This window comes from Acidithiobacillus sp. HP-11 (genome assembly GCF_015100075.1).
Lineage (GTDB): Bacteria > Pseudomonadota > Gammaproteobacteria > Acidithiobacillales > Acidithiobacillaceae > Acidithiobacillus > Acidithiobacillus thiooxidans.
The window spans coordinates 1-56,310 of sequence record NZ_JACKYY010000012.1 but is presented as its reverse complement, the minus strand read 5'-3'; the positions used below and the strand labels follow the sequence as shown (position 1 = coordinate 56,310).

At 55.0% G+C, this 56,310-nt stretch carries 57 protein-coding genes and 1 other RNA gene (1 of these 58 only partly in view); 28 read left to right on the top strand and 30 right to left on the bottom strand.

The window, feature by feature from the left end:
* From ftsZ to rnpB, 17 genes are all read right to left on the bottom strand, one after another.
* Positions 1-495: the start of a cell division protein FtsZ gene (ftsZ, locus tag H7F08_RS05515; protein WP_010641217.1), read on the bottom strand. Its footprint begins 675 nt before the window's first position; 495 of the gene's 1,170 nt are visible here — the first part of the coding sequence; it begins with the start codon at positions 493-495; its stop codon lies off the left edge, out of view.
* Positions 496-536: 41 nt separating this feature from the next.
* Positions 537-1,826: a cell division protein FtsA gene (gene ftsA, locus H7F08_RS05510; protein ID WP_031569570.1), complete on the bottom strand. Its 1,290-nt coding sequence runs from the start codon at positions 1,824-1,826 to the stop codon at positions 537-539.
* Positions 1,827-1,856: 30 nt separating this feature from the next.
* Positions 1,857-2,711 carry a cell division protein FtsQ/DivIB gene (locus H7F08_RS05505; protein ID WP_031569568.1) on the bottom strand — a complete coding sequence of 285 codons (855 nt, stop codon included), beginning with the start codon at positions 2,709-2,711 and terminating at the stop codon, positions 1,857-1,859.
* Positions 2,704-3,630, bottom strand: a complete 927-nt coding sequence (locus tag H7F08_RS05500) for a D-alanine--D-alanine ligase (protein ID WP_031569566.1) — start codon at positions 3,628-3,630, stop codon at positions 2,704-2,706. The genes H7F08_RS05505 and H7F08_RS05500 overlap by 8 nt, the downstream gene beginning before the upstream one ends.
* Positions 3,623-4,510 carry a UDP-N-acetylmuramate dehydrogenase gene (gene murB, locus H7F08_RS05495; RefSeq protein WP_031569564.1) on the bottom strand — a complete coding sequence of 296 codons (888 nt, stop codon included), beginning with the start codon at positions 4,508-4,510 and terminating at the stop codon, positions 3,623-3,625. The genes H7F08_RS05500 and murB overlap by 8 nt, the downstream gene beginning before the upstream one ends.
* Complete coding sequence (murC, locus tag H7F08_RS05490; RefSeq protein ID WP_193640051.1) at positions 4,507-5,901, bottom strand: UDP-N-acetylmuramate--L-alanine ligase; 1,395 nt, start codon at positions 5,899-5,901, stop codon at positions 4,507-4,509. The genes murB and murC overlap by 4 nt, the downstream gene beginning before the upstream one ends.
* Positions 5,894-6,976 carry an undecaprenyldiphospho-muramoylpentapeptide beta-N-acetylglucosaminyltransferase gene (murG, locus tag H7F08_RS05485; protein ID WP_193640050.1) on the bottom strand — a complete coding sequence of 361 codons (1,083 nt, stop codon included), beginning with the start codon at positions 6,974-6,976 and terminating at the stop codon, positions 5,894-5,896. The genes murC and murG overlap by 8 nt, the downstream gene beginning before the upstream one ends.
* Complete coding sequence (gene ftsW, locus H7F08_RS05480) at positions 6,969-8,144, bottom strand: putative lipid II flippase FtsW (RefSeq protein WP_031569558.1); 1,176 nt, start codon at positions 8,142-8,144, stop codon at positions 6,969-6,971. Before ftsW ends, murG begins: the two co-directional genes overlap by 8 nt.
* Positions 8,141-9,490, bottom strand: a complete 1,350-nt coding sequence (gene murD / locus H7F08_RS05475; RefSeq protein ID WP_031569556.1) for a UDP-N-acetylmuramoyl-L-alanine--D-glutamate ligase — start codon at positions 9,488-9,490, stop codon at positions 8,141-8,143. Before murD ends, ftsW begins: the two co-directional genes overlap by 4 nt.
* Position 9,491: 1 nt before the next feature.
* Positions 9,492-10,574: a phospho-N-acetylmuramoyl-pentapeptide-transferase gene (mraY, locus tag H7F08_RS05470; protein ID WP_031569554.1), complete on the bottom strand. Its 1,083-nt coding sequence runs from the start codon at positions 10,572-10,574 to the stop codon at positions 9,492-9,494.
* Positions 10,574-11,926: a UDP-N-acetylmuramoyl-tripeptide--D-alanyl-D-alanine ligase gene (locus H7F08_RS05465; protein WP_081577449.1), complete on the bottom strand. Its 1,353-nt coding sequence runs from the start codon at positions 11,924-11,926 to the stop codon at positions 10,574-10,576. Before H7F08_RS05465 ends, mraY begins: the two co-directional genes overlap by 1 nt.
* Positions 11,923-13,374, bottom strand: a complete 1,452-nt coding sequence (locus tag H7F08_RS05460) for a UDP-N-acetylmuramoyl-L-alanyl-D-glutamate--2,6-diaminopimelate ligase (RefSeq protein WP_193640049.1) — start codon at positions 13,372-13,374, stop codon at positions 11,923-11,925. The genes H7F08_RS05465 and H7F08_RS05460 overlap by 4 nt, the downstream gene beginning before the upstream one ends.
* Positions 13,361-15,139 carry a peptidoglycan D,D-transpeptidase FtsI family protein gene (locus tag H7F08_RS05455; protein WP_031569550.1) on the bottom strand — a complete coding sequence of 593 codons (1,779 nt, stop codon included), beginning with the start codon at positions 15,137-15,139 and terminating at the stop codon, positions 13,361-13,363. The genes H7F08_RS05460 and H7F08_RS05455 overlap by 14 nt, the downstream gene beginning before the upstream one ends.
* Positions 15,136-15,399, bottom strand: coding sequence for a cell division protein FtsL (gene ftsL, locus H7F08_RS05450; RefSeq protein WP_024893343.1), 264 nt, complete (start codon positions 15,397-15,399; stop codon positions 15,136-15,138). The genes H7F08_RS05455 and ftsL overlap by 4 nt, the downstream gene beginning before the upstream one ends.
* Positions 15,389-16,342 (bottom strand): 16S rRNA (cytosine(1402)-N(4))-methyltransferase RsmH, encoded by a 954-nt coding sequence (gene rsmH / locus H7F08_RS05445; RefSeq protein WP_031569548.1) that lies wholly within the window; start codon positions 16,340-16,342, stop codon positions 15,389-15,391. The genes ftsL and rsmH overlap by 11 nt, the downstream gene beginning before the upstream one ends.
* Positions 16,343-16,344: 2 nt before the next feature.
* Positions 16,345-16,800 carry a division/cell wall cluster transcriptional repressor MraZ gene (gene mraZ, locus H7F08_RS05440; protein WP_024893345.1) on the bottom strand — a complete coding sequence of 152 codons (456 nt, stop codon included), beginning with the start codon at positions 16,798-16,800 and terminating at the stop codon, positions 16,345-16,347.
* A gap of 321 nt (positions 16,801-17,121) precedes the next feature.
* Positions 17,122-17,466, bottom strand: an RNA gene (gene rnpB, locus H7F08_RS05435) — RNase P RNA component class A.
* A 137-nt stretch (positions 17,467-17,603) separates the two neighbouring features.
* Here rnpB and H7F08_RS05430 point away from each other — a divergent pair.
* Positions 17,604-17,870, top strand: a complete 267-nt coding sequence (locus H7F08_RS05430) for a hypothetical protein (protein WP_010641245.1) — start codon at positions 17,604-17,606, stop codon at positions 17,868-17,870.
* Here the strand turns inward: H7F08_RS05430 and H7F08_RS05425 are convergent.
* Genes H7F08_RS05425 through H7F08_RS05415 form a run of 3 tightly spaced genes read right to left on the bottom strand, consistent with a single transcriptional unit; the run spans position 17,842 to position 21,542 of the window.
* On the bottom strand, positions 17,842-19,182 hold the full coding sequence (locus H7F08_RS05425; protein WP_031569546.1) for a CCA tRNA nucleotidyltransferase: 1,341 nt from the start codon (positions 19,180-19,182) through the stop codon (positions 17,842-17,844). The genes H7F08_RS05430 and H7F08_RS05425 overlap by 29 nt on opposite strands.
* A 4-nt stretch (positions 19,183-19,186) precedes the next feature.
* Positions 19,187-20,920, bottom strand: coding sequence for an AMP-dependent synthetase/ligase (locus H7F08_RS05420; RefSeq protein WP_031569545.1), 1,734 nt, complete (start codon positions 20,918-20,920; stop codon positions 19,187-19,189).
* A gap of 1 nt (position 20,921) precedes the next feature.
* Complete coding sequence (locus H7F08_RS05415; protein WP_024893348.1) at positions 20,922-21,542, bottom strand: glutathione S-transferase N-terminal domain-containing protein; 621 nt, start codon at positions 21,540-21,542, stop codon at positions 20,922-20,924.
* A gap of 293 nt (positions 21,543-21,835) precedes the next feature.
* Here H7F08_RS05415 and lpxC point away from each other — a divergent pair, with 293 nt between their 5' ends.
* Positions 21,836-22,750: a UDP-3-O-acyl-N-acetylglucosamine deacetylase gene (lpxC, locus tag H7F08_RS05410; RefSeq protein ID WP_010641253.1), complete on the top strand. Its 915-nt coding sequence runs from the start codon at positions 21,836-21,838 to the stop codon at positions 22,748-22,750.
* Here the strand turns inward: lpxC and H7F08_RS05405 are convergent.
* On the bottom strand, positions 22,690-23,205 hold the full coding sequence (locus tag H7F08_RS05405) for a DciA family protein (RefSeq protein ID WP_010641254.1): 516 nt from the start codon (positions 23,203-23,205) through the stop codon (positions 22,690-22,692). The two genes, lpxC and H7F08_RS05405, sit on opposite strands and share 61 nt — an antisense overlap.
* Before the next feature lie 50 nt (positions 23,206-23,255).
* Between H7F08_RS05405 and secA the strand changes: the two genes are divergently transcribed.
* The 12 genes from secA to waaA are packed head-to-tail and all read left to right on the top strand — an operon-like array spanning position 23,256 to position 37,084.
* Positions 23,256-26,012 (top strand): preprotein translocase subunit SecA, encoded by a 2,757-nt coding sequence (gene secA / locus H7F08_RS05400; protein ID WP_031569544.1) that lies wholly within the window; start codon positions 23,256-23,258, stop codon positions 26,010-26,012.
* Between the two features lie 9 nt (positions 26,013-26,021).
* Entirely contained in the window at positions 26,022-27,248 is a 1,227-nt protein-coding gene (gene argJ, locus H7F08_RS05395; RefSeq protein WP_193640048.1) for a bifunctional glutamate N-acetyltransferase/amino-acid acetyltransferase ArgJ, read from the top strand.
* Positions 27,248-28,237 (top strand): Nudix family hydrolase, encoded by a 990-nt coding sequence (locus H7F08_RS05390; RefSeq protein WP_193640047.1) that lies wholly within the window; start codon positions 27,248-27,250, stop codon positions 28,235-28,237. Before argJ ends, H7F08_RS05390 begins: the two co-directional genes overlap by 1 nt.
* The gene (locus tag H7F08_RS05385) at positions 28,238-29,206 is read left to right on the top strand and encodes a glycosyltransferase family 2 protein (RefSeq protein WP_193640046.1); all 969 of its coding nucleotides are present in this window, start codon (positions 28,238-28,240) and stop codon (positions 29,204-29,206) included. It abuts the gene before it with no gap.
* Positions 29,206-29,922, top strand: coding sequence for a polysaccharide deacetylase family protein (locus tag H7F08_RS05380; RefSeq protein ID WP_193640045.1), 717 nt, complete (start codon positions 29,206-29,208; stop codon positions 29,920-29,922). Before H7F08_RS05385 ends, H7F08_RS05380 begins: the two co-directional genes overlap by 1 nt.
* A complete protein-coding gene (locus H7F08_RS05375; protein WP_193640044.1) occupies positions 29,919-30,995 on the top strand; it encodes a glycosyltransferase family 4 protein in 1,077 nt (358 codons plus the stop codon). Before H7F08_RS05380 ends, H7F08_RS05375 begins: the two co-directional genes overlap by 4 nt.
* Positions 30,996-31,017: 22 nt before the next feature.
* Entirely contained in the window at positions 31,018-32,118 is a 1,101-nt protein-coding gene (locus tag H7F08_RS05370) for a glycosyltransferase family 9 protein (RefSeq protein WP_193640043.1), read from the top strand.
* Positions 32,115-33,320 carry an O-antigen ligase family protein gene (locus H7F08_RS05365; protein ID WP_237747378.1) on the top strand — a complete coding sequence of 402 codons (1,206 nt, stop codon included), beginning with the start codon at positions 32,115-32,117 and terminating at the stop codon, positions 33,318-33,320. Before H7F08_RS05370 ends, H7F08_RS05365 begins: the two co-directional genes overlap by 4 nt.
* Positions 33,321-33,322: 2 nt before the next feature.
* Positions 33,323-34,096 carry a glycosyltransferase family 2 protein gene (locus H7F08_RS05360; protein ID WP_010641271.1) on the top strand — a complete coding sequence of 258 codons (774 nt, stop codon included), beginning with the start codon at positions 33,323-33,325 and terminating at the stop codon, positions 34,094-34,096.
* Complete coding sequence (waaC, locus tag H7F08_RS05355; protein ID WP_031569536.1) at positions 34,093-35,154, top strand: lipopolysaccharide heptosyltransferase I; 1,062 nt, start codon at positions 34,093-34,095, stop codon at positions 35,152-35,154. Before H7F08_RS05360 ends, waaC begins: the two co-directional genes overlap by 4 nt.
* The gene (locus tag H7F08_RS05350) at positions 35,151-35,831 is read left to right on the top strand and encodes a protein-tyrosine-phosphatase (RefSeq protein WP_024893357.1); all 681 of its coding nucleotides are present in this window, start codon (positions 35,151-35,153) and stop codon (positions 35,829-35,831) included. The genes waaC and H7F08_RS05350 overlap by 4 nt, the downstream gene beginning before the upstream one ends.
* Entirely contained in the window at positions 35,828-37,084 is a 1,257-nt protein-coding gene (gene waaA, locus H7F08_RS05345; protein ID WP_024893358.1) for a lipid IV(A) 3-deoxy-D-manno-octulosonic acid transferase, read from the top strand. Before H7F08_RS05350 ends, waaA begins: the two co-directional genes overlap by 4 nt.
* Here the strand turns inward: waaA and H7F08_RS05340 are convergent.
* The 5 genes from H7F08_RS05340 to H7F08_RS05320 all read right to left on the bottom strand — a co-directional run bounded on the left by H7F08_RS05340 (position 37,081) and on the right by H7F08_RS05320 (position 42,781).
* The gene (locus tag H7F08_RS05340; RefSeq protein ID WP_031569532.1) at positions 37,081-38,283 is read right to left on the bottom strand and encodes a MalY/PatB family protein; all 1,203 of its coding nucleotides are present in this window, start codon (positions 38,281-38,283) and stop codon (positions 37,081-37,083) included. The two genes, waaA and H7F08_RS05340, sit on opposite strands and share 4 nt — an antisense overlap.
* On the bottom strand, positions 38,280-40,388 hold the full coding sequence (ovoA, locus tag H7F08_RS05335; protein WP_193640042.1) for a 5-histidylcysteine sulfoxide synthase: 2,109 nt from the start codon (positions 40,386-40,388) through the stop codon (positions 38,280-38,282). Before ovoA ends, H7F08_RS05340 begins: the two co-directional genes overlap by 4 nt.
* Before the next feature lie 92 nt (positions 40,389-40,480).
* Entirely contained in the window at positions 40,481-41,584 is a 1,104-nt protein-coding gene (locus H7F08_RS05330; protein WP_158006090.1) for an AbrB family transcriptional regulator, read from the bottom strand.
* On the bottom strand, positions 41,581-42,057 hold the full coding sequence (gene trmL, locus H7F08_RS05325; RefSeq protein WP_193640041.1) for a tRNA (uridine(34)/cytosine(34)/5-carboxymethylaminomethyluridine(34)-2'-O)-methyltransferase TrmL: 477 nt from the start codon (positions 42,055-42,057) through the stop codon (positions 41,581-41,583). The genes H7F08_RS05330 and trmL overlap by 4 nt, the downstream gene beginning before the upstream one ends.
* On the bottom strand, positions 42,050-42,781 hold the full coding sequence (locus H7F08_RS05320; RefSeq protein ID WP_235180019.1) for a ComF family protein: 732 nt from the start codon (positions 42,779-42,781) through the stop codon (positions 42,050-42,052). The genes trmL and H7F08_RS05320 overlap by 8 nt, the downstream gene beginning before the upstream one ends.
* Positions 42,782-42,883: 102 nt before the next feature.
* On the opposite strand from H7F08_RS05320, the gene bioF reads away from it, so the two are divergent.
* The 11 genes from bioF to H7F08_RS05265 all read left to right on the top strand — a co-directional run bounded on the left by bioF (position 42,884) and on the right by H7F08_RS05265 (position 51,820).
* Positions 42,884-44,053 carry an 8-amino-7-oxononanoate synthase gene (gene bioF, locus H7F08_RS05315; protein WP_031569520.1) on the top strand — a complete coding sequence of 390 codons (1,170 nt, stop codon included), beginning with the start codon at positions 42,884-42,886 and terminating at the stop codon, positions 44,051-44,053.
* Positions 44,050-44,811, top strand: a complete 762-nt coding sequence (locus H7F08_RS05310; protein WP_024893365.1) for an alpha/beta fold hydrolase — start codon at positions 44,050-44,052, stop codon at positions 44,809-44,811. Before bioF ends, H7F08_RS05310 begins: the two co-directional genes overlap by 4 nt.
* Positions 44,808-45,692, top strand: a complete 885-nt coding sequence (gene bioC, locus H7F08_RS05305) for a malonyl-ACP O-methyltransferase BioC (protein WP_024893366.1) — start codon at positions 44,808-44,810, stop codon at positions 45,690-45,692. Before H7F08_RS05310 ends, bioC begins: the two co-directional genes overlap by 4 nt.
* Complete coding sequence (gene bioD / locus H7F08_RS05300) at positions 45,689-46,393, top strand: dethiobiotin synthase (RefSeq protein ID WP_193640040.1); 705 nt, start codon at positions 45,689-45,691, stop codon at positions 46,391-46,393. The genes bioC and bioD overlap by 4 nt, the downstream gene beginning before the upstream one ends.
* 117 nt (positions 46,394-46,510) lie before the next feature.
* A complete protein-coding gene (gene htpX, locus H7F08_RS05295) occupies positions 46,511-47,407 on the top strand; it encodes a protease HtpX (protein ID WP_024893368.1) in 897 nt (298 codons plus the stop codon).
* Between the two features lie 53 nt (positions 47,408-47,460).
* Positions 47,461-48,186 (top strand): leucyl/phenylalanyl-tRNA--protein transferase, encoded by a 726-nt coding sequence (aat, locus tag H7F08_RS05290; RefSeq protein ID WP_024893369.1) that lies wholly within the window; start codon positions 47,461-47,463, stop codon positions 48,184-48,186.
* A gap of 8 nt (positions 48,187-48,194) precedes the next feature.
* Entirely contained in the window at positions 48,195-48,884 is a 690-nt protein-coding gene (locus tag H7F08_RS05285; protein ID WP_235180021.1) for an arginyltransferase, read from the top strand.
* Between the two features lie 21 nt (positions 48,885-48,905).
* Positions 48,906-49,685 carry an ABC transporter permease gene (locus H7F08_RS05280; RefSeq protein WP_024893370.1) on the top strand — a complete coding sequence of 260 codons (780 nt, stop codon included), beginning with the start codon at positions 48,906-48,908 and terminating at the stop codon, positions 49,683-49,685.
* A gap of 5 nt (positions 49,686-49,690) precedes the next feature.
* Positions 49,691-50,296, top strand: coding sequence for a ribonuclease T (rnt, locus tag H7F08_RS05275; protein ID WP_010641303.1), 606 nt, complete (start codon positions 49,691-49,693; stop codon positions 50,294-50,296).
* A gap of 75 nt (positions 50,297-50,371) precedes the next feature.
* Positions 50,372-51,388 (top strand): CDP-6-deoxy-delta-3,4-glucoseen reductase, encoded by a 1,017-nt coding sequence (locus tag H7F08_RS05270; protein WP_010641305.1) that lies wholly within the window; start codon positions 50,372-50,374, stop codon positions 51,386-51,388.
* 63 nt (positions 51,389-51,451) lie between these two features.
* Positions 51,452-51,820, top strand: a complete 369-nt coding sequence (locus H7F08_RS05265; RefSeq protein WP_010641307.1) for a hypothetical protein — start codon at positions 51,452-51,454, stop codon at positions 51,818-51,820.
* 58 nt (positions 51,821-51,878) lie between these two features.
* On the opposite strand, the gene H7F08_RS05260 is transcribed toward H7F08_RS05265, so the two are convergent.
* Positions 51,879-52,172: a zinc ribbon domain-containing protein gene (locus H7F08_RS05260; protein WP_010641309.1), complete on the bottom strand. Its 294-nt coding sequence runs from the start codon at positions 52,170-52,172 to the stop codon at positions 51,879-51,881.
* Between the two features lie 7 nt (positions 52,173-52,179).
* The gene (locus H7F08_RS05255) at positions 52,180-53,118 is read right to left on the bottom strand and encodes a hypothetical protein (RefSeq protein WP_010641311.1); all 939 of its coding nucleotides are present in this window, start codon (positions 53,116-53,118) and stop codon (positions 52,180-52,182) included.
* Between the two features lie 177 nt (positions 53,119-53,295).
* Between H7F08_RS05255 and H7F08_RS05250 the strand changes: the two genes are divergently transcribed.
* Genes H7F08_RS05250 through H7F08_RS05240 form a run of 3 tightly spaced genes read left to right on the top strand, consistent with a single transcriptional unit; the run spans position 53,296 to position 55,527 of the window.
* Positions 53,296-53,922: a TetR/AcrR family transcriptional regulator gene (locus H7F08_RS05250; protein WP_010641313.1), complete on the top strand. Its 627-nt coding sequence runs from the start codon at positions 53,296-53,298 to the stop codon at positions 53,920-53,922.
* A gap of 28 nt (positions 53,923-53,950) precedes the next feature.
* Positions 53,951-54,811, top strand: a complete 861-nt coding sequence (gene argB, locus H7F08_RS05245) for an acetylglutamate kinase (RefSeq protein ID WP_010641315.1) — start codon at positions 53,951-53,953, stop codon at positions 54,809-54,811.
* The gene (locus tag H7F08_RS05240) at positions 54,808-55,527 is read left to right on the top strand and encodes a pyrimidine 5'-nucleotidase (protein ID WP_010641316.1); all 720 of its coding nucleotides are present in this window, start codon (positions 54,808-54,810) and stop codon (positions 55,525-55,527) included. The genes argB and H7F08_RS05240 overlap by 4 nt, the downstream gene beginning before the upstream one ends.
* A gap of 196 nt (positions 55,528-55,723) precedes the next feature.
* Here the strand turns inward: H7F08_RS05240 and H7F08_RS05235 are convergent, their stop codons facing one another.
* Together H7F08_RS05235 and H7F08_RS15405 are read right to left on the bottom strand one after the other, a co-directional pair.
* Complete coding sequence (locus H7F08_RS05235) at positions 55,724-56,107, bottom strand: HlyD family secretion protein (RefSeq protein WP_227487814.1); 384 nt, start codon at positions 56,105-56,107, stop codon at positions 55,724-55,726.
* On the bottom strand, positions 56,107-56,310 hold a 204-nt coding region (locus H7F08_RS15405; RefSeq protein ID WP_227487813.1), incomplete at its 5' end, for a hypothetical protein. The genes H7F08_RS15405 and H7F08_RS05235, both read right to left, overlap by 1 nt.

The window sequence follows — 56,310 nt, the reverse complement described above, 5'->3', positions numbered from 1 at the left end:
GGGAATAATGACCAGAGAATCGACATGCTGGGAAAGTTCGTCGATACCGGAAAGTGCATGCTGCTGGCGTTTTTTGCCTTCAAAATTGAAGGGTTTGGTTACCACACCAACCGTCAGAATGCCCATATCCCGGGCAATGGCAGCAACAACAGGAGCAGCACCCGTACCGGTTCCGCCACCCATGCCGGTAGTGATGAATACCATATCCGCTTTTTCGAGGGCTGCACGAATATCATCGCGACCTTCTTCCGCTGCCTTGCGGCCGACTTCCGGATCAGCCCCGGCGCCCAGACCACGGGTAATCTGCGCACCCAGCTGAATGGTGCGGCTGGCCTGTGAGTGACGTAAAGCCTGGGCATCCGTATTGGCGGTGATGAATTCCACCCCTTCCAGACCCGCTCCGCACATGTTGTTGATGGCGTTACCACCACCACCGCCGACGCCGATGACCTTGATGACGGCGCCGTCCTGTTCGCATTCGTTCAATTCATACATGATATTTCTCCTGATTCGTTAAGTATGAGTGTTGGTGGGGATCAGCCGAAGCTGGTCTGGACCCAGTTGCGCATTTTCCGGAAAACACCGCCAAAGCTGGTGTCCATGCCGGCATGTCCCTGGCCCTGATCTTCATAGGCCGCCCTGGGCTGGACGACAACGGCGGCTTCGCCTTGTCCGGCGGGTTGATTATGTAATCCGTACATGACCAAGCCTACGCCCGTGGCATGTCCAGGTACCCGAACCACGTTTTCCATCCCCGGCAAATGCATGGGTTCACCGACGCGAACCGGCAGGTGAAGGATTTCTTCTGCCAGTTCGGCAATGCCTTCCAGACGGCTGGAACCGCCGGTAATGACGACGCCAGCGGCAATCAAATCTTCATAGCCGGTGCGTCTTAGTTCTGCCTGGATGAGTTCAAACAATTCCTTGATGCGGGGCTCAATGATGTCACCGAGAATGCGCCGGGAAATGGTGCGGGGCGGGCGGGTGCCGACGCTGGGGACCGAGATTTCATCATCCTGCTGAATGAGATCACCCAGAGCGCAACCGTATAATTTCTTGATTTGCTCAGCTTCGACGGGTGGGGTGCGAAGACCCAGGGCAATGTCATTGGTCACCTGATCTCCGGCGATGGGAATGACGGCCGTATGGCGGACGGCCCCATCGCGGAAAATGGCGATATCGGTAGTCCCGCCACCAATATCCACCAGACAAACACCCAGCTCTTTCTCGTCCTGGGTAAGCACGGCGTCTGCCGAGGCCAGCTGTTCGAGGACCAGATCCTGGACTTGCAGTCCGCAACGTTCCACACATTTGGCGATATTCTGGGCGGCACTGACAGCACCCGTAACAATATGTACCCGGGCTTCCAGGCGTACTCCCGACATGCCGACCGGTTCGCGAACCCCTTCCTGGCTGTCAATCATGAATTCCTGGGGCAGAATATGAATGACGTTCTGATCCTGCGGGATCACGATGGCGCGCGCCGCGTCCATGACCCGACCTACATCATCATTGCTGACTTCCTTGTTTTTGATGGCGACAATACCGTGGCTGTTGTAGCCGCGAATATGTCCGCCGGCGATGCCGACTACCGCGCCATGAATCTGCACACCGGCCATGAGCTCGGCTTCCTGCACGGCACGGGTGATAGCCTGAACCGTGGATTCAATATCCACGACAACGCCTTTTTTCAAGCCCCGGGAGGGGTGCTGACCAACACCGATGATTTCTGCTTCACGACCACCTTTGGACTGCGCAACAATACAGGCCACTTTGGAAGTACCAATATCCAGGCCGACGATGAGTTCCTGATGTCCACGTTTCATTTGCTTTCTCTCCTTCGGATCCGGGATCCGTTACTGACTGTTGACGGTGGTCGCTGAGGGCATGGCGACCGCAAAACCATTGGTATAGCGAAGATCCATTGTGGCTCCGGCTACCAGGTATTCCTTGACCTGGGGGGCAATGGCCACCCAGCGTTTTAAAGCGGGTATCACGTCCTCGCTGCCCAGCAGCAGGCGAACCTGATTATTGAGAATGCAGCGCCATCCACCCCTTTGGTCTTCCTGAAGGGAAACGACCTTCAGGCCCAGTGGGGCAACAATGGAATTAAATTTCGCCAGTTGCGCGAGGAGTTGGCTGCCACTATCGGCGGGTCCGGCTAGATTGGGGAGTCCATTGGGTACTTGTGCTGGGGGAACGCTGAACACTTTTCCCTGGGCATCGACCATTTGCCCGGCACCACCCAGCCAGCGGGCGACCGGCGTGTAGGGTTTGATATTGACCGTCAGGCGGTCGGGCCAGACCCGCCGCACCTCGGCATCGGCGACCCAGGGCAGGGCATCCAGAGAATGGCGGATTTGTTCGGGGTTCGCCCACAGAAAGCCACGCGCCGCATAGGGCTTGAGAACCGTGTTGATTTCGGCCAGAGGAATTTTGGGAGAACTGCCGGTAATGGTCAGGGTGTTGATGGGCATCAGGGAGGGTTGCTGGAGCCATTGCCATCCGGACCATCCTCCCCAGGCGAGAATGCTGATACTCAGTCCACCCGCAAGGAACTTTCCATAAAGCTTCCAGGGCAGGGGCTTATGGGCTTTGGCAGCGGCCTTGACGGGTGCCGTCCGGGGAGCGGCTTTGGGTTTTTCCTTCAGGGTGGCTGCTGGCCGTTGTGGCTGTTGTCCGTGGCGATAATCACGCATGACACTAACCATGATTCACTCTCCTCTGCGCCGTACGCAGTATGGTCTTGCATAATTCGGGGAAATCCATGCCCACAGCTTTGGCGGCCATGGGTACGAGGCTGTGGCTGGTCATGCCGGGAACGCTGTTGATTTCCAGAAGATGTATTTTCCCGGATGCACTGATCATGAAATCGACCCTGCCCCAATCTCTGCCACCCAGTTCGGCAAATGCCCGGAGAGCCAGGGCCTGCAGTTCGGCATCTTTGCCGGCACCCAGTCCAGAAGGCAGCAGATAACGGGTATCCTCGGCAAGATATTTGGCATCGTAGTCATAAAAGGCGTGCGGGGTTTCAATGACAATGGGTGGAAGGGCTTTACCATCGACAATGCCGACCGTGGCTTCATGACCAATGACAGCCGCTTCACAGAGAATTTCATCCTCGAGAGCAAAAGCATCCGTTATGGCTTTCTCCAGTTCTTCCGGCCCATTCACCCGGCTGACGCCGAGGCTGGAACCACCATGATTGGGTTTGATATAAAGCGGCCAGGTAAAGTTTGCCGCGAGATCAGGTCGCGGATCGTGCTGCCGCATCAGCATTCCTTCCGTTACGGGGAGGCCGGCGGCTTTCCAGATCTGCTTGGAACGCCACTTGTCCATGGCCAGTGCCGAACTCAAGACGCCGCTCCCAGTGTAGGGAATGGCAAGGGTTTCAAGGACGGCCTGGAGGAGGCCATCCTCGCCAATGGCGCCATGGCAGACATTGAAGGCGATACGGACGCGTTCATCCTGCAACTGCTGTTGCAGCCGCGCTGGTTCAATATCAATGCCCAGTGCTTCCATGCCACTGCTGCGCAGGGCATCAAGGACTGCCGCAGCACTCAGCAATGACACCTCGCGTTCGCCCGAGGGGCCACCGTATAGGACGGCTATGCGGATGGATTCAGCCATGCTTCACCTCCCCCAGAATGCACATTTCGACTTGCAGCCGGATGCCGAACTGTTGCTGGACCGCTGATTGTACTTCCTCCACCAAGGCCTCAATGTCAGCCGCCCGGGCATCGCCCCGGTTGATGATGAAATTGGCATGCTGGCTGCTGACTTCGGCCTGCCCACGGGCTTTTCCCTTTAACCCGGCCGCTTCAATCAAGCGGGCCGCGTGGTCCCCCGCCGGGTTACGGAACACCGAACCACAACTGGGCCATTCGAGAGGCTGAGTGGCGGCGCGTTTCTCCTGCCAGGCGCGCAAGCGTTGCATGACTGCCGTACTTTCTTCGGGGATCAGGCGGAGTCCGGCCGCAACAAAGCAGGCGTCACCATGGCCGCGAACCTCCCGATAGCCAATCTGGAAATCCTGAGGAGCAAGACGCTGGATTTCACCATGGGGATGAATGACTTCCACCCATTCCACCAGACTCCAGGTATCGCCTCCGTGGGCGCCGGCATTCATGCTCAGGCAGCCTCCCAATGTGCCGGGAATACCCGCCAGAAACTCTGCGCCGGCAAGTCCTGCCTTGGCCGCAAAATGGGCAATTTTTACCGCACCTGCACCGGCGCCGACCCGCAGCAGATCATTTTCTGCCAAAACGATCTGATCCAGGGTGTTGGCGAGGCAGATGGTGGTCCCGCGCAGTCCGGCATCGCGCACCAACACATTACTGCCCAGCCCTATCCAGGTGAGCGGCGGAACCGCAAAATGTCTTAAAAATCCTTGCAGATCTTCCAGGGTGCCGGGTAGATAGAAGCGATCAGCCGGTCCTCCAACCCGCCAGCTGGTATGGCGTTGCATGGATTCTCCCAGGCGCAGGCGGCCACCAATGACCGGCATCATGGGGTGGCCTCCGCAAATACTTCGGCCCATTGACCCGCCAGACGGGCAATGCTGCCAGCGCCCATGGTGAGTAGCACCGCGTTCGCAGGCAGTAGTGCGCGAATCTGCGCGGGGGCATTGAGCAGCTCCGGTAAATAGTGAACGCTTATTCCCTGGGCACGCATGGCCGCGCTGAGTGCCTGACTGCTGACTCCGGGTAAGGCTTTTTCGCCCGCACTGTAAATATCGGTGAGTATGACCAGATCGGCCTGGGCCAGACTGTGGACAAAATCGCCAAACAAGGTCTGGGTTCGGCTATAGCGATGGGGTTGAAAGGCGACTACCAGAGGGCGATCAGGCCATACGGCCCGGGCGGCGCTGATGGTGGCGCTCAGTTCGCGGGGGTGGTGACCATAATCGTCAACAATGGTGATGCCGGTAAACTCGCCGACCTGTTCGAAGCGTCTACCTACCCCGCGAAAATCAGCCAGGGCACTGCGAATGGTCTGTTCGCTCACCCCGACCTTGCTGGCAATGCCGATGGCGGCAAGGGCATTGAGTACGTTGTGTTGTCCAGGAATCCCCAGCTCTACATCCAGCCAGTGCACATAGTCATTATCCACCCGCCGCCAGACCTCAAAGTGACTGCCCACTCCCCTGACGGTCACATTACGGGCCTGCAGGTCCGTATCTGCACCGAATCCATAACGCAGCACCGGCGTGCGTAATTCCGGAATCAGGCCGGCGACCATGGGCTCGTCCGTACAGAGCACGGCAAGACCATAGAAAGGCAGGCGCTGCAGAAACTGCAAAAAGGCATTGCGCAAATTATCGAGACTGTCGCCATAGGTTTCCATGTGGTCGGCATCAATATTGGTGACGACGGCCATGACCGGAGCAAGATACAAAAAGGAGGCGTCCGATTCATCGGCTTCCGCCACCAGGTATTCACCGCTGCCCAGGGCGGCATGGGTGCCAGCACTTTTCAACCGACCACCAATCACAAAAGTGGGATCCAGACCGGCTGCGCCGAGAATGCTTGCGACCAGGCTGGTTGTGGTCGTTTTGCCGTGGGTTCCGGCAATGGCGATGCCCTGTTTGAAGCGCATCAACTCGGCCAGCATTTCGGCGCGCCGAATCACGGGAATACGTGATTCCCGGGCTGCCTGTACTTCTGGATTGCTGTCGGGAATGGCCGAAGAAATCACGACGACATCAGTGCCGCGCACATTGGCGGCTTCGTGACCCGAGAAAATCCGCGCACCCAGATCAGTAAGGCGCAGGGTCGAACTGCCTGGCTGCAAATCAGAACCGGAAACAGCATAGCCAAGATTAAGCAGAACCTCGGCAATACCACGCATGCCGCTGCCACCTATTCCGACCATATGAATCTGTCTGACCCAGTTACGCATGGCTTACTCCTTCGGGGTGCATACAAATTCGGGCGACGGCTGCAGCGGCATCCCCCCGGCTTTGTTGTCTGGCCGCTTCTGCCCAGCGCAGGCGTAAAGCCGGATCGTTGAGCAGGGGGCTGAGAATATCCCGCAATTCCCGGGCATGGAGGTTTTCCTGGCGAAGCATTCGCGCGGCTCCAGCGCTTTCCAGAAACTGCGCGTTGGCTGCCTGATGATCATCCACGGCAAAGGGAAAAGGTACGAGAATGGCTCCCAGCCCTGCCGCTGCCAGTTCGGCGACGGTGGCAGCGCCAGCGCGGCATAGTGCCAGATCCGCCCAGCCCAACGCGACACTGATATCCGGGATGAAAGGCTCGACGCGGGCGTCGATACCTGCCGCCGCATATTCGGCTCGGGTGCTTTCGCAATGATCCTTGCCGGTCTGGTGCCAGATTTGTGGGTGTTGTTCCGTGGGCATGGCTGCTATGGCGGCGACACTGACGCTATTCAGCGCCTTGGCTCCCTGGCTGCCGCCCATAATCAATAAACGTGCAGGCCCCTGATGACTGGCGAAGCGCTCCTGCGGCATGGGGAGTTCGCGGATACTGCGGCGTACCGGGTTACCGACCCATTCACCCCCGGGCAAGCGCGCCCCGGGAAATCCCAGAAAAACATGTTTGGCCAGGGGGGCCAGCAGACGGTTGCTCAGCCCGGCGATGGCATTCTGCTCGTGCAGGCACAGTGGACAACCCATGCTCCAGGCCGCCAGGCCTACGGGGGCCGTCACGTAGCCGCCCATACCCAGCACGGCCTGGCTGTGGGTTTGTTGAATGATTTTCCGGGCCTGAACAACGGCCTTGCTGACCCGCCAGGGCATGCGCAACCAGCGTCCCACGCCTTTTCCGCGAACACCTTGCATGTCGATGGTATGCAGGGGATAGCCGCGTTCGGGGACCAGGCGCGCCTCCATCCCGGCAACGGTTCCGGCAAAGGCCACTTCCACACCCTGATCGCGTAACATGTCGGCGACCGCGAGAGCCGGAAATACGTGCCCGCCAGTACCGCCTGCAGCAATGAGGACGCGTTCAGCCATGCTGTACCTCCTTCTGCATCTGCTCTGTTTGTTGGGCGGAAAGCGCCGGATAACGACGACTGACAGCCAGAACCACACCCAGAGAGGCACAGAGAAATACCAGCGCACTACCGCCGTAACTGATTAGTGGCAGGGCAAAACCCTTGGTAGGAAGAGCGCCAAGGTTGACGCCCATGGACATGACCGCCTCACCGCCGAACCATGTCAGCGTGCCATAGCAGAACAGGGCAAAAAAAGCATCTCCGGCGGCAGCAGCGCGGCGTCCGATCCGATAAATACGCCAGCAGGCCACACTGTAGAAAATGGCCAGTGCCCATACCCCGATCATGCCCAACTCTTCGCCGATCACTGCCAGAATGAAATCCGTATAGGATTCTGGCAGATAAAAGTATTTCATGATGCCATCGCCGAGGCCGACCCCGAAAATACCACCCCGGCCAAAGGCAATCAGGGACTGTACCAACTGAAAACCCGCTCCGTATGGATCTGCCCAGGGATTCTGGAAAGCGGTGATGCGGGCAAGCCGGTAGGGGGCTGATACGGCAAGAATTCCCAACGCGCCACCGGCAACAATGCCTGCCAGTAGAACGTAAGTAATGGGTAATCCGCCCAGGAACAACATGACGCCAGTGAGCAGTACCACCATCGCAAATGAGCCAAAATCGGGTTGTAGTAACAGCAGCAACCCCAGCAACCCCAGCACCACAAAAATCGGCCAGAGTCCTTCCTTGAATTTGCCGAGGAGCTCGCCTTTGCGCACCACATAACGTGCGAGGAATAAGAGCAGGGCAAATTTCAGCAGTTCTGAAGGCTGCAGGCGGACAATGATGAAATTGATCCAGCGATGTGAGCCGTTGACGGCAACGCCGATGACCGGCAAAAACACCATCACCAGGGCGATCAGGGAAATGATCATGAGGGGAAAGGTCATGCGTTCCCAGAAGTCGAGATCAATACGGCTAAAATAGTACAATACGGCGGCGGCCAGAATGACATAAAGGCCCTGACGTTCGGCAAAAAAGAACGGATTACCGGTTTCATGCTGGGCAATGGGCGCGCTGGCGGAATACACCATGATCAGACCAAAACCCAGTAGTACCAGAATGATCCACCACAGAATGGTATCTGCCGGGCCGTTTTCGGCCAGCCACCAGCTTGGACGTTTCATGATTTCCCTCCAGCCAGTTTCTGGACAGCTGCAGTGAACTGCTGCCCCCGATCCTGATAATCCCGGAACATATCGGTACTGGCGCAGGCTGGTGAAAGCAGAACCTGATCTCCGGGCATGGCTCTGGATGCGGCTTTAAGAACCGCATCCTGCATGCTGTCGGCGTAATCTACCGGAATGACATTTTCAAGCATTTGCGCGATTTTTTTGGCATCCTTGCCGAGTACAACAGCGGCGCGCTGATCACGGCAGGCTTGCTGCAACGGACTGAGATCCGCGCCCTTGGCATCGCCACCGAGAATCATCACCAACGGTCCGGATAAGCCGCTCATGGCTTTGAGCGTGGCACCCAGATTGGTTCCCTTGGAATCATCGTAATAATTGACCCCCTGATATTCGGCGACCCAGGCCAGTCGGTGTGGGAGACCGGAAAACTGGCAAAACACTTCCTGAATGGCAGCAAGTGGAAATTGGGCCGCTTCGGCCAGGAGCGCTGCGGCCAGTGCGTTTTCGATATTGTGTCCGCCCTGCATACGCAGATCGGCTGCGGGAAGCAGGGCTCCGCTGTTGCGCAGCGTGAGCCGGTCATTCAGTACATAGGCATCACTGCGCTCATCATGAACAGCAAAGCAACGGATGGCCACGGAGTCTGGGACTTGTCCGGGCAAGCTCGACGTAAAGGCATCTTCGCCGTTCAAAACCAGGACATCACCGGCATTCATGTTCTGAAAAATTCGGGCTTTGGCTGCCCCGTACTGCGCGTAGTCACCATGCCAGTCCAGATGGTCGGGACTGAGGTTCAAAATGGCAGCCACCCGGGGTCGAAAAGTCGTACAGGCATCCAGCTGAAAGCTGGAGAGTTCGAGGATATACCAGGCCGGTTCAGGGCCAGATTCTGGTAATAACTCCAGTGCCGGAGTCCCCAGGTTGCCACCGGTCGCAACCATTATTCCGGCTTTTCGGGCAATTTCGCTGACCAGCGTGGTAACGGTGCTTTTACCATTACTACCGGTGATGGCAATGATGGGTGCCGAGGCTAGCAGTGCAAATAATTCAATATCACCCATGACGGTGATTCCCGCCTTTCTGGCCTTTTGCAAGGCCGGCAGGGTAGGAGCAAGACCGGGGCTGAGCAGAATCAGATCGCTGTCCAGAAGCAGATTTTCAGGAAGCGCCCCGAAATGAAAAGTGACTTGGGGATATTGCGTACGGAGGGTGTCAGCATTTTCCAGGTGGCGGGTATCCGCCACCTGACAATGTCCACCCAGGCGCAGAGCGGTGTTCAGGAGTGATTGTCCGGTTTTGCCGAAGCCGAGGATGAATACCTTTTTGCCGTTGAGTTTCATGTCAGCGGATCTTCAAACTGGAAAGGCCAATGAGCACGAGAATCACGGTGATAATCCAGAAACGCACGGCTACCCGTGGCTCTGGCCAGCCTTTTTTCTCGAAATGATGATGAATGGGCGCCATGCGAAACACCCGTTTGCCCGTCAGCTTGAAGGAGGCCACCTGAATCATCACCGACAGGGTTTCCATGACAAAAACCCCACCCATGATGACCAATACCAATTCCTGTCTGGCGATGATGGCGACAATGGCCAGGGCGGCACCGAGGGCCAGTGCGCCGGTATCGCCCATGAATACTTCGGCCGGATAGGTGTTGAACCAGAGAAAGCCGAGCCCGGCACCAACCAGTGATCCGCAGAAAATCAGCATTTGTCCGGAACCCGGCACCCAGGGCAGATCCAGGTAATGGGCGAATACAGAATTTCCTGAAACATAAGCAAATATTCCCAGGGCTGCAGCCACCATGACGGTTGGGACGATGGCCAGCCCGTCCAGGCCATCAGTCAAATTGACGGCGTTGGAGGTGCCGACAATAACGAAGTAGCTGAAAATGATAAAGCCGAACCCCAAGGGAATCAGGACATGAGGTACAAAAGGAATAATCAGGCTGGTTTCTACGGGCTTATTGGCCAGTCCATACAATACTCCAGCTGCAGCTAGGGCAAACAAGGACTGCAAACCATATTTGGCGCGGGCGGATAAACCTTTGGTGTTTTTACGCCGCAGCTTGCGCCAGTCGTCAATAAAACCTATGGCGCCAAAGGCAAAAGTAGTGACGACCGCCACCCAGACCAAAGGATTGCGCAAATCTGACCAGAGCAGGGTGGTAATGATGACAATCAGCAGAATCAGGGCCCCGCCCATGGTCGGCGTCCCCTGTTTGCTGAAGTGGGTTTCCGGCCCATCATTGCGTACCATCTGCCCGATTTTGTAATAGCGCAGACGGGCAATGAAAAAGGGGCCAATAACCAGGGAGAGGACCAGCGCGGTCAGTATCGCCAGTACGCCCCGTAGGGTCAGATACTGAAACACGTAAAAACCGTGGTATATATGGCCGAGTTGCATGAATAGTGCGTAGAGCATCAGGCGTCTCCAGCCACGAGTGCCTGAACGACACGTTCCATGTGTGCAGCTCTGGAACCTTTTACCAGCACTACCGTTTCCGGATTGAGATGGGGCTGCAGAGCATCAATCAGGGGGGGCAGTTCCATAAAATGCTCTGTACCGGCTGCAAACGCTTCGGCGGCTTTGGCAGCCAGTTGTCCCAGTCCGTAAACCGCATCAATGCCCAGCTGATGGGCCAGAATTCCTGCCTGCCGGTGATAAACTACCGTATCGGGACCCAGTTCACCCATATCTCCGAGTATGAGAATACGCTGGCCGGATTGGGCGGCAAGAACACGTAATGCGGCCTCTAATGAAGCTGGATTGGCGTTGTAGGTGTCATCCAGAACCCGGCAGCCGCCCCTTCCGTTGCGCCATTGCAAGCGCCCGGGGATGGCTTCCAACGCGGCCACAGCACGCTGAATCTGAGGGATGCTGATATCCAGGGCCAGTGCGGCGGTGACGGCAGCCAGGACATTGGCACCATTATGTTTTCCCGGGAGCGGGACTTCGAGGGTGAATTCGCCCTGGGGGGCGCGTACATCCAGTTGGCCGCTGCTTCCTGAACGATCCTGCCAATGTCCACGGACGCGTACCGGGAGGTTGTTCAGACTGAAGCGCCACACTTCGCCCGGAGCTTTTTCTGCCCAGAAGTCGGCAAATTGATCGTCACCATTCAAAATGCTGATGCCACGATTGTCCAGTCCCGAGAGAATTTCGCCCTTGGCCGCCGCGACGGCAGCCACAGTTCCGAGTCCCGCCAGATGGGCGGGGCCGGCATTGTTGATGAGGGCCAACGTTGGTTTGGCCAGTGCGCTGAGCAGGGTGAGTTCGCCGGGATGGTTCATGCCCATTTCCAGTACCGCATAGCGATGTTCCACCCCCAGTCTTGCCAGGGTCAGGGGCACGCCAATATGGTTGTTCTGATTGCCTTGAGTGGCCAGTACGGGGCCGCTTTCGGCAAGGATGGCTGTCAGGACTTCCTTGACCGTGGTTTTGCCACAGGAGCCGGTAACCGCCAGCACCGGTATGTTGAAACGCTGGCGCCAATGCTGTGCCAGGCTTTGCAAGCTTTGCAAAGTGTCCTTGACCACTACTCCGGGCGCATCCACCTGACGGTTGCTGAGTACGGCGGCCGCGCCCTGGGCTAAAGCTGCCGGAACAAAGTCGTTCCCATCAAAGTGTTCTCCGGTCAGTGCAACAAACAGTTTGCCAATCATGGGTTGGCGACTGTCCGTGGCAATGCCGTGTATTTCGTCCTTTCCCTGGCTGCCAGGCAGAAGCTGGCCACCGGTGATGCGGGCTATTTCGTTGAGGGAGTAGCGCATCATGGGCGCAGTGCCTCCATCGCTACCTGTTGGTCATGAAACGGAGTTTTCTGACCCATGATTTCCTGGGTGCGTTCATGTCCTTTACCGGCAATCAACACCCAATCCCCACTTTGGGCCTGGTGGATGGCCTGGTGGATGGCCGCTGCCCGATCATGAATGACCTCAATGGCCTCAGGGTGCTGCATGCCCGCGAGAATGTCGCGAATAATGTCGTCGGCATTTTCACTGCGGGGATTATCATCTGTAAGCGTGACCCGGTCGGCCAGAAGTTCGGCAACTTTTCCCATTTCCGGACGTTTTCCCCGATCCCGATCGCCGCCGCAGCCGAAAAGCACATGGACCTGTCCTTTGGCGACGGCACGTATGTCCTTCAAAACCCGTTCCAACGCATCCGGAGTATGCGCGTAGTCGATCATGACCTGTGCCTTGCCGGATATTGCCGGCAGGCGCTGATAACGTCCCTCGGGCAAATCTAGATGGTGAACGTCTGCGTCACTGACTTTCCAGCCCATCCCATGGGCGACGGCCAGGGCGGCCAGGAGGTTTTCGACATTGCTCTGCCCGAGGAGCGGACTACGTAATTGCCGCAGACCTTCCGGTGTACCCAGGGTCAGGAGCGTACCACTGGCCCCGGCATGTATTTCTCGGACCTGAAAATCCCAGGCCCCCGCTCCAAAACCCAGAACATTGACGGAGGGATCGATTTGCTGCGCAATTTGTGCAGAAAAGGGATCATCCCGATTCAGTACGGCCAGTTTCAGATCGGGAAATTTGAACAGACGGGCTTTGGCAGCGCCGTATTGATCCATGTCGCCGTGAAAATCGAGATGATCACGACTGAGATTGGTAAACACGGCCGCAGCAAATGGGACGGCAGCTACCCGGCCCAGGGCCAGGGCATGGGAGGAAACTTCCAGCGCGATGACCTTGGCCCCCCGATCCCGGAGCGAGGCCAGCGTCTCCCAGAGTCGAACGGCTTCCGGGGTGGTGTTGGCATGGGGGACGAGGGCATCAACCGGCCCGTAGCCCAAGGTTCCGATAATCATGGCTGGTTGGGGGGCGAGTTCGGCAATCAGCCGGGTGACGCTGCTTTTGCCATTGGTGCCGGTGACGCCGATCAATAGCGGTGCTGCTCCTTCATCCCAGCGATGCCAACGGCGCAAGGCCTGGCCGAGCTTGTCGCGGAGCTCGGGAGTCTGCCAGCAGGCAGGGCCATTGACTTGCGGAATGACGGCTTCGTGCCCGGCTTCCAGCACGGCGGCCACGGCCCCCGCCTTCCAGGCTTCTGCCAGAAACTGATCGGCATCGCCACGATGATTGTGTAATCCCACGTAGAGCATGCCCGGCTGCAAGCGGCGGGTATCTGTTTCGATGCCGGTTACAGCCAGTTCCCTGAAGGCGTCAGGTACGGCATCAAATAGCCGGGATAGGGGTTCAGTGCGCTGCATCACCCGCTCCTTCTGCCCACTGCTGGGCCTCGGTGACAGTGCGGTATGGATATTCGGCAGTGGTTTTCAGAAGGCCCGGGTCTGGTTGAATGCCCATGCTTTGCAGGGCAGCTGCCATGGTCACCCGAAATACCGGTGCCGCCACGACTCCACCATAGCGCCATCCCTGGGTCGGGGCGCGGACCACGACAGCCATCACCAGGCGCGGGTCCTGAGCAGGGGCAAAGCCCACGAAACTGGTGTTTACCTGGTTTTTATGGAAGCCGCCTTTACCGTTGGCCATGATGGAAGTTCCGGTTTTGCCCGCCACTCTGTAACCCGGGATGCTGGCCAGAAAGCCGGTACCGCCCGGACTGGTAACGCCGCTCAGCCATCGGCTCAGTCGTGCGGCAGTGCTTGCAGGCATGATCCGAACTCCGTTTACTGAGCGGGTATCCTGGCGGATCAGGGTGGGTGCTATATACACCCCTTGATTGGCAATGGCCGCATAAGCGGCCGCCAGTTGCAGGGGAGTTACCGATAAACCATATCCGTAAGCCATCGCCGCTCTGCGGGCAATATCCCAACCCTGCCAGGCCGGCAGCGTCCCCGGACTTTCTCCGGGGAGCCCGAGGCCGCTGTCTTGTCCAAAGCCAGCCTGATGGAGCATTTGAAAAAGATCCGCCGGAGGGGTGCGCAATGATATTTTTGCGGCCCCGATGTTGCTTGAATATTTAAGGACTTGCGCCAGATCCAGATTGTTGTGACGGACATCATCCTGGATACAGAAACGCGCAACTCGAAAACAGTTGGTGTTGACGTTGAAAGTACTGTCGGGCTGGATACTGTTATCGTCCAGTGCCGCTGCAATGGTGAAGGGTTTCATCACGGAACCGGGTTCAAAGGTGTCGGCCACAGCCCGATTATTATAAAGACCAGCCTGATAATCGTGGCGATTATTGGGGTTGAAAGCAGGATAACTGACCATGGCCAGCACTTCACCGGTCCGGGCATTCATGAGCACCGCTGCCCCGGAACGGGCCTGGAAGCGTTGTACGGCCGAGGCCAGAGCGGTGTAAGCCACATACTGGAGATTGCGGTCAATGCTCAAAGTCAGGACTTTGCCGGGCTGGGCAGAATGGGCAGGGCCGTGCAGGCTCAGCGGGTGGCCGTAATTGTCACGCAACCCGGTTTCTTCCCCCGCCTTGCCGGTTAACCACTGGTTATAGGTCAACTCCAATCCTTCAATGCCTTTACCATCTACATTGGTAAAGCCAATCAGTGGGGCCGCAATGCTTCCGGCAGGATAATAACGGCGATTCTCGTTGAGGCTATGCAGGCCGGAAATATGCAGTGCCGATATTTTTTCGGCTCGTTCGGGACTGATCTGGCGGGCGATAAAGGCAAAGTGGCTACCACCCGCATGGACACGGGCATCGAGTTCGTTGACGCTGATTCCCAGGGCGGAAGCCACAAGCGGCCATTGATTTTCCTGGTGGGTGAATACTTGCGGATCTACCCAGAGGGTTTTGACTGGTACGGACAAAGCCAGTGGCTTGCCATCGCGATCAACAATGGGTCCGCGTTGCACCGGCAACGGAAAATGACGCAAATAGCGTTGGGCTCCCTGGTCGCGTAAAAATGGACCATGTTCCACCTGGGCACGCCAGGCCTGAGCCATGACTGCAGCAAAGGCGAGTGTTACGGTTGCCCAAACGGCCGTCGCCCGCCACGCCGGTAATGGGCGTGCGGGGATTTTGGCCGGATAGGCAGAAGTCCGGGTCACTGCGCTTTCACCATGACAATCTGACTGTTTTTGGGGGCGCTCAAGCCCAGCTTCTGCCGGGCGATATCCCCGACCCGCGCATTGGAGGCGAGTGTGGCCTGCTCCAGTTGCAGCTGTCCCCAGCGATTATCCAGGGCAAAATGTTTCGCCTGTGCTTCCTGCAAGGCAATAAACTGGCTTCGGGTGCTTTCCCGTGCAGCTACTATACCGAGCAGCGTTACCATGATGAGAATGGCGAGAATTACCGTATTACGCCGCATGACGTTCACTCCTTTCGGCCACTCTGAGTACCGCTGAACGGGAACGGGGGTTCATCTGAATTTCTTCCGTACTGGCATGAATGGCCTTGCCGACGGCGGACCATGGTAAGGGTGGGATTTCCGCTGCGCGCAAGGGCAGGTCGCTGCTGACCCGAAACGCATCTGCCCGGAAAAAGCGTTTGACCATGCGATCTTCCAATGAATGAAAGCTGATGATGGCCAGGCGTCCGCCAGCACGCAGTACCGCCATGGCCTCTGGAAGAAACTGTTCCAGCTCTTCCAGTTCATGGTTGATAAAAATACGAATGCCTTGAAAACTGCGCGTTGCTGGATTCAATCCGGAGTCGTGACGGGGAATGACCTCGGCGATGAGTTCGGCAAGCTGACTGGTTCGCTGCAAAGGGGTCCGCTCGCGATATTTGACGATTTTGCGGGCAATGGCGCGGGCAAATCGTTCTTCACCGTAGTTTTTCAGTACCTGGCGGATTTCTGTTTCAGGAGCACCGTTCAGCCATTCGGCGGCACTGATGCCGCTGCCGGGATCCATGCGCATGTCCAGAGGACCGTCACGGAGGAAGCTGAAGCCACGTTCGGCTTCGTCGAGTTGCGGAGAAGAGACACCCAGATCGGCGAGAATCGCATCCACGGATTCCCAGCCAAGACTTTCCACAACGCTGCGGATTTCACTGAAGCGTGCCTGGCGGATCAGTACCCGCTCATCGTCGGCAAAGCGGTCTTGCAGTGCCGCGATGGCGCTGGGGTCGCGGTCCAGAATCAATAGCATATCCTGATGCTGAAGCTTTTCCAGCAATGCCGCACTATGCCCGCCACGTCCTCCGGTCACATCCACACAACGTCTGGCTGAGCCCTCGCTGAGGGCGGGTTGGAGCATGGCGACGCTTTCCTGCAGAAGTACCGTAATGTGAGATCCGGACGCGGGCATGTTCACAGGATGAGATCTCCCAGGCTGGCAAATCCATCGTTATTGTTCAGGCTGTTTTCCTGGTAACGATCCCAGCATTGGGCATCCCAGATTTCGAATTTGTTGATTTGACCGACGACGACCAGTTCCTTGTCGATTTCTGCGAAGCGGCGCAGATTGGGTGAAAGTAGGATGCGTGCCTGACTGTCGAGACGCATTTCTTCTGATTGGCCGACAAACATCCGCTGAAACTGGCGGGCGGCGGGATTGTTGCTGGGGAGTTCGGCTACTCGGGCTTCCACTTTTTCCCAGGTGGGAAGGGGGTAGGCCACCAGGCAATGTTCCCCCGGGCGGCTTTGCACATCAATGGTGACGACAATCTGACCGTCGCAATGGGCATTCAGCCAGTCGCGGAAGCGGGCCGGGACGTTCATGCGTCCCTTGCTGTCGAGATTGTGCCGGTGCGTTCCCCTAAACATTTTGCGTTTTACTCTCCAAAACCTTCCACTTTGACCCACTTTTCCCCACAAGCTGAAGAATAGAGGGCGCACATCTGGCTGTCAAGAAGAAATATTGAATAATTACGGCATGTTAGAGCATGTTGATAAAGCTCTATAAAACACTTTAAAGGGTTCTTGTAATCATTGGATTATGCAGTACAAAGTGATTTTGAACGTGTTTGACAGAAAATCAGCAGAGCAGCTGTATGTGCCATGATGTAAATAAATTATCTATTTATTTCATGCAGTTGGGTCGTTGTGTCGGTATTTCTGCCGGAAGCAGATGACGCAAGGAATAAAAATTGGAGTGGGCCGATAAGCCGGGTTCTGTCGTGGACGACCATTCCTCTAGGCCTGCACTTACGCACAGGCTCCAGCAATCTACCCGCATGCACCGCGGACCACGGTATCGCATGCCTATTTGATCTTGCTCCAGGCGGGGTTTTCCCTGCCATTTCCGTTACCGGAAATGCGGTGCGCTCTTACCGCACCTTTTCACCCTTACCGGCGCTTGCGCGCTTGGCGGTATATTTTCTGTGGCACTTTCCGTAGGCTCACGCCCCCCGGCCGTTAACCGGCGCCTTGCCCTATGGAGCCCGGACTTTCCTCCCCAGATAAATCTGCGGCGGTCGTCTGGCCCACTCCGAGGCGGATCATACGCGTTTTCAACAGGACTGTCAGAAGAAAAACCATCCATTTTGCGAACTATACTTTGTTCACATGAATGGGTGGTGTATCGGGTATCCAGGTAACCGGTACTGTTTGCTGAAGGAGTGAATATTATGATTACTGACAATTTTCTGGATGAAGCACGCGATGTTCCCTCAACTACGCCGATGGAAAGAGTGGTGGCCTGGTCCATTTTCCGCAGTCGGGAGGACGCCAGAAAACTGCTCGACCATGTGCATTTGGCGCCCGGGCAGGCGCTGGTAGGCGGGCACGGTCAGGACAGTGTGGCCCCTTATTGGTGGGTTGGTGTGCAGGTACAGGACATGAGCCAATGGGGCAATGCTACGGCGGTTAACAAGCGGGGTCGTTTGGGAGATTGATGGCGGGGATCAGGCCATGTAATGCCCTGAGCAGGGTTTCCTTGTTTTGATGGTTGCCCAAAACCTGTCTCTGGTAGGCGCTGCGCAGGGCCTTGCCGAGTTCTGGTCCCGGAAGAACGCCAAGGTCCATGAGATCGTCGCTACGGATCAGCGCTTCAGGAAGTGTCTCCCAGAGCCCCAGTTTCTGCCAGATTTCGCGGGCTCGCACGATGGATGCCGTATCGCTATGACCTGCACCCCGTGCATCGGCCTGGGCAATGTCCAGGAGCAGGCTGCGGTCAGGAACGCGTAGAGCCAGACGCGCATAGGCCGGTTGCTTGGCCCGATCCCGAAACAGGGCGTGGGGAGCCCCGTGCCAACGGAGTAATGGTAAAATCTGCCGCTGTAGATGTTGTCCGGGAAAATAACGATTCAGGAAGTCGCGTGCCCGGGCAAGGGAATGCTCATGCCCTATGGCCCGCCAGCGATTTTGTGGATCGCGCCGGGTGCTGTCGGCTTTACCCAGATCATGCAAGAGCGCTGCCAGCATCAGGATGAGGTCGCGTGCGGGCTGGCCTTGGCGCAGGTTGGCGGCTTCGGCAAGCACTTTTCCCGTATGTATCCAGGCATCACCTTCAGGATGCGCATCTGGACGCTGGGGTACGGCCTGCAGTGCTTGGAGGGCAGGGAATGCGCGAATGCTACCGGTGAGTGCCAGTGCATCCCAGGCTGCCCGCAGGTTGCAGCCACGCAGCAGGAGCGCCTCCCATTCCTTGCGCAGCCGTTCAGTAGGGATTTCCGACAGTTGCTCCGCCAGTTTTTGGCAAAGTGCGATGCTGCTTGCTACGAGATGAAAATCCAGTTGCCCGACCAAACGCGCAGCCCGGAATGCTCTGAGAGGGTCATCAGCAAAGGTGCCGGGATTCACGATGCGCAGTCGTTTTTTCTGCAGATCGCGCAGCCCACCCACAGCATCCAGTATTTGTCCGGAGCAGCAGTCCCAGGCCAGGGCATTGACCGTAAAATCACGACGCTGGACAGCAATGGACCAGGGCAGGTGCGGGTCTGTCTCGCCGCGTGTTTGGGGCAGGGTAAATTCCGCACCGCCAGCGACCCAGACTGCACAGCGACCACCCACCCGATGTGCAGCAAAAGGCGCCAGGCATTCTTCCAGTCGCGTTTCATTCAGCGCATGGATTTCCATGTCCCAGTCATGGATGGGCAGGCCTAACAGACTGTCGCGAACCGCACCGCCGACCAGCAGCGTCCTTGCCCCCGCACGTTCCAACGCGTTGATTATTGGCGTCAGTTTTGGCGGGATGAATATTTCCATAAACCTAGTTTTTGCGCATCTCGGTTAATAATTCGGCATAGCGTTCGGCCACAACCCGACGTTTGATTTTCAGGGTGGGTGTTACTTCACCATGAGCTTCACTCAGCGCTTCCGGCAAAACGGCAAAACGCCGTACCTGTTCATAGGAAGGCAGATCCTGCAGGGCGGTATGAATGCTTTCCTGAAGAGCCTTGCGCAGGACACTGGTGTCCGGCTTCGCGCCAAAACGCGCCTGCACCTGTTCCGGGTTGGGGAAAATCAGGGCGCTCAGGTAGGGAAGGCGGTCTCCAAAAACGACGGCCTGACTGATAAGCGCCTGGGCCATCAGGCGCATTTCAATTTTTTGTGGAGGAATGTTTTCGCCCGCCGAATTGACGATCAGATCTTTTTTGCGATCATAAATAGTCAGGTATCCATTTTCATCAAGGCTGCCGACATCACCGGTGTGTAGCCAGCCATCCACGATGGTTTCCCGGGTGGCACCGTCATTATTCCAGTAGCCGGTCATGATAGATGGCCCGCGCACCAGGATTTCGCCATCGGCGGCAATACGACCTTGCAAATTAGGCAGGAAGCGGCCGACGGTTCCTGGTCGGATATCATCCAGAGGATTGGCGGCGATGACCGGGCTGGTTTCGGTCATGCCATATCCCTCTACCACAGGCAGGCCGATGTCCAGAAAAAAACGGGTGATATCTGTATCCAGCGGAGCGCCTCCGGAAACGAAAAAGCGCAGACGTCCTCCCAGTTTTTTGCGTAGACCGGAGACTAAAAGGCGACGCGCGACATACCGTTGCCATGGAGGGGCAGAGCGATTACTGTCACTTAACCCGGCGCCGCGCTGCATGAAACGACCGAGCAGGCCATGGCGTTCTTCAATACCACGCCGGACCCTGCTGTAAAGCAACTGAAAGACTCTGGGAACAGCAATGACGATATCAGGATGAGCCGCTTCCATATCGCGCAGGACGGTGTCGGGGCGTTCAGCATAAGCCACTTCCAGTCCGAGCAGGTAAGCGCCAAAATGCCCGGTCCCCCGCTCGAACACGTGTGACAGCGGCAGGATGGACAGCAGTCGCTGGCCGCGCCGCAAGGGGACTAAAGGCAAAAAACCGGCAATATTGCTGAGAATATTGCCATGACTGAGCATGACGCCCTTGGGCCATCCGGTGGTTCCGGAGGTATAAACAATGCTGGCAATCTGCTCACGTTGCAATTCGCCAAGGCGTTCTGCCAGCTCCTGTCTGTGCAGCGTGGTATTGTCCTGTTCGAGTTGTGCCCAGTATTTCAGGCTGGCGCTTCGGGCTGCGTCAGGGTTTCTGAGTAATATGCGTTCATGCGGGACCCCCCAACCCTCGCCACCCATTTTTTCCCACTCATTCTTGCCCTCCAGTAACACCAGTCCGGCACCACTATCCCCCAGAACGTAGTGAATTTCCCGGGGACTAAAACTGGGATAAAGAGGAACCGTGATGGCGCCAATGCTGAGAATGGCGAAATCCATAATGGCCCAGTCCATGGAGTTGGGGGCCATCAATATGACTCTTTCTCCTCTTTTGACGCCTAAGCGCAGCAAACCTTCGGCACGCGCCTGTACCCGGGCCTGAAAATGGGCGGCACTGACTTTCTGGAAGCCCTGGGGCTGGCGCTCCAGGGCAATACAGCCATCTGGATCCAGTGTGCAACGGGCGAACAGCCCTTCGGGCAGACTCCGAAAACGTCCAAGGTCTGCCACCATTTCAGCGCATGGCCTTCTCGGCAGGGGTCAGGCTGCGTTTGAAACTTTCCATTTGAAACAGGCGGTCCATATATTCCTGGGTAGCCTTGGCCGCTGCTGGCAGGCTGATGTCGAGTATGGGAAGGCGCCAGAGCAGGGGGGCAATGGCACAATCAAGAATGGACAGATCATCGCCAAAAAGAAAACGCTGTTGCGTAAAAATGGTGCTGAGTCCCGCCATGGTACTGCGGATTTGTTCTTTGGCTGTCTTGATTTGTTCCGGACTGAAGCCGGGCTGGAAAAGCGGCGCGAACCAGTCCTGGTCAAAGCGCAGCAGCCCCAGACGAACTTTTGCCCGGGAAATGGGATCAACAGGAATAAGGGGAGGGTGAGGAAAACGCTCGTCCAGATACTCCATAATCAACACCGATTCATGGATGGCGAGGTCCCGGTCCAGGAGGGTGGGAACCTGATTATAAGAATTGAGTTCAGCGAGTTCTTCAGGCTTGTGGGCGAGGTCAACTTCAATGATCTGGTATTCCATTGCCTTTTCTTCCAGAACAAAACGCACGCGGTGGGCAAACACGCAATCGTCGCTGGAATACAATGTCATCAGAGTTTTTTTGCTGCTGGGCGTGGCCATATTTGAACTTCCTTGATCGCAAGTAGAGTATATCTTCAGCATGAAACCCGTAGGGGATTTCATCGGCTCGTTGATTATACATGAGTACCGCATTGTTGGGGTATTTCCATGAGGATAGAGTGTCTGATGGGAAAATATTATTTGTTAATGAATGTCAATAGGCCTTGTCGAGGACTGTGGGTCGCTGTAAACTGCCTGACCAGTCGGTTAGTTGTATAGAGACAACAAAAGTTGTAACCTAAACCACAACTGTATGGGAGGGCGGTCCTGAGGATCGCATAGGAATTAAAATCATGATCCGTCAGCGCACACTTAAAAATATGATTTGGGGCACCGGAATCGGCCTGCACAGCGGCCGCAAGGTTTATCTGGGCCTTCGTCCTGCCCCGATTAACACCGGCATTGTTTTTCACCGGAGTGACATCGAAGGGGGCGCCTGGATCAAGGCTGATCCTCTCCATGTGGTGGATACCCGTCTTTCCACCAATATTGGCGACGGCCAGATTCGTGTGGGCACCATTGAACATCTGATGTCTGCTCTGGCGGGCTTGGGTATTGATAATGCCTATATAGACCTGGATGGTCCGGAAGTGCCGATTATGGATGGTAGCGCGGCGCCTTTTGTTTTTTTGATTCAATGCGCGGGCATTGAAGAGCAGAATGCACCCAAGCGTTTCATCCGTATCACCAAGCCACTGCTTGCCGAAGACGGAGATCGTTGGGTGCGTCTGGAACCTTTTGATGGATTCAAGGTGAGTTTCACCATTGATTTTGACCATCCTGTCGTCAAAAACGGTGGCCAGGACGTGACTGTGGATTTTTCACGCACCTCTTACCTGAAAGAAGTGGCGCGCGCCCGGACTTTTGGTTTTATGCGGGAAGTGGAAACCCTCCGAAAAATGGGCCTGGCTCTGGGTGGTAATCTGGATAACGCCATTGTGGTCGATGATTATCGCATCCTCAATGAAGAGGGCTTGCGTTACACCAATGAATTTGTCCGTCATAAGGTTCTTGATTCCATTGGTGATTTGTATCTGCTGGGGCATCCTCTGGTGGGACATTTTTCCGGGCATAAGGCAGGGCACGCCCTCAATAACAGTCTGTTGCGAGCCTTGTTGCAGCGTCAGGATGCCTGGGAGTTTGCGGATTATTCCGAAAGCTCTGCCCCCTTTTCCTTTGCAGAAAGCTTGGTGGCTTCTCCCGCCTGAGCTTTTTCCAGGGTCTCTGCTAGGCGCAGCATGGCTCGGGCGATGTCTGGCGCCATCTGCTTGCTGCTTTGTTTGAGGGTTTGGGCAGCCTGATCCGCGTAGATTTCAGGTTTTTTCTGTACTCTGGGCTGGGCGGGTAGTTGGGCATGCCAGTGCCTGATGCTGGACTGGATCTGTTGCACCGGATCTTCGGGGAATTCCTTGTTCCAGCGTTTAATCACTTTTTTTTCATTACGCCGTAACCACGCGTGCCAAACCGGACTTTGGCAAAGCACTTGTAAAGTGTTACCCGACCAGGCCACCAGCCAGGTGTGGTCCTGGACTTCCAGGTCGAGCATGGCATTCCAGGCAGGCTGACGTTCCCGCAGCAGGCGGGCATACTGTACGATGCTGCCGACATTACCTGAGTGGCGCAGGGTAAATGGGCGTTGTGGTCGCTGTCGTTTATCATTCATGGGCTTTCATGCTAACCTGCAAAATATTTTTTACCTAGGTTTGTCTATTCATGTTTGGAACCATCATCCGTCATGTGGTTGGTAGTCGCAACGAGCGCCTGATCAAGAAAGCCCGTGCTGTAGTGGCCAGAATCAATGCGTTGGAAGAGCAATACCAGGCCATGGACGATACCAGTCTGGCCGGGCAGACAGCGCTTTTCAAAGAGCGCATCGCCCGGGGTGAAAGCCTCGATGCCTTACTGTCCGAAGCCTTTGCTGTAGTTCGCGAAGCTACCCGGCGAGTGATAGGTATGCGCCACTATGACGTGCAGCTGATTGGCGGATATATGCTGCATGAAGGCAAAATCGCAGAAATGCGGACCGGTGAAGGCAAGACACTGGTCGCTACGCTGCCCGCCTATCTGAACGCCTTGTCGGGCAAGGGCGTGCACGTAATTACCGTCAATGATTATCTGGCCAGCCGCGATGCCCAATGGGTTGCCAAAATACATAATTTTCTGGGCCTTAGTGTGGGCACCATCATTTCCGATCTGGCTACGGAAGACCGGCGTGCAGCTTATGCAGCCGATATTACCTATGGTACCAATAACGAATTCGGCTTCGATTATTTGCGCGACAATATGGCATTCTCGCCTGCTGACCGGGTCCAGCGTGGCTTGCATTATGCGATTATTGACGAAGTGGACTCCATCCTCATTGATGAAGCGCGGACTCCCCTGATTATCAGTGGCCCTACCGAAGAAAATACGGATTTATATTTCCGGGTAGACAAGCTGGTAGGGCAATTTGTCGTCGAGGAAGATTACACGGTTGACGAAAAAGCCAAGCAGGTGATGCTCACCGAGGAAGGTATTGAAAAGGCCGAAAGGCTCATGGCTGAACATGGCCTGCTGACTGAAGATAATCTTTACGATCTGGCTAATGTCACCCTGGTGCATCATCTGAATCAGGCGCTGCGGGCGCATGTCATTTATCATCGCGAAACCGACTACATTGTCCGTGATGGTGAAGTTTGCATTGTGGATGAATTTACCGGTCGTATGATGACCGGGCGGCGTTGGTCCGACGGATTGCATCAGGCGGTGGAGGCCAAGGAAGGGGTCGAGGTCCAGAATGAAAATCAGACGCTGGCTTCCATTACCTTCCAGAATTATTTCCGGATGTACGACAAGCTTTCCGGAATGACTGGTACGGCAGATACCGAAGCGTTTGAACTGAATCAGATTTACAATCTGGAAGTGGTGGTTATCCCGACCCACAAGCCGGTTCGGCGTCTGGATATGGCGGATCTTATTTATCGCACTGCTCAGGAAAAATGGACGGCGATTGTTGAGGATATTCGTGATTGTCATCAGCGTGGACAACCGGTATTGGTGGGTACAACCTCCATTGAGCACAACGAGTTTCTCTCGCATTTGCTCAAGCAGGCAAAAATCCCCCATGAAGTGTTGAATGCCAAGCAACACCAGCGGGAGGCAGAAATTATCGCCCAGGCGGGTACGCCCGGAGCGGTAACCATTGCCACTAATATGGCCGGTCGTGGTACGGATATTGTGTTGGGAGGGAACGTTGGTCATCAGGTAGATATGGTGCTGGCTGATCCGGATATGGATGAAGAACGTAAAAGCGAGCGCGCCGAATCTCTGAAAAATGGTTGGCAAGGTCTGCATGACCGGGCAATTGAAGCGGGCGGTTTGCACATTATTGGTACTGAACGTCATGAATCACGGCGTGTGGATAATCAGTTGCGGGGTCGTTCCGGTCGTCAGGGCGATCCGGGCACCACCCGCTTTTATCTGTGTCTGGAAGATCCGCTGATGCGGATTTTCGGCAGTGACCGTTTGGGTGGACTGATGCAGAAACTGGGGATGAAAGAGGGCGAAGCCATCGAACATCCCTGGGTCACCAAATCCATTGAAAATGCGCAGCGCAAGGTCGAAAGCCGTAACTTCGATATTCGCAAACAACTGCTGGAATATGATGATGTGGCGAACGAGCAACGCAAAATCATTTATCAGCAGCGCAATGCCTTTATGGATGCGGATAATGTCAGCGAAGAAATCCAGTTGTTGCGGGAAGATGTGCTCGATGCTGTGCTGGCAGACCATACCCCCGCCGGGGTCATGGAAGAAGAATGGGATGTTCCGGGTCTGGAGTCGGCCCTGCAGCGGGTGTTCGGGCTGGAAGCCCCCGTTGAGCAGTGGCTGGAACTCGACAAGCGTTTGAACTACGAAGGTCTGCGCAGCAAAGTCATGGGGCTGGTGCAAACGTCTTATGCCGAGAAAGAAGCCTTGATGGGTAGCGAAATGGCGCGCCATTTTGAAAAATCCATTATGCTGCAGGTGCTGGACAGCCAGTGGAAAGATCATCTGGCAAGCATGGATCATCTTCGCGAAGGTATTCATTTGCGCGGTTATGCGCAGAAAAATCCCAAGCAGGAATATAAAAAAGAGTCCCTGGCGATGTTCAACAGTATGTTGGCGCGCATGCGCGAAGAGGTCATCAGTACCCTGTCGCGTCTGCATGTCAGTCCGGCAGCGGAAACCATGGATTGGGACGCCCTGGCGCGTGCCGCCGCACCCCAGCACTTACAGTTTTCTCATCCTGATTTTGCGGCGGAGCCGGGGGCTGAAAATTCAGGCCTGACCGCATTGGCTGGGGGCGTCCTCGGAGAACAGCTGACTGATTCGTCGACTCATTCTTCTGCGCAGTCGCCCCTGATTGCCGATGATAAAATTGGCCGGAATCAGCCCTGCCCCTGTGGATCAGGCAAAAAATACAAGCATTGTCACGGACGCTTACAATAAGGAGCTGCTATGGCTGTTGGCCTTCTTCCTCCCCACGATTTGCTGCCTGTAGCCGGTGTGCGGCTGGCGGTCACCGAAGCGGGCATCCGTTATGCCGAACGCCGTGATCTTACCCTGATTGCTGCGGATGAAGGCACCCAGGTAGCTGGAGTGTTTACGCGGAACCGCTTCTCGGCGGCTCCGGTAGTGGTGGCCCAGCGGCATTTGTCCTCGGGAACCCCCATCCGGGCGCTGGTCATCAATACGGGTAATGCAAATGCGGGTACGGGGGCTGCAGGCTTGCAGGCGGCAGAAGATTCCTGCCGGGTTGTTGCTGTTGCCTTGGATTGTCCTCCAGAGTCGGTGCTGCCATTTTCCACCGGGGTGATTGGTGAGCCGGTGGATCTGGCCGGAAAAATCTCTGCTGCGCTTCCCGCCTTAAAAATACACCTGGATGAAAATCATTGGGAAATAGCTGCTGCGGCCATCATGACCACCGATACCATCCCAAAGGCCTGCTCGCGGCAGATTGATCTGGATGGTCAGGTAGTTACGGTGACAGGCATGGCCAAGGGTTCCGGGATGATTCGTCCGGATATGGCGACCATGCTGGCTTATATGGCTACCGATGCACCCTTGCAAGCCGAGGCTTTGCAGCAGTGTCTGCAGGGCGCCATGGCGCAGTCCTTCAATCGGATTACGGTAGATGGAGACACTTCAACCAATGACGCCTGTATTTTGATGGCGACGGGCAAAATTGCCGCTGAGCCCATTAGCAGGGTGGAAGATTCGCGCTATGCGCCGCTCTGTGCGGCGATCACCGAGGTGGCGCAATTTTTGGCTCAGGCCATTGTTCGGGATGGCGAGGGAGCCAGTAAATTCATTCCTATCCACATTGCGGGGGGGCGCAATGTGGAGGAATGTTTGCAGGTGGCTTATCGCATGGCGCACAGTCCTCTGATCAAGACGGCCTTTTTTGCTTCAGACCCAAACTGGGGACGTTTGCTGGCCGCCATTGGTTCAGCGGGGGTGGATGATCTGGAAGTGGATAAGGTTCAGGTCAGTCTGGGAGAAACGCGCATTGTCCGGGATGGGGCCCGAGACCCTGATTACACCGAGGCTGCCGGGCAGGCGGTGATGGCTGAGGCAGAAATCCCGGTGCGGGTGGATTTGGGTCGCGGGTTGGCGAGCGCGACAATCTGGACCTGTGATTTATCCTATGACTATGTGCGTATTAACGCCGATTATCGCAGCTGATGACCGTCGTTCCTGTAGCCACAGGTATTCTTGAGGACGAAAATGGTCGTCTGCTTGTTTCCCTGCGCCCTGAAGGCAAACCCTGGCCGGGGTTTTGGGAGTTTCCCGGTGGAAAAGTGGACCCGGGTGAAACGCCTGAGGAAGCCCTACATCGGGAGTTATGGGAAGAGATTGGCATCCGGGTGCAGGATGCGGAACCATTTCGAACCCTGGATTATACCTATCCCGAGCGGACGGTGCGTCTGAATTTTTACCGGGTGCGACGCTGGGATGGTGCGGCTCATGGTAAGGAAGGGCAGCAGATTCGCTGGTTGTACCCCTGGGAAATTCCGGCGTTGGAGTGTCTGCCCGCCAACCTGCGGATGACGGCAGCCGTAATGGAAGAATCTTTGCCGCACCCGCCACTATGCCTGATTGCAGATCCGGCCCGTGTGGAGCCCCAGGCATTTGCTCATGCCTGGCGGGAAGCCCTGCGAGCCGGCCTGCAATGGGTGATCCTGCGTTGCAAAAGTCCTGTGGATGGGGACCACGCGAAGTTGTTGGAATCCCTTTGCGCAGAATCCCTGGCCGCAGGTACGCAGGTCTGGCTGAATCATGCTGAGCCTTTGCCGGACTGGCCGCATAGCGGGCGGCATTTGACGCAATCCCAATTGGAAGTTGGCTTGCGCCCTTCGGAGCCCTTTGGTGCTTCCTGTCACAATGCCGGGGAAATCCACCAGGCGGCCCAGGCGGGGGCCCGTTATGCCTTGCTTTCCCCATTGTTTTCCACCCGCTCCCATCCGGATACGCTGCCATTGGGCGAAAAAGCATTTGCCGAACTGGTGGAAACATCGGCCATACCGCTTATTGCCTTGGGTGGGCTAACGGCAGAGCGTGTTCCTGCAGCCATGGCTGCCGGGGCCAGTGGGGTTGCCATCCTCTCGGGAATTCTCGACGCTCCTGATCCTTTTGTTAACACCAGTGATTTTCTGCGCTATTGGAGACCCTGAGTGCCCCGAATTTCCGTCGTGATCCCGCTGTACAACGAAATCGACAACGTCACACCGCTGTGTGATGCCCTGAGTGCGGCGCTGGCGGGAGCAGATGCTGAAATCATCATTGTCGATGATGGTAGTCGTGATGGCAGCGCGGCGGCCCTGGACCGGGAAGCCGCAGCACGCGGAAACCATTTCAAGATGATTCATCTGCAAAGAAATTTTGGCCAGACAGCGGCGATGCAGGCGGGAATTGATGCCGCCCAGGGGGAAGCCATCGTGACCCTGGATGCGGACCTGCAAAATGATCCTCAGGATATTCTCCCTTTGGCTGAGCGCTTGCTGGCTGAAAATCTGGATGTGGTAGCGGGTTGGCGCAAAAACCGTCAGGATGGCCTGTTTTTGCGCAAAATACCTTCGCGTATTGCCAATCGACTCATTCGCCGCTTTACGGGGGTACGTTTGCATGATTACGGCTGTACGCTCAAAGCCTATCGGGCTTCGGTGATCAAGGGGGTGCGTCTTTATGGAGAAATGCACCGCTTTATTCCGGCCTGGTTATCGACTCTGACTTACACCGATCGTATTGTGGAAGTGCCCGTGCGTCATCATGCGCGTGTGGCAGGTAAGAGCAAGTACGGGATTTCCCGAACTTTTCGGGTATTGGTAGACTTATTGTTTGTTAAGTTTTTTCTGGGTTACAGTCAGCGACCCATGCATTTTTTCGGTACCGTCGGACTGTTTTCGCTGTTTATAGGTTCCGGCATGCTGATTTATCTGTTTATTGATAAATTCGCCGAAGGCGCAGAGATTTCCGGTCGGCCCATGCTCATTGCGGGCGTCCTTTTTTTTCTGGGTGGGCTGCAGTTTTTGAATACGGGTATTGTCGGGGAGATGTTGTCGCGGATATATCATGAATCCCAGGATAAAAAGACTTATGTGATTCGCCATACGGTGCATCTTGACCCGGGTGCCGAACCCTGATGGCCGTTCCTATTTTGATGTATCACAATATTGACCGCGCACCCAAAGAGGTGAAATTGCGCGGTCTTTACGTTTCTCCAGAACGATTCCGGCGCCAGATGGCCTTGCTGCATCGCTTTGGTTATCAGGGTTTGTCCATGTCTGCGGCCTTGCCCTATATTCATGGCGAAGCCAAAGGAAAAGTGGTTGCCATTACCTTTGATGATGGCTATCGGGATAATCTGGAAAATGCCTTGCCGGTTTTGCAGCATTATGGATTTACGGCGACCTGTTACATAGTCAGCGCGGCCCTGGGTGCGGACAATGCCTGGGATGCGGCAGAACTGGGCGTACGCAAGCCGTTGATGTCCGCAACAGAGTTGCGGCAATGGCAAGCAGCCGGGATGGAAGTCGGCGCCCATAGTCGTCATCATCCCCGTCTGCCGGATCTGACGGAAGCGGATCTGCTCAATGAAATGGCCGGTTCCCGACAGGATCTGGAAAAATTGTTGGATGTTCCCGTCACGCAGTTTTGTTATCCCTACGGAGCCGCAGGACAACGCGAACGAGAAGCGGCAAAACAGGCCGGATTTTTGGCGGCGGTAACCGTACGCCGAGGGCGCGCCCGAGCGGGGGAGGAGGACCAATTTGACCTTCCGCGCGTCATGGTTGGCGGACATCATGGCCCCCACGTATTTCCCATGCAGATCTGGACAGCGTATGAGGATCGGCATTGAGCACCGGGCGGCGTTTGCTCTGGGTAGGCACAAATCCGGGGGGGGGAGGGACAGAAACCCATATGATCACCATGTGCCGCGCTTTGGCGGAGGGCGGCGTGGACATGCACGCATTTGTGCATCCCCGGGGACATATTGGCGAGGCTTTGTCTGACAGTTTGGTCAAGTTGCACTATGGGATGTTCCGTAACAGTGCCGATGCGCCCGCCATGCGCAAGCTATGGAAAATTATCCGTCATGTGCAACCCGATTGGCTGATCGGGAGTTTCAGCAAGGAATACTGGCCACTCGCCATACTCAGTCGAATGAGTGGATGTCCTCTGGTATTGTTCCGGCATATGGATTTACGCCTCCGACCCAGCACCCGCTGGCTGTTATCCCACTGGCCCTTGCGGCTTTTCGCCATATCCGAATACTTGCGTCGTCGTCTGATAGAACAGGGCATTCCTCCGGAGCGGGTAGAAGTACTCCTGAATCCCATCCATCTGGCAGAATTCCATCGAGATGCTGAAGCCCGTCACAATCGGCGACGCGATTTAGGGCTGACTGATGCGGATTTTCTGTTGGGTTTTGTGGGCGCCTGGCATCGGGGTAAAGGCGTTTTCATGTTGGCCGATGCCATTGATGCCGCCCGCGCACAAAATGATCATGTTCATGGCCTATGGTTAGGTGGTGGAGCGCATGAGGAAGCATTACGCTCCCGACTGGCCAATAAACCCTGGCACCATGTGCTGGGTTGGCAAAATCCGGTAATGCCTTGGTATAGTGTGATGGATGCTTTGGCCCTGCCGTCCATAGAACCCGATACTTTCGGCCGGGTTTGCCTGGAGGCGCAGGCCTGTGGAACACCGGTGCTGGGCGCGGACATAGGGGGTATTCCCGAAAGTTTTGTGGATGGCCAGGGTGGATGGTTGTTGCCGGCTGGAGATGTTGTGCGCTGGGAAAATGCTCTGCTGAGTTTGTTGGCGGATCCGGCGTTGCGAGAAAATTTTGCTGATGCAGGACCTGTTTACGCAACAGGATTTGCCTCAGAAAACATTGCCTGTAAATTTTTGCAGGAGTTGCAGCAATGATTGCTGGTTTTGTGGGCTAAACATGGCGCGTGCTATTCCTGCCAATCCTCGGCGTATTTTACTGATCAAATCCCACAGCGCGGGCATAGGTGATATTCTCCGCAGCTCTGCGGCTTGGGCCGTCCTCAAAAACCGTTGGCCCGATGTCGAGTTGCATTTGCTGTTTTTAACGCGCTGGCCTGGATATCCTAGTGAGGCCTTGATTCGTGAGCATTTCCTGCTTTCCAGTGCACATTTTCTGCCCATGCAGGAAGGGCATTTTTGGGGGATGCGTGGGGTGGGACCTCGAACCTGGAGGCGTTTGTTGCCGGAATTGAAAAAAATTGCAAAGCAGATTCAGCCTGATTTGATTATTGATCATGAGCCTCATGGTTTGGAAACTACCATAGCGGCAAGATGGCTACGTCGCTTTTGCAAGTCAGCCATAGTCGGTGTTAATCAGGTCATGGGGCGTGGGTTGTTGTATGACAGGTCGGGCCCGAGCCTGCAGCAATATGCTAAAAATGAGCAACTTGACTGGCCAATGGACTATACCGAAAGGGACTTCGCAGCGCTGGTAGCACTCGGTTTGCATCGAGAAAATCAATCCATAGTCCTGACGGAAACCTCTGATGGTCGATTATTTCGTGATGAAATGCAGCAGATCTTGCCAAAAGACTTGCCGATAATCGGTCTAAATATTGGTTGCGGTACACCGGATGCCGAACAGAAGCGTCCTGATCTGGACTTATTAGTAATGGCTTTCGGGAGAGCTTATAAAGAAAGCCCGTATATCCTGTTGTTGACAGGTGCTCCCAACGAAAGCTTTATAAACAAATCATTTATAGATAAATATAAAGTAAAATGGGGTAATAATGCGCATATAATAGATATTGCCGGTAGAACATCATCGACAAGCCTTACTGGAGCTATCAAGCTATGTGATGCTTTCGTATCCAGTGATTCTGGCCCTTATCATATGGCAGTGGCCCTGGGCGTTCCGACCTTAGCGTTGTTCAACTTCTCGAGTCCTGAACACTATCATAGTAAAGCAGAGATTTTTTTGTTGCATCAGTCATGCTGCTCTATTACGGATGAAATTTCTACAGAGCTAACCAAAATTTTATTGAGGAAAGCATCGTGAATTGGATAAAAATTCCAGACGGATTGATGTTTTCATTGTATGCTTTACCTTTGTTATTTTTTCCCTTAAGTACTGCTGGCGCTGGTATATCTTCCGCACTCCTTTTGTTAGTGTATGTACTAAGCGGATATTGGCGAGATTGGCGGAAGATTTTCAAAAGATCGTGGTCGTTTCCTTTGTTATTATTGATTGGATGGACCATATTAGGCCTTTCCTGGTCAACGAATATGTTTTTTGGGATGAAAGTGGTTGAGGCTACGGGTTACGGGGTTTTTGCATTTTTGGGGGCTACCTTACCTTGGCAGGAAAAATGGATAAAAATTCTGATTAGAATGTTTATAGCTGGATTGGTGATTAATGCGGTTTTAGCCTTTTTGATGACTTGGCATGTTTTGCCATGGCACAATGTGAACAATCTACCCTACACCGGTTTTGGTGGGCATATATTCATTTCTCTGGCTATTGTCCATGTTTTTTTGTGGATGCTCTGGGATTTCAAGTTTTCGTGGAATTTTAAGCCCTGGTTGAACATTTTGATTGCTATTATACTTTTCGCACAGTTGATTCTGGCGCAAGGCCGTTCGGGTCAAGTGCTATTCATTTTACTGATTCCAGCAGCGATATGGATTCTTTATGAGGGAAGGTGGCGATATTGGCTTTCTCTGGGGGTTTTGGCCTGCGCAATGGGAATGTTGTTCATACCTTCAGTATATGCCATGTTCTCACTTGGTGTTCATCAATTGATTCATTTTAATATTCATGCTGCCGATACGAACTCTAGTTGGGGATTGCGAATAATTGCTATGGTAGGCGGCGTCTGGATGTTTTTTGCCCACCCGCTGTTTGGCGTTGGTACGGGTGATTTTTTGCCAGGTATCACCGCGATGCAGAATGCGCATTTGCTTCCGAAGACGCCTTTGTTCATTATGAACACAGCGGCAAACAGTTATATCAGCGAAGCTGCCGTTTTGGGAATCATCGGTATAGGGGCCTTTTTATGGTTTCTTTGGAGCTTGGCTAAAGAAGCTTGGCAAGACAGGTTGATGCCTCAGAATTGGTTTGCACTGATGTATATAGCTATTTACATTGTTGGTGGCATGTACAATAGTTTAAACTGGGGTTACGCAGATTCTATTACTATTGCCCTAATGGCGGGTTTGCCCCTGCATCAAAGACTTTCTAGCCCAAAGAAAGCCTGCTGATAATGTCCAGTCTGCCTCTTTCCGTCGTTTATATTACCCTGAATGCCGAGAGACATCTGAACAGTTCTTTGGAGAAGGTAAAGACAATCGCTGCAGAAATTGTGATGGTGGACTGCGGCTCCAGAGATCAAACCTTAAGTATCGCCAAAGCCCATGATGTCAGAATTATTTCTCATGCTTGGCAGGGGTTCTCGGCACAACGACAGTTAGCTGTTGATTCTGCCCGCCATGAATGGATATTAATGCTTGATGCAGATGAAATTCTTACCGATGCGGGAATTCAAGCCATTAGTAATGTGCTCTCATGCACTTCAGCGGTGGGATCCTATTTTCTGCGACGTCGCAGTGTATTCCATGGCAGGCAAATTTGCCACGGTGACTGGGCTCATGATCGGGTATTGCGCTTATTTGATCGCCGCTTGGGACATTATGATAACAGCTTGGTGCATGAAGCCTGGCATAGCAGTGCTCCCAGTGATATTTTGCCCGACATTTGTTTGCTGCATTATTCCTACGCAAATTATGCTGAACTACTGGATAAAATGCGCCGGTACGCCATTCTTAATGCCGAACAAGTTCTGCAAAAACGGCGGATCTCACGTGCGTACATGCCTATGACTCATGCATTTTGGGCTTTTTTCAGGGCTTATTTCTTGCGCCTAGGCATTCTCGACGGCGTCGATGGGGCCGCCATTGCCTGGACCACAGCCTTGGGTGCCTTCATGAAATATGCTATTGCCCGTGAAATGCAGTTGCAGGACAAGGAAAATTCGTGAAGTTGCTGCTGCTGCGCCTCAGCTCTTTGGGGGATGTGCTCCATACTTTGCCGGCCATGTCCGATTTGGCGGTGCATTGTCCTGATGTGGAAGTGGACTGGCTGGTGGAGCCTGCTTTCGCTCCGGTTGTTGCCTGGCATCCGAACGTCAAAAATGCCATGCCTTTTTCTCTGCGAGCTCTGAAACAAACACCACTCACTTTTCCTGCCGAACTGCGCCAGCTCCGCAACACCCTGCTTGCGAAGCACTATGATGCGGTGCTGGATAGTCAGGGACTCTATAAAAGTGCATTGCTGGCCCGGTTGGCGGGTGCTCCGGTTTCGGGACTGGCAGCGGACAGTGCCAGAGAGCCTGGGGCTTCCCGCTTGTATCAACAGCGCTTTACGGTTCCCTGGTCCAGTCCTGCCATTGCCCGCAATCGTCAGTTGTTCGCGGCGGCGTTGCAATATCCGCTTCCGGATACGCCACCGGACTTTGCTTTAGCCCCTCTTCGTAGGCAATGGCAGGATCAGTCGTTGGCTGATCCGTTGCTGCAATGGGTAAGAAAGCCTTTTGTCATGGGCTTTCATGCAACTTCTGCCGCATGGAAAACCAAGGAATGGCCGGAACGGCACTGGAGGACACTGGCTTCTCATCTGTGCGTAAAGGGCTTGAATTTATTGCTACCCGCAGCGGACGAACGCGAGCGCCTGCGGGTGGCTAGCATACAGGCGGGTGCTGATAATGTTATAGCGCTGCCCCGTCTGAATCTGGAAACTCTAGCAATCATCATGAGCAAAGCGCAGGCTTTTGTCGGCATGGATACCGGACTGTCTTATCTGGGCAGTGCTCTGGGGCTGGCTGGAGTAACTCTGTATGGACCTACATCTGTAGAACAGTTAGCCCATGGAGGTGAGCAACAGATCAATCTCCAAAGTCCACAATCCTGCGCCCCCTGCGGCAAAGCCCGCTGTCCGTTGCCCGAGGCGCAAAATGGCCGGATACTTTGTCAGGAGGCGCTGGAGCCTGATCAGGTCTGGGCCGCTTTATCTTCCCTGCTGGAGTCGTCCGCTTCATGAATCCGTCCCTCAGGCTTTTGCCGGAAGAGCGTCGTCGCTATCGTCGCCATCAATTCTGGAGCGATCACGGCATCTTTCGGGAATGGTTTTATGCCAATTTCCATGAAATGGCACCGGGTGTATTTCGTTCGGCACAACCTTCGCCCAGGCAGTTGCGGCTCTGGCATAAGCGCCATGCTCTCCGGGCGGTGCTGAACCTGCGGGCCCCAGCGCCTCGGGAACCCCATTACCGTCTGGAACAGGAAATTTGTGACGCTACCGGAATGCAGCATATTGTTCTGCATGGTTTCGGTTCCCGGGATTTACCCGAAAAAGAGCGTTTGCTGGCGGCCATGGATTTATTAACAGAGCTCCCTAAGCCTTTTTTGTTGCACTGCAAATCGGGGGCAGATCGGGCCGGGTTCATGAGTGTCCTGTACATGCATCTGGTCTTGCAGCAGCCCATTGCGGAAGCCCAAAAGCAGTTGCGCTTATGGCCCTTTGGTCATATCCGTCATGCCAATACCGGGATTCTTGACTGGTTTTTCGCGAGTTACCGACTGGCTCTTGGCAATGAACCGGGACTGACCCTGCGCCAGTGGGTAGAGCGCGATTATGACCGTGATGCGCTACTGAAGAGTTTCCGCCCCTGGTATCGTCTGGATTGGCTGACCGATCGTCTGCTGCGTCGCGAATGATGAATCGCCGTATTTACGCCGGATTACTTGGCCTTTTCAGTCCGTTCCTGCTGCTATTCACCTTATGGCGCGGCTGGCGTCGTCCGCCTTACCGGGAAAGATGGCGGGAACGCTTCGGCTGGGGAGAAATGCATCAGGATCGCCCCCTATGGATTCATGCGGTGAGTGTCGGAGAAGCGATTGCCGCCATCCCGCTGGTGCATGCCCTGCAAAAGCGCTATCCCGACATTCCCATTCTGCTGACCAGCACAACCCCAACGGGTGCTGCCATCGTCGCTCAGCGTCTGGGTTCGGCAGTGCGCCAACACTATATGCCCTATGACACTTCGGTAGCTGTAAGACGGTTTTTGAAGCGTCAGCAGCCGCGCCTTTGTCTGATTATGGAAACGGAAATCTGGCCGAATTTATGCTATTGGACGGCCCGGTTTTCTATCCCGCTATTATTGATCAATGCGCGCTTGTCGCCGCGTTCGCTGCGGGGATATGGACGTTTTTCGGGTTTGTTTCGCCCAGCGCTGGCCTCCATGACGGCGGTGGCGGCACAAAGTCCCGAGGATGCCGAGGCTTTCAAGAGTCTGGGCGCTTCCCGGGTCCTAGTCATCGAAAATATCAAGTACGATCTTCCTGAACCTGTGGATGCCCTGGAAAAGGGACGCATCTGGCGGCAACATCTGGCCACCCGGCAGGTTTGGGTGTTTGCCTCCACCCATGCTGGTGAGGAAAAAATAGCAATAGCGGTACTCGAACATTTACGCGTGCATTGGCCCCACCTTCTGCTGGTGCTGATTCCCCGGCATCCCAGCCGATGCGATGCCATAGAGGCGGAGCTGCAAGCGGCCGGGATAGGGTTTGCGCTGCGTTCCCGGGATGTTGAAGTTGAAAGTAAAAACGTCTTGCTGGTCGATACCTTGGGTGAAGTGATGGATTTTTATGCAGCAGCGGATCTGGTGACGGTCGGCGGCAGCTTTGTCCCTGTGGGTGGACATAATCCGTTAGAGGCGGCGGTATTGTCCTGCCCCATTATTTTTGGTCCACACATGGAAAATTTTCGGAGTATTGCGCGGGATATGCTGACTGCTGAAGCTGCCGTTCAGGCTGATGATGCTGAAGCCCTGGAGGCCCGGTTGGAGCACTGGCTGCGCCAACCCGAGGATGCCCAGGAACAGGGAAAAAGAGCTTTGGCCCTTGTCCAAAAGCAGCGCGGTTCTCTGGAAAAGATCATGCAGCTTCTGGAAGAACTGGATTTGTCCTAGAGCTGGCAGCGGACCGAGAGGCTTTGCAGCGACTTTGGTCCGCGCCACAGAGCGCTCCGCAAACGCAATAATCCTTCCTCCAGGACCCTGCGGGGTGCTGCAAAATTCAGACGTACAAAACCCTCTCCGCCCGGCCCGAAACTGGGTCCAAGATTGAGCCCGAGTCCGGCCTTGAGCAGGCTTTTCTGAATGTGATCGTCGTCGCCATAAGCCGCCACATCGAGCCAGGCCAGATAACCGAATTCCGGAATGCGGTAACCGACTTCCGCCAGTTCCCGGCGCAGGAATTCCTGAATGAATTGTGCATTGGCAAACAGGTATTCCCGCAACGCCGTCTGCCATTCTGCGCCCTGCTGCCATGCACTGGTCATGGCCGTCAGGGCGCAGGCATTAGTCTGATGAATCTGGCTGCGATACAGTTCATCCCGAAAAGTCTGGCGTAATTCGCTATCCGGAATAATGGCAATTCCGCCGCCAATGCCGGCAATGTTGAAACTCTTGCCCGCCGAACTCAGTAATACAGACCGGGCTGCAAGCTTTGCAAAGGGCGTGTGTTGCGCATAACTGAGGTCGGCGTGAATTTCATCGCTGACAACCAAGCAGTCGGCCGCCTTACAAAGCCGGGCCAGACGCTGAAGTTCTTCTTCCGTCCAGACCCGTCCCACCGGGTTGTGCGGCGAACAGAACAACAGCAGACGAGATCGGCTTAAGGCCTTTTCCAGAGCCTGCCAGTCGATATGGTAAGTAAGATCCTTTTCCTTTTGTAAGGGCACGAGGAGCAGCTCCCGACCATTTTTCCGCACGGCGTTCATAAAGGGAGGATAGATGGGCGGCATAACCATGACGGTGTCGCCAGGTTGAGTAAATGCCCGCACGGCTGCAAATAAGGCCGGTACCACTCCGCTGATGCTTCCCGTCGCGCCGGGTTCCGGGCGCCAGCCATGACGTGCAGCCATCCATTCGTCGGCTGCACGTAACATGACCGGCCCGTCACTGGGATATCCAAAAATCGGGTGCTCCAGACGTTTGCGCAAGTCCTGGATGATAGGGTCGGGAACAGCAAAATCCATATCGGCAACCCACATGGGCAAAACCTCGCCGCCGAAGCGATGCGCGGCTTCATCCCATTTTACGGAACCGGTGCCCATACGCGGAATAACGGCATCAAATGGCGAGACCAGATCATCATGATTTTTCATAGGCGTTCCCAGAGGGTAGCTTGCGCGATACTGTGCTGATATTTGCGTGCGGTTTCGCGGATGACAAAGGGAATATCCAGCGGGCTTTCTTCCCGAAGCCGGAAATGGGGCGACAGAATTTCTTTCAGGGCCGCCAGGGTAGTGAGATTTTCGCCATCTCTTTTATAGCCACCGAGCCATTCACTGCGTGCGGTATATTCTTCCAGCCAGGTGTAAGGTGAGGTGATGAGCAGGATGCCGCCCGGTACAATGCGCTCCCGAATATCCTCCAGAAATTTGCGGGGATGATGCAGGCGATCAATGAGATTGGCTGCGACCACCAGATCATAGTCCCGATACAATGGCTTGAGATTGCAGGCGTCGGCCTGGAAAAAATGGACATGGCCCGCAGTTTCCCGCAGACCCAAGGCCGCCAGATCGATGCTCTGATAACTCCGCAAGTCCCCTTCTTCAACCAGGGTGTAGGAAAAATGTCCGCGCTCACGAAGTTGTACACCGACACTGATGAAGCGCGCCGAGAAATCCAGTCCAGTCACATCCGGGCAGTGTTTTGCCAGTTCAAAGCTGCTCCGCCCCACCGCGCAGCCAATATCCAAGGCCCGGCGCAAAGGTTTACCCGCCATGGCTCGAAGCGCCAGTTCAGCGACCGCAGCCGCAAAGTTAGGTACTTCATAATAGCTGCGTCCATAGTGAAATTCCGCATACTGGGAGACTAACGCGTCGCTTTCATAAATGGGTACTTCAGGAACGGTGTTGGTTGAGGTGACATAACGGAATCCGGCATGCTGAAAAAAATGCCGGCGGAAGGCATAACGTGCTTCCTGCTGCATTTCGTTACCCAGGCTGATAAATGATCCCCCTTTCATCAGATTATGCTGCTGATCAAAAGTCGGCACCGTAAAATCGTCGTACACCGGATGGACTTCAAAGCCTGGAAAAGGATAAATCGGTGTGCTGGTCCACTCCCAGACGTTGCCCATCAAATCGTAAAAATCGCCCTGAGGAAATGCATCCACCGGACAGGGAGAGCAGCCGGCACTCAAGCCAATATTGGCGGGGACCTTATCTTCCCAGCCATCGCTGTCACTCAAAGCACTGAGATTGCGCAGATGGCGCCACTCGTCCTCACTGGGAAGACGCAGGTTTTCACCAGTTTGGGTCGATTTCCAGCGACAAAAAGCCGCTGCCTCCAGAGCGTTCACTTCAACCGGCCAGTTCCAGGGCATGGGCCGCTCTGCGGCGATCAGACGCAAGCGCCATCCTTCAACATCGGGCACCCAAAATGGCGGATGTTCAGCGCGACTGAAGCGCCGCCAGCCATCGCCTTCTTCATCCCACCAGTCGGGATTGTGGTAACCACCGTCTTCGACAAAGGCAAGAAACTCCTGATTACTGACCAGAAATTTTGCGGCAGTAAAAGGCTGCAGTTCATGTTGATGGTTCCCGTACTCGTTGTCCCAGCCATATTGGCGGTCATCTTTTGCCTTGCCCAGCTTGACCAGACCACCGGGCACGGGCAGCAGAGCGTTTTGTGGGGCCGTGCCAGCCTGATCCCAGGGTGCAAAGGCGGCTACCGGGCTGACCCGGGAAAGTGGCAATTGGCGCATCAGGACCGAGCTGGTTTCCAGATGAATGTTTTCGTGTTCAATACCCATCAGGATGATCCACCAGGGTGAATCCCAGGTAATGGGGAGAGTCAGGGGTAACTCCGAAATGAGTCTATCCACCATTTTCCGTACCTCCTGGCGATAAAGGCGGACGGCTTCAGGGGTAGGCCAGTCGTAATGGGTTTCGTCCAGATCATCCCAGGACATTTCATCAACGCCGACGGCAAATACCGATTCCAGATGCGGGTCGAGACGGGCTTCAATCAGTCCCGCAAATTGCAATTTGTTCACATAAAAAGTAGCGGTATGCCCGAAGTAAAAAATCAGGGGATGCCGCAGAGGAATAGCTTTTTCCACCCAGGCAGCAGAGTCCTGCAAGTGATCAAACAAGGATTCATACAAGGAGAAGGTTTCATGGAAAACCCTGCGAATTTCTTCCCGTTTTTGTTCAGCATTCTCACCGTCCAGACGAAGTGGAGTAATGCGTGTACGCGCCATGATTGCTCCTTTTAAGTCATTTCTGTTTGTCATCCCTAGTCTAACACAAGATACCGTCCGGTCGGATGCTTGGGAAGGGCCTGCAAGCAGGCTCAGGTGTTGCGCGCAGGGTCGAGCAATTTGCGCGCCAGCGGCGGCATGATCAGCAGCATCATCAACAAGCGAATGAGGTGGGCACCGAGGACAAAAAGGACATTACCGTGAGCTGCCATGCTGACGGCAACCGCTGCATACAGGGCACCGGGTGCGGTCGCCAGATAACCATCCAGATCACTGACGCCGACCAGATGCGCCAGGAGAACACCGAGCAGGGCGCAGCACAGGTTCAGAACGAGAATAATGAGCAAAGCACGGGGAATCAGGCGTAAGTGCAGACGAAGGCGGCTTATGGACAATTGCAGCCCGGCTTGCCAGCCAATCAGCAAATAGGCAGCTTCCAGAAGCGGACCAGGAAGCGCCCGGGTTGGATTGACGTGAAGCAAGGTCAGCAGGAGAGTGAGCAGCAAAGGCCCCAACAAATAGGGCGCAGTGATATGGATTTTTCGGGCCAACCAGATACCGAAAGGGGCTCCCGGCAGCAGCAACAGGAGACTTCCTGCCCAGGATGCGGGTAAATGCGCGCCCGCCAAAGTCGCCGTATTTGCGCTGTGATCATGAAATACAAAAAGAACCACCAGAGGCAGACTGATCATGACCAGAATGACGCGCAGGTATTGCATGATCGCCACCAGTCCCACATCGGCCTCGAATTCCTGGGCAATGGCGGTAATCCCGGCGGCCCCTCCTGCAGTCATGGACAGCAGACCGGTACTGGCTTTGATCTGCGTCCAGCGGCTGAAGAGCAAACCAGAAGCCAGGCTCAAAATCAGGGTGCCAGCTGTTACCAGCAATATGGGTAGCAGATGGGCGGAAATGGCCTCCAGCGCAGCAGTCGTAAACATCAAACCAATAGCCATGCCCAGTATGGCTTGCCCGGCTCGGGAAAAATGACGGGGATAAGCCAGATTCCCGAGACTGTTGACGGCGATTCCAGTAACAACACCGGCAAACAGGGCTGCGGCGGGAATCTGCCAGAACCCGAATAAAACGCTCAGCAGGACACTGCCCGCAACCAGCAATATCCACCGCCCCGTTATGCCGGAAACGGCGCCCGTAAGTTGTGCCAGAAACGTGTGCTCCCCGGGTTTGCTTTTCAAACGCCGCCCTTGAATCCCAATTGCCGCCATGCTTCAAATACCCCAACAGCACAGGCATTGGAAAGATTCAGGCTACGCTGTCCCGGACGCATGGGTAAACGCAATACTTGACTGGTGGGAAGACTCTCCAGAATCGGTGTGGGCAGACCACGCGTTTCCGGTCCGAACAGCAGGGCATCGCCTTCCTGAAAAGCTACTTGCTGATACAGGTTTTTTCCTTTGGTACTGAATGCAAAAATACGTGCTCCATGCAGCGCGTTCAGGCAATGTTGCCAATCCGGATGCCGCAGCACCTCGGCAAATTCGTGATAATCCAGTCCCGCACGGCGCAGGCGACGATCATCCCAGGCAAAACCCAAGGGCTCCACCAGATGCAGGCGCGCGCCGGTGTTGGCGCAGAGCCGGATAACATTGCCGGTATTGGGCGGGATTTCCGGCTCATAAAGGATGACGTGCAAAAAAGTTTCAGGCATGGGCAGGGACCGTTTCGCGTAGGGCGCGGGCCAGAACCCAGACATCAATACGCTGCACACCCACACTTTTCAATAACTCGGCAATTTGCCCCGCTGTTGTTCCCGTCGTCATCACATCATCGATAATGGCCACATGGTCGGGCAATTTGCCCCGCATGGTGAAGGCAGAATCCAGATTCTCACGCCGGGCGGCCGCGCTCAGTCCGGTCTGGTGACGAGTATTCCGACAGCGTCGTAACACGCCAGCTTTTACCGGAATACGCCAGCGCTTTCCCCAATAGCGGGCCAGCAACAGCGCCTGATTGTAGCCGCGCTCGCGCAGTCGTTTGGGGTGCAGAGGCACGGGTAGCAAGCATGCGGGATGCGAAGGTGGCTGCGTGCCCCAACTGTCTGCCCAGGTCGTCGCCAAGGCGCGGGTCCAGTCCAGACGCTGGTGGAATTTCCAGGCGAGAATGGCAGCATTGAGGGGTTCAGCATACACAAAAGGCGTGTAGACATGGTCGTACTGGGGCGCTTCTACAGAACATACCGGGCAGTCACCGTTGGCCAGGAGCGGCAATGCACAATAACTGCAACGGTTTTCCGGCAGGCGTGGCCAATCCCGGGCGCAGGCCTCGCAGAGGGCAGTACCGGGCACGCCACAGGCGCGGCAATGTTCCGGGAAAAGCCACTGAGTGAGTTTTCGCCTGCTTTGAGAAAGCTGTTGCAGGGAGAAGCGGGGCAAGGGAATCCGTACACCTTTTGCGAAAGTGGGAGGCTGCAGTTTATGGATTCTGGCGCTTCGGGCTGACATTGACAAGGTAGATACCCGTCCTTATAAGAAGCTATGCCTGATACAGCAGAAAATACCTGGAGTACGCAGCTTGCGGATATTCGTCGGCAGGGACTATGGCGGGAGTTGCAGTCTCTACAACCGGACCCGGACGCCGATCGTCCACTGTTTGTGGATGCGGAAGGTCGCTTACTCCTTTCTTTTGCCAGTAACGACTATCTGGGTCTGAGCAGGGAGCCCGCGTTACGACAGGCAGCCATTGCCGAAATGGAACGCAGTGGGGTGGGCGCCGGCGCAGCCCCCCTGCTGGGCGGTGAGCGTCCGGCCCATCAGGCTCTGGCGGCAGATTTGGCACGCTGGTTGGGTGTGGAAGCGGTGCTGCTTTTCGGGAGTGGTTATCTGGCCAATCTGGGAATCATTTCCGCTCTGGTCGGCCGTCAGGACCGGGTTTACGCCGATCGTCTCAATCATGCCTCTCTGGTGGATGGTGTGCGTCTGTCCGGGGCGCGTCTGCAGCGTTACCGGCACGGCGATATGGCGCATTTGCAGCAGCTGCTGGAACGCGGTACTGCGGGGCAGGCGTGGATCATCACCGATGGTGTATTCAGTATGGACGGTGATCTCGCCCCTCTGCCTGAAATCGTAACTCTTGCCCGCCGCTATCAGGCCAGAATCATTCTCGATGAAGCCCACGCCTTTGGCGTGTTGGGCGCAGAGGGGCGAGGTACCCTCGCGCACTATCAACTGGATACGCATTCCGTGGATGTCATCATGGGGACGCTCGGCAAGGCTTTTGGCGTCTATGGAGCCTTTGTGGCAGGCAGTCAGGATCTGATTGACCTGCTGCGTAACCGGGCACGAAGTTTTATTTATCATACGGCCATGCCTGCGGCACTGGCGGCGGCAGCGCGAGCTTCTTTGCAGTTGTTGCGCGACGGTGAGGACCGCCGTGCCCGCCTGGTAGAGCATCGGGACTGGCTGCGTGCCGAGCTTCCCGATGCACCCTGGCTGCCCAGCGCCACGCCCATTCAGGGGCTGGTACTGGGAGAGGCAACGGCGGCTGTGCAAACGGCTGCCAGATTGCGCGAGGCCGGACTGTACTGCCCGGCAGTGCGCCCCCCGACCGTGCCTAAGGGCAGCGCCCGTTTGCGGATTACCCTCAGTGCTGCGCATCATCGCGAAGACCTCACGCAGTTGGTGACCGCCCTTCGGGAGATTTTATGAGTTGGTATCGGGAACAGACGGGTCAAGGGCCAGCCTTGCTGTTGCTCCACGGCTGGGGCATGGAAAGCCGGGTTTTTGCGGGTTGGCGCCCTTTTCTGGAAAAGCATTTTACCTGCATTTCCTACGATTTGCCCGGTCATGGCCGCAGCCCCTGTACGGCGGATGGCATGCAATGGGCTGATGTTCTGGAACAGTTGACGGACATGCTGGATCGTGAAGTAGAAGCGCCGATTTTGTTGGGTTGGTCTCTGGGTGGGCTGCTCGCCCTCGGACTGGGTCTGACGCAGCCCGCCTCGTTGAAAGGGTTGGTACTGATGGCGAGTTCGCCGAGTTTCCGCCAGCGTCCAGACTGGACGGCAGGGATTCCTGCCGCAACCCTGGAAGATTTTGGCCAACGCCTGCACAGTGATCCCCAGGGAACCCGCAAAAGGTTTTTAGCCCTGCAGGTTTTGGGTGATCCACAAGGACGACGGGCGCTGGAGGGCATGAGCAACTGGCCGTCGCCCGATCCCATCTGTCTGGCTGATGGGTTGACTCTTCTCCACGAAGTGGATTTACGCGATCGGCTGGATAGCTTGTCCATGCCGGTTCAGCTGATTCATGGTGCGCAGGACCGCATTGTGCCTCTGGAAGCCAGTTTTTATCTGCAGCAACATCTTCCCGGCAGCCATCTGCATGTGCTTGAAAAGGCAGGGCATGCGCCCTTTTTATCGCAGCCGCAAGCCTGCCGGGATGCTCTTTTGGAGGTCTGGGCATGAATCCATCGACGCCAGCAGATTATCAGCTGGAAAAGCGCGCGATCCGCCGCGCTTTTGACCAGGCTGCCAGCTCCTATGAGGCCAGTGCTGTTCTTCAGGACCAGGTAGGCCAGCAACTCATCGAACGACTGGACCTGGTCAAGCTGGAACCACAATGGATTCTGGATCTAGGCAGTGGCACCGGCCTGCAAAGTCGGCGCCTGAATCGTCGTTATCCCAAGGCACGGTTGCTGGCGGTGGATTTGGCCGTCGGCATGCTCCAGCAGGCGCGACTGCGCAAGAGCTGGCGGCAACGCCAGTACTTTTGTCAGGGGGATGCCGAACATCTGCCGCTGGCGACAGGATCCATGGACCTGCTTTTCGCCAACATGTCCATCCAATGGTGTAATGATCTGGATCGGGTGCTGCGCGAATTTGCCCGGGTCCTGCGTCCCGGGGGGCTGTTGATGTTCAGTACCCTGGGTCCGGATACCCTCAGCGAGTTGCGCCAGTCTTTTGCCAGACTGGATGATCAACCCCATGTCATACCATTTATGGATATGCACGATATTGGCGATGCCCTGGTCCGCCAGGGTTATGAAATGCCGGTGCTGGATGTCGAACATTTTCAATTGACTTACGCAGTGCTGGAGGATCTTTTGCGCGATTTGCGCAGCATTGGTGCGACCAATGCCTCGGTCAATCGCCCACGCGGCCTGTTGACGCCTCGTCGCCTGCAGATCCTACGCGATGCTTATGAACAGTTTCGTAAAGATGGGTATTTGCCAGCCACCTATGAGGTGGTTTACGGGCATGCCTGGAGCAGTGGCCCGCGCCCCGAGATTCGCGAAGATGGCGCAGTTACCCTGCCCTATCCGCAAATGCGGAGGCACATAAAATGAATCCGTCAGAAACATTGGAAAATCCGCCAGCGCAGCCGCTCCGGAGTCTTTTTGTCACCGGGACGGATACAGGTGTGGGCAAGACGGCGGTGACAGCTGCTCTGGCGCAACGCTGTGCACGTGAAATGGGCCGGGTCGCAGCCTTAAAGCCGGTGGTTTCCGGTGTGGAAGCCAATGGGCAGTGGAGTGACGTGGAAATTCTGCGCACCGCGTCAACGCCCTCACGCTCTTTTGAACAAACCTGCCTTTATGCTTTGGATCCGCCCATCGCTCCGCATTGGGCGGCAGCACAAGCCGGCCTGACCCTGGACCGGCACAAGATTCAGCGCTTTATTGAACAGCAGTCAGCAGATATGGATGCCGTACTGGTAGAGGGAGCGGGCGGTTTTCTGGTCCCGCTGGGTGATAATTGGAGTTTTGCTGACCTGGCCCTTGGTTTGCAATTTCCGGTGCTCTTGGTCGTAGGTCTGCGCCTGGGAGCCATCAACCATGCCCTGCTTAGTGCCGAGGCTATTCTTGCCCGTGCTTTGCCGATGGCGGGCTGGGTGGCTAGTCATCTTCAACCCGATCTCGCTCCGGGAACCCTGGAAACTTTGCAGCGACTAATGCCCAGCCCCTGCCTGGGAGAAATCCCCTTTCAGGCAGAAGCATCCAGTGTCTGCAGGAGTCAGTATCTGTCTCTTCCGGCGTGTTGGGATTGATGTTAGGATTCAAACGTCTGCCATAAAAAAATAGAGGGCAGTTGGTCACGGCGCGGCGGGTATTACAGCGGAAGCCGTGACAGTGAAACCTAGATATTCTGATGGAGCGTGAATGTCATGAAATCATTCAAGAGCATAGCCTTGTTGGTGGGTACCAATTTACTTATTTTTATCACCCTTTCCATTACTTTTTCGGTCCTGGTGAATCTGGTTTTACCCGCTTTTGGCGTAGATCTGCGCGGGGTAGTCAGTGTGACAGATTTACTCTGGGCGCTGGTCATTGGTTTTGGGGGCGCTTTTATTTCCCTGCTGATGTCCAAGCAGCTGGCGCGGGCAGGTATGCAGATGCAACGCATCGAGCAACCTCAGTCCGCCAAGGAGCGGCTGATTTACGATGCCGTGGCACAGTTGTCTACGCGTTTGGGCATCCGGATGCCGGAAGTCTGGGTTTACTGGAGTGATGATCCTAATGCCTTTGCTACGGGGCCGGGGCGTAACCACAGCATGGTGGCGGTCAGCAGCGGGCTCGTGAATCTGCTCAATGATAATGAAGTTCGAGCGGTGCTGGCCCATGAAATGGGTCATGTTTACAATGGCGATATGGTCAGCACGACGTTGCTTCAGGGGTTAATGAATACTTTTGTATTCTGGTTGTCGATGTTGGCGGCCCGGCAATTTGATGATCGCCCGATGATTGCTTTTGCGGTTTCCATGTTCCTGCAGGTTGCCTTGTCGTTTTTGGCACTGATTCCCATCACCTGGTTTTCGCGCCGCCGGGAGTTTGCAGCAGATCGTTTTGCCGCAGAGCAGGTCGGCGCTGGGGCGATGATTTCTGCCTTGCAGAAGCTGCATCAGCGGGCTACAGCCATGCACGTCGAGCATGATGCGGTCCGTGATCCCATGGCGACCGCCTATATTTCGGGAAGCTGGCATGGGCTGTTTGCCACCCACCCCAGTCTTGAGGCACGGGTTGCGGCTTTGCAGGCTCTGCAAAAAGGGTATAGTTACCCTTAGTATTCTGGCTGGGGAGTAATCGTAGATGTACCTGAATATGGGAGTGGACAGAATTGCGCCCTGAACGGGTAAAACCGGTTCTCCTCAGCAGTCAAAATGCCTCCGTCATTTTTCCGGATCCGGAACAAGCCGACAGTAACCTGATTGCCGTTGGCGGGGACTTATCCCGGAAACGTATTCTCCAAGCCTATGCTCAGGGAATATTTCCCTGGTTCGGAGAAGAAGACCCTATCTTGTGGTGGTCCCCTGATCCACGCGGGGTGCTTGAACCCCGTGCCATTCATATCAGTCGCAGTTTGCTGAAAAATGCCAAGGTCGCGTCCTGGCAGGTGGTTCTCGATCAGGATTTCGCTGCTGTTATGGATGAGTGTGCGGCCCCGCGTTCAGGTCAGGGCGGGACCTGGATAACTGCCGAGATGCGTAATGCCTATCTGGATCTCTTTGCTGCGGGGATGGCCCACTGTGTAGAAATTTTTCAACATGGCCAGAGGGTCGGTGGATTGTATGGTGTCGAGTCGGGAGCGGTTTTCTTCGGGGAATCCATGTTCAGTCGGGTTCCCGATGCCTCAAAAATAGCTTTGGTCTGGTTGGCCCGACATTTGACGCATTGGGGTTTTGGTCTGATTGATACCCAATTTTTGACCCCGCACCTGCAAAGTATGGGTGCATCTGAAATTCCACGTGCTGAATTTTTGCAGCTTTTGACCAGATTGAAAGCCCAGGCAACTCAAGGGGCGTGGCAGGAGTTCCTGCCCTGGGAGCAAATTTTTTGGCGATGAGTTTTTACATGTCGACCTTGCAAACCTGTCCCTATCTACCGGAACAGGAAGAACTGCTGGTGTTGAGTGATCCACGCGCAGTCCTGGAGCGTGGGGAATACGATCAACTGTTGCAGAATGGCTTTCGACGCAACGGTCCCGTCGCGTACCGGCCTATGTGCCCGCAATGTGATGCATGTATTTCCGTGCGTATCCCGGTGGATCAGTTTCAGCCGGACAGGGGGCAAAAACGCACCTGGGCACGGAATCAGGATCTCAGTCTGCGTGTGGCACGACCATACCGGAATGCGCAACATGCCCGCCTGTTTGCCGATTATCAGCGTTTGCGTCATCCGCATGGTGGCATGGACCAAGAGGCTGAGCGTCTGTATGCAGAAATGATGGCAGATACCAGCCCTGTGGATTCGCGGCTGCTGATTTTTGAAAAAGATGATGAGCCCTTGGCCGTAGCTCTGGTTGATCAGGTAGGTCGCGGGTTGTCGGCAGTTTATACATTTTACCGAACCGACCTGGTGAAGCGCGGCCTGGGTATTTTTGCGATTTTGAGTCAGATCGAATGGGCCCGCAGCCAGGGATTTCCCTACCTGTATCTGGGTTATTGGGTCGCAGAAAGTCCAAAAATGGATTATAAAAGGCGTTTTTCGCCCCTGGAAGGTTTTGTCGCCGGTGCATGGCGACCGCTTTCCATCCATCGTTAATCCAGATAGAAAATCGCATCTATGCATAATGCCGCACCGGATATATTCCGTACCTTTTCACCCTGGGCCCTGACCGGCGTACTGGGACTTCTGGGCAGTGCCTGGGCCCTGTCGGCATGGCAGAAATTGGGGGTCGGCAAGGACCTGCTCTGGTCCGCTGCGCGCGCGACAGTGCAACTGGGAATCATGGGTTTTGTGCTGGGCTGGCTGTTCCGCCAGCATCAACCCTGGTTGTTGCTGGTGTTTCTCGTCCTGATGATTCTGATGGCCGGTCGCTTCAATCGCAAACGGGGCGCCGGTATCCCCCACGCCTACTGGATTGGTGTTGGTAGTATAGGCCTTGCTGCAACAGTCACGCTGACCTGGATGCTGTTCTCGGGTTTGGTATTCTGGCGCGGCGAGTCTCTGGTGCCTATTGGCGGAATGATCATTGGCAACGCCATGAATGCTGTTTCTCTGGCGTTGAATCGCTTACGCAGTGAAATCGACCAACGTGAGGATATGTTGCTGGCGATGCTGGCGCTTGGGGCCGGACGTCGCCAGGCCATGCGCAGTCTCTATGGCATTGTGGTGCGCAGTTCGCTGATTCCTACCATTGATAGCCTGAAAAGTGTCGGCATGATTCATATTCCAGGAATTACAGCGGGCATGATTCTGGCGGGCATGGCGCCGCTGGCGGCGGTTTCCATGCAGTTGGTGGTGATGTTGATGCTGACCGCCTCAGTCACCTTGAGTGTTTCTACGGCGGTCTTGTTGGCGGCACCCTACGCCCTGACCTTTTCGCAGCGTACCGAAGGATAATTGATATGGCCGCACTGGCTGGACGTTTTCGTGGTTTTTTGCCCGTAGTGGTGGATGTGGAGACGGCGGGTTTTGACCCGGAGCGTAATGCTCTGCTGGAGGTGGCGGCGGTCATTATCGGTGGAGAAGTGGGACAACTGAAACCGGTAGCCAGCCATCACTTTCACGTCATGCCCTTTACGGGCGCGGTGCTTGATCCTGCGGCGCTGGCTTTTACCGGAATTGATCCTTTTCAGCCATTGCGCGGAGCGGTTTCCGAAGAAGAAGCACTGCGCAACATTTTTCGCGCCATTCGTACGGCGGTTAAGGCTGCACAGTGCCGACGGGCGATTCTGGTAGGTCACAATGCCGCCTTTGATTTGTCTTTTATCAAGGCAGCAGAAAAACGTTCCGGAGTGAAAAACAATCCATTTCATCTGTTCAGTACTTTTGACACCGTCAGTCTGGCGGGTCTCGCTTATGGTGAAACGGTACTGGCCAAAGCGGCACTGGCGGCAGGTTTATCCTGGGATCATGAGCAGGCACATTCAGCGTTATATGATGCGCGCCAGACGGCTGAACTATTCTGCAAGATAGTGAATGGTTTTGACCTGAATCGGGAATATCCCTGAAATTGTTGCAACAGCAGTCAACATCCGGTGCTTCTGTTAGAATATCTGCATCTACCATTTTAAGAGGGGCAAAACATGCCTTATCGTCTGACAATTGAACCCAGCGGTCACGAGATGGATTGCGATAGTGATGAAACCATACTCGAGGCGGCACTGCGTCATGGCTTTAATATTCCCTACAGCTGTCGCAATGGTACTTGTGCAACCTGTAAGGGGCGTATTTTAAGTGGCACGGTAGATTATGGGGATATTGAAGAAAAAGTGCTCAGTGAGGCAGAAAAAATGGACGGTTTGGCCCTGTTTTGCCAGGCTATGCCCCTATCTGATCTGAAAATTGAAGTACGCGAAATTGGTGCAGCCAAGGATATTCAGATTAAAACCCTGCCGGCACGGGTGGCTAAAATAGAGGACGTGGCTCCAGACGTGCGCGCACTGTTCCTCAAAATACCCAGTACAGAGCGCCTGCAGTTCCTCCCCGGCCAGTATATAGACATTCTTTTGAAGGATGGCGGGCGTCGGGGTTTCTCGCTGGCGAATACCCCCAATGATGACGCTTTGCTGGAATTACATATCAAGAAAGTAGAGGGTGGTACGTTCACCGGGCACGTTTTTTCAGCAATGAAAGAAAAGGATATTGTGCGATTTGAGGGACCTTTGGGCACTTTTTTTGTGCGCCAGGAATCAACCCGACCGTTATTGATGGTGGCCACAGGGACAGGCTTTGCGCCGCTCAAGGGGATGCTTGAATCACTTTTTGCTCAGGGATCAATACGGCCAATACACTTTTATTGGGGGGTGCGTCATTCTGAAGATTTTTATTATGAAGATCTGTTACAGGAATGGCAGTCGCTCCATAACCATTTTAATCTGACCAAAATTGTCTCACAACCGGATAGCCGGTGGTCGGGCCCTACGGGATATGTAACAGAGCAGGTGATTAAAGATTTTCCTGATGCCAGTGCTTTTGATGCTTATATTTGCGGCCATCCGGATATGGTTTTTTCTTTATCTGCGGCTTTAGCTCAGGCAGGATTGGATTCAGAACATATATTCGCAGACGCATTTGTATTTGCCAAAGCAAAAACAAGCTGACATAATAATTTTATTGGCGACTTTAGCCAAAATTTCAACTTATTTTTTCAGGAGTGAGCGGGTATGGAATCTCAAACAAAAAAACGTCATCGTCGTAGTGCCGAAGAGCGCCTTGCTGATTTGGAAGAGAAGCAACGTCAAACGGAATTGCGCCTGCGCGAGCAATTGGCCAAAATTGAGCAGCAGAAAAAGTCTTTGCAGGAAAATCCGCGTGCCAAACGCGAACGTGAAGCACAGCGGCGTTCTTTGATGGATCGCATTTCCCGTCTGGTACCTGATTGGGAACCTACCCAGATTCTGGCAGCTATTGCCGAAGTACGGGATCGGGTAGGCGATAACCATCATGCATTGCAGGAACTGGATTCTCATGGAAATGCATTGATGCAGGAACTAAAGCCACGTCGTGGACGGCGTCCGCGCAGCGCGCTCTAATTTCATGTAGTTAAAAGCCCCCGAATTACTAAGTTCGGGGGCTTTTTTACGTCGGGCATTAGCGTTTGCAACTGCGCCAACGCTTTAACATGGGCACCCGATGGGCCATATAGGCACGGATATACCAAGGGGCCTGTCTTTTGCGCAGCAATTGCCTTACTCGCTGTTGCATGGCTTCCAGGGTTAATTGGGGGTCCTTGAACGTGCCATCTGCATAGCAGTAACTGCAGTAATCCCGACTGTGGCTGCCATCGCTTTCCGTGCCACCGCCTTGCGGATCAAACTGTAAAGGCATACCACAACTTTGGCAGCGGTTTTTTTCGATTTCCAGTTGGCGTAACCATTTTTTCATAAGCAAATTAGACATCCTCAGGGGCAACCAGTTCAAGGGCCTCAATATAAATATGGGCCATGCCCAGCAAAAATACGACGTTGGGTATAATGAAAACCAATGCGGTGGCAACGCCCATCCCCATGCTGAGCCCGACATTATACAGGGCAGTATTCGCAGTGATGCTGGAATGCGCTGCATGGTCCAGCATAAAAGGATAACCCGTGATCGCATCCATCATCTGCCAAAACATATCGGCGCTACGGCTCAGTTCGCTGGCCAGAGCTGGGGCCGCAGCGGACAGTGCCATACTGTATCCGGTGTAAAGGATGATGGCGATAATGATTGCCAGACCAGCAGATAACGCCCCGAGTAACAACATCATCAGCAAAATGGAGCCGGGTTTGTTACGGGCAATACCAATGGTGTGGCGCAGGGAGTTGCTGACCGATTCACCATGCCAAAGCGCTGGACCGGACAGATTGAAAACAATGATGGCCAGAACGAAAACTACGGCATTTATCAACATGGCCACCGGGAAAAGCGGTACAAACAAAATCGCTCCTATTCCTGGTATTTTGCAGGCCAGAAATCCCAGTAGCTCAACCACAAAAATGCCAAAGAGCAAAAGACTTTCGATGATCAGCAAGCCAATCAGCCGGGGCAGAGCTTTTAAGCCAAAGCGGAGACTACGCAAAATCCCGGGTAAGGAGTCACCCCGGGCTTCATGTAATAGTACCCCGCCAGCACCCAGATACCCCACCCCAAAACTGACGAACAAAATCAGCATTCCGATGCTGGCACCCAGCATCCCACCTAGCCACTGCACAAAAAATTCAAGGCCCGCCATGCCGATAAAAACGGCGAGGACATACACCAAAATGGGTTGCCAGAGGGTGATTCCCCGTAATGCGCGCAGTAATAGCGAAAAAGACAGGTCTCCCTGACTGGGAGAATGACTAAACATGGGAGCTTCCTTTTTCAGTAACCGATCTTGAGGATGAATGCCAAGGATAACGGTTAGATTTTTACTGTAAAGCGACAATCGCCTTTGTTGATGCTACACTGACCTGATATTGACCGATTGGTCGGGTGTTTTTCAAGTGGCTGATAATATGTGGAAAGAGATCGCTGAGGGGATTTTATGGATAATACGCTGGCGATGGTAGAAGGCGAGGGGCGGCAACGTATCCTCGCTGCTGCCGAAAAACTCTTCTCGGATAAAGCCTTTGATGCGGTTTCCATGAATGCCATTGCCTGCGAGGCTGGTATCAGTAAAGCCAATATTTACCACTATTTTCCGAATAAAGACACGCTGTATCTCGCGGTGTTGCGCGTGGCCAGCCATAATCTGCGTGCGGTGCTGAACGAAGCCGTCAGTGCCCACGGCTCGGTTCTGGATGTATTGCGGCATTTTGCCCGCAATCATCTGCAGGCACTGCTGAACAGGCCACAACTGGTGCGTTTGGTCTGGCGGGAGATCCTGGAAAGGGGCGCGCCACGAGCACAGGAATTTGCCGAGCAGGGTTTCGCGGATATGTTTTCTGCTCTGGTAGATGTTCTGAAGCTGGGACAGAGCCGAGGCGAATTTCGCCAGGACTTTGATCCGGCTCTGGTCGCTACGCTCCTCTTGGGTGCCAACGTGTTTTTTTTCCAGTCGCGAGACATATTGCGGCACTATCCCCCCATTACTTTTGCAGACGACCCTGCCGGATATGATGCGGGTATTGTCGAAATTCTTTTGCGTGGTCTGGTCCCGGCCTCATCCTGAATTTTGATTGATAACACAAGAGATTCTTATGGATAAAAATCCTCAACTGCAAGCCCATGTTCTCGTGGAAGCCCTGCCCTATATGCAACGCTTTCATGGACGAACCATTGTCATCAAATATGGTGGTAATGCGATGACAGAGGCGCATCTGCAAGAGCAGTTTGCCTATGATGTGACCTTGATGAAGCAAGTAGGGATGAATCCTGTGGTGGTTCATGGCGGGGGGCCGCAAATTGGCGCCATGCTTGAACGTCTGGGCGTCGAAACCCGCTTTGTAGATGGCATGCGCGTAACCGATGCAGCCACCATGGAAGTGGTGGAAATGGTGCTCGGCGGTCGCGTCAACAAGGAAATTGTTCAGGGAATCAATCGGGCCGGTGGGCGGGCAGTGGGGCTGACCGGCAAAGATGGGGCTTTGCTCCGCGCCCGTCCGCTGCGCAATGCGGTGGCTGATCTGGGGATGGTCGGTGAAGTGGCCGCCGTCAATCCGGAAGTCATTCGTTGGTTGGACCAGGGCGACTTTATCCCGGTAGTGGCCCCCATTGGCGTCGGCGCTCGGGGCGAGTCTTACAACATCAATGCCGATCTGGTCGCCGGAGCGCTGGCCGCCACCCTGAAAGCCGAAAAGCTGATTTTAATGACCAATGTGGCTGGGGTACTGGATAAAGAGGGTACCCTGCAAACCCGGCTGGAGGCTGGCGCAGTGGCACAAATGATTGCCGATGGTCAGATATATGGTGGCATGCTGCCCAAAATTCAGTGTTGTCTGGATGCTGTGGCTGCCGGTGTGCAGGCTGCGCATATTATTGATGGCAGAGTCCCCCATGCCTTGTTGCTGGAGATTTTTACCGACGCCGGGGTGGGGACATTGATTGCTGGCAGCCATTGAAAAAGCTTTCCGTTCCTGCTCCACAGCGTAACAGACACGCTTTTTCTGCGGCAGCCCGCAAGCGTCGTCTGTTAGCCTGGCGACGCGGCCCGCTGCCGGTTTTTCTCTTTGATCTCGACAATACCCTGTATGATGCAGACCGTTACTGCTTTCCCTGGATGCATGAGCACATCAATGCCTTCCTGATGGAGGAGCTTGGCCTGAAGATGGAAGCCGCCGATCAGTTGCGGCGCCATTACTGGCGGACTTATGGGACCACCCTCGCGGGTTTGATGCGGCATCATACTGTTGATCCCCGGGTTTTCCTGAAGGCCATTCATCCCCCGGTTCTGTCTGCCCAGGTCCCCGAAAATCCGGAATTACGTCGTTGGCTCGTGCAACTTCCCGGCCCCGTATTCGTTTTTACGAACAGCGTGGCCAGTCATGCCTGGCGGGTGCTGGAGCGTTTGGGCGTGGCGGATATTGTGGTGGATGTATTTGATATGGAGACCGCAGGTTTTCAGGGGAAACCCCAGCATCATGCTTATCATCAGGTTCTTGGAAGATTGAAAGTTCCCGCCTGGCGTTGTGTTTTTTTTGATGACACGCTGGCTAATTTGCGGACTGCTCGCTGGATGGGCATGCGTACGGTACACATTGAAAAAAATCGCAGGCGTTCGCGTAGCGCCCATAGCCGGGTTCCATCAATCATGGGCTGGCGTTACGATTTGTCCTGAAATGGCAGTGGGGCTTGTAAGCTTTTTGCTCCAACGTCCCTTGCCTGTTGTTCTAATGCTCGTCCTGCTGTCAGCAGAGAACTCGCCCTGCGGGCTCAAACAGCTCTCCTGACGGGCGCAGGATTTAACCAAGAACAACAACGGCGCGGGCCAAAGTCGCTGCAAAGCTTACAAGCCCCACTGCCGTTTCAGGAGACTACAGAAGTGGTTTCAGAAACTTGACCCAACCCGGTGCACCGCCGGTATTGATGGTGACCGAAGCGCTGGTACCAATACGTAAGGGCAGCTTTGGATCAGGGTTGGTAATCATCACCCGTACGGGTACCCGTTGCGTGACCTTTACCCAGTTACCTGTCGCATTCTCCGGTGGTAACAAGGAAAAAGCATTGCCGGCACCGCCGCTTAGGCTGACCACCGTCCCCTTGAATTGGTGATTGGGGTACATGTCTACGTGGATACTGGCAGCTTGACCGGGGTGAACCCGATTTAGATCGGTTTCCTTGTAATTGGCCTCCACCCAATATTGAGCGTTTCCGATCAACGGGAAAAGATCCTGGTTGATGCTGAAGCCGGGTTCCATCAATCATGGGCTGGCGTTACGATTTGTCCTGAAATGGCAGTGGGGCTTGTAAGCTTTTTGCTCCAACGTCCCTTGCCTGTTGTTCTAATGCTCGTCCTGCTGTCAGCAGAGAACTCGCCCTGCGGGCTCAAACAGCTCTCCTGACGGGCGCAGGTTTTCGCCAAGAACAACAACTGTCTCTTATACACATCTCCGAGCCCAAA

What these genes read in the sequence shown, in the direction of transcription:
- ftsA (WP_031569570.1), bottom strand. Translation starts at nt 1,826, where the DNA reads ATGAAACGTGGACATCAGGAACTCATCGTCGGCCTGGATATTGGTACT.
- H7F08_RS05505 (WP_031569568.1), bottom strand. Translation starts at nt 2,711, where the DNA reads ATGGTTAGTGTCATGCGTGATTATCGCCACGGACAACAGCCACAACGG.
- H7F08_RS05500 (WP_031569566.1), bottom strand. Translation starts at nt 3,630, where the DNA reads ATGGCTGAATCCATCCGCATAGCCGTCCTATACGGTGGCCCCTCGGGC.
- murB (WP_031569564.1), bottom strand. Translation starts at nt 4,510, where the DNA reads ATGATGCCGGTCATTGGTGGCCGCCTGCGCCTGGGAGAATCCATGCAA.
- murC (WP_193640051.1), bottom strand. Translation starts at nt 5,901, where the DNA reads ATGCGTAACTGGGTCAGACAGATTCATATGGTCGGAATAGGTGGCAGC.
- murG (WP_193640050.1), bottom strand. Translation starts at nt 6,976, where the DNA reads ATGGCTGAACGCGTCCTCATTGCTGCAGGCGGTACTGGCGGGCACGTA.
- ftsW (WP_031569558.1), bottom strand. Translation starts at nt 8,144, where the DNA reads ATGAAACGTCCAAGCTGGTGGCTGGCCGAAAACGGCCCGGCAGATACC.
- murD (WP_031569556.1), bottom strand. Translation starts at nt 9,490, where the DNA reads ATGAAACTCAACGGCAAAAAGGTATTCATCCTCGGCTTCGGCAAAACC.
- mraY (WP_031569554.1), bottom strand. Translation starts at nt 10,574, where the DNA reads ATGCTCTACGCACTATTCATGCAACTCGGCCATATATACCACGGTTTT.
- H7F08_RS05465 (WP_081577449.1), bottom strand. Translation starts at nt 11,926, where the DNA reads ATGATGCGCTACTCCCTCAACGAAATAGCCCGCATCACCGGTGGCCAG.
- H7F08_RS05460 (WP_193640049.1), bottom strand. Translation starts at nt 13,374, where the DNA reads ATGCAGCGCACTGAACCCCTATCCCGGCTATTTGATGCCGTACCTGAC.
- ftsL (WP_024893343.1), bottom strand. Translation starts at nt 15,399, where the DNA reads ATGCGGCGTAATACGGTAATTCTCGCCATTCTCATCATGGTAACGCTG.
- rsmH (WP_031569548.1), bottom strand. Translation starts at nt 16,342, where the DNA reads ATGCCCGCGTCCGGATCTCACATTACGGTACTTCTGCAGGAAAGCGTC.
- mraZ (WP_024893345.1), bottom strand. Translation starts at nt 16,800, where the DNA reads ATGTTTAGGGGAACGCACCGGCACAATCTCGACAGCAAGGGACGCATG.
- H7F08_RS05430 (WP_010641245.1), top strand. Translation starts at nt 17,604, where the DNA reads ATGATTACTGACAATTTTCTGGATGAAGCACGCGATGTTCCCTCAACT.
- H7F08_RS05425 (WP_031569546.1), bottom strand. Translation starts at nt 19,182, where the DNA reads ATGGAAATATTCATCCCGCCAAAACTGACGCCAATAATCAACGCGTTG.
- H7F08_RS05420 (WP_031569545.1), bottom strand. Translation starts at nt 20,920, where the DNA reads ATGGTGGCAGACCTTGGACGTTTTCGGAGTCTGCCCGAAGGGCTGTTC.
- H7F08_RS05415 (WP_024893348.1), bottom strand. Translation starts at nt 21,542, where the DNA reads ATGGCCACGCCCAGCAGCAAAAAAACTCTGATGACATTGTATTCCAGC.
- lpxC (WP_010641253.1), top strand. Translation starts at nt 21,836, where the DNA reads ATGATCCGTCAGCGCACACTTAAAAATATGATTTGGGGCACCGGAATC.
- H7F08_RS05405 (WP_010641254.1), bottom strand. Translation starts at nt 23,205, where the DNA reads ATGAATGATAAACGACAGCGACCACAACGCCCATTTACCCTGCGCCAC.
- secA (WP_031569544.1), top strand. Translation starts at nt 23,256, where the DNA reads ATGTTTGGAACCATCATCCGTCATGTGGTTGGTAGTCGCAACGAGCGC.
- argJ (WP_193640048.1), top strand. Translation starts at nt 26,022, where the DNA reads ATGGCTGTTGGCCTTCTTCCTCCCCACGATTTGCTGCCTGTAGCCGGT.
- H7F08_RS05390 (WP_193640047.1), top strand. Translation starts at nt 27,248, where the DNA reads ATGACCGTCGTTCCTGTAGCCACAGGTATTCTTGAGGACGAAAATGGT.
- H7F08_RS05380 (WP_193640045.1), top strand. Translation starts at nt 29,206, where the DNA reads ATGGCCGTTCCTATTTTGATGTATCACAATATTGACCGCGCACCCAAA.
- H7F08_RS05370 (WP_193640043.1), top strand. Translation starts at nt 31,018, where the DNA reads ATGGCGCGTGCTATTCCTGCCAATCCTCGGCGTATTTTACTGATCAAA.
- H7F08_RS05360 (WP_010641271.1), top strand. Translation starts at nt 33,323, where the DNA reads ATGTCCAGTCTGCCTCTTTCCGTCGTTTATATTACCCTGAATGCCGAG.
- H7F08_RS05350 (WP_024893357.1), top strand. Translation starts at nt 35,151, where the DNA reads ATGAATCCGTCCCTCAGGCTTTTGCCGGAAGAGCGTCGTCGCTATCGT.
- waaA (WP_024893358.1), top strand. Translation starts at nt 35,828, where the DNA reads ATGATGAATCGCCGTATTTACGCCGGATTACTTGGCCTTTTCAGTCCG.
- H7F08_RS05340 (WP_031569532.1), bottom strand. Translation starts at nt 38,283, where the DNA reads ATGAAAAATCATGATGATCTGGTCTCGCCATTTGATGCCGTTATTCCG.
- ovoA (WP_193640042.1), bottom strand. Translation starts at nt 40,388, where the DNA reads ATGGCGCGTACACGCATTACTCCACTTCGTCTGGACGGTGAGAATGCT.
- trmL (WP_193640041.1), bottom strand. Translation starts at nt 42,057, where the DNA reads ATGCCTGAAACTTTTTTGCACGTCATCCTTTATGAGCCGGAAATCCCG.
- bioF (WP_031569520.1), top strand. Translation starts at nt 42,884, where the DNA reads ATGCCTGATACAGCAGAAAATACCTGGAGTACGCAGCTTGCGGATATT.
- H7F08_RS05310 (WP_024893365.1), top strand. Translation starts at nt 44,050, where the DNA reads ATGAGTTGGTATCGGGAACAGACGGGTCAAGGGCCAGCCTTGCTGTTG.
- bioC (WP_024893366.1), top strand. Translation starts at nt 44,808, where the DNA reads ATGAATCCATCGACGCCAGCAGATTATCAGCTGGAAAAGCGCGCGATC.
- bioD (WP_193640040.1), top strand. Translation starts at nt 45,689, where the DNA reads ATGAATCCGTCAGAAACATTGGAAAATCCGCCAGCGCAGCCGCTCCGG.
- htpX (WP_024893368.1), top strand. Translation starts at nt 46,511, where the DNA reads ATGAAATCATTCAAGAGCATAGCCTTGTTGGTGGGTACCAATTTACTT.
- H7F08_RS05285 (WP_235180021.1), top strand. Translation starts at nt 48,195, where the DNA reads ATGTCGACCTTGCAAACCTGTCCCTATCTACCGGAACAGGAAGAACTG.
- H7F08_RS05280 (WP_024893370.1), top strand. Translation starts at nt 48,906, where the DNA reads ATGCATAATGCCGCACCGGATATATTCCGTACCTTTTCACCCTGGGCC.
- rnt (WP_010641303.1), top strand. Translation starts at nt 49,691, where the DNA reads ATGGCCGCACTGGCTGGACGTTTTCGTGGTTTTTTGCCCGTAGTGGTG.
- H7F08_RS05270 (WP_010641305.1), top strand. Translation starts at nt 50,372, where the DNA reads ATGCCTTATCGTCTGACAATTGAACCCAGCGGTCACGAGATGGATTGC.
- H7F08_RS05265 (WP_010641307.1), top strand. Translation starts at nt 51,452, where the DNA reads ATGGAATCTCAAACAAAAAAACGTCATCGTCGTAGTGCCGAAGAGCGC.
- H7F08_RS05260 (WP_010641309.1), bottom strand. Translation starts at nt 52,172, where the DNA reads ATGAAAAAATGGTTACGCCAACTGGAAATCGAAAAAAACCGCTGCCAA.
- H7F08_RS05255 (WP_010641311.1), bottom strand. Translation starts at nt 53,118, where the DNA reads ATGTTTAGTCATTCTCCCAGTCAGGGAGACCTGTCTTTTTCGCTATTA.
- H7F08_RS05250 (WP_010641313.1), top strand. Translation starts at nt 53,296, where the DNA reads ATGGATAATACGCTGGCGATGGTAGAAGGCGAGGGGCGGCAACGTATC.
- argB (WP_010641315.1), top strand. Translation starts at nt 53,951, where the DNA reads ATGGATAAAAATCCTCAACTGCAAGCCCATGTTCTCGTGGAAGCCCTG.
- H7F08_RS05235 (WP_227487814.1), bottom strand. Translation starts at nt 56,107, where the DNA reads ATGGAACCCGGCTTCAGCATCAACCAGGATCTTTTCCCGTTGATCGGA.